General features: G+C 57.1%; 38 protein-coding genes, 1 tRNA gene and 2 pseudogenes. 34 read left to right on the top strand and 7 right to left on the bottom strand.

Translation table 11 applies throughout. From position 1 onward, the window contains the following. Positions 1–132 precede the first annotated feature (132 nt). Positions 133–207, bottom strand: a tRNA-Gln gene (locus NKJ46_RS30570). A 652-nt stretch (positions 208–859) separates the two neighbouring features. Between NKJ46_RS30570 and ppdK the strand changes: the two genes are divergently transcribed. From ppdK to NKJ46_RS30535, 7 genes are all read left to right on the top strand, one after another. Then, positions 860–3535 (top strand): pyruvate, phosphate dikinase, encoded by a 2676-nt coding sequence (gene ppdK, locus NKJ46_RS30565; RefSeq protein WP_352493322.1) that lies wholly within the window; start codon positions 860–862, stop codon positions 3533–3535. Positions 3536–3620: 85 nt separating this feature from the next. After that, positions 3621–3806, top strand: a complete 186-nt coding sequence (locus NKJ46_RS30560; RefSeq protein WP_352493321.1) for a hypothetical protein — start codon at positions 3621–3623, stop codon at positions 3804–3806. Positions 3807–3976: 170 nt separating this feature from the next. Then, entirely contained in the window at positions 3977–4126 is a 150-nt protein-coding gene (locus NKJ46_RS30555) for a hypothetical protein (RefSeq protein ID WP_023721750.1), read from the top strand. A gap of 181 nt (positions 4127–4307) precedes the next feature. Next, positions 4308–4475, top strand: a complete 168-nt coding sequence (locus NKJ46_RS30550; RefSeq protein WP_352670388.1) for a hypothetical protein — start codon at positions 4308–4310, stop codon at positions 4473–4475. Between the two features lie 167 nt (positions 4476–4642). Continuing rightward, entirely contained in the window at positions 4643–4816 is a 174-nt protein-coding gene (locus tag NKJ46_RS30545) for a hypothetical protein (protein WP_352465314.1), read from the top strand. Positions 4817–5252: 436 nt separating this feature from the next. Next, the gene (locus NKJ46_RS30540) at positions 5253–6356 is read left to right on the top strand and encodes a glycosyltransferase family 9 protein (RefSeq protein WP_352670386.1); all 1104 of its coding nucleotides are present in this window, start codon (positions 5253–5255) and stop codon (positions 6354–6356) included. A gap of 140 nt (positions 6357–6496) precedes the next feature. Beyond that, positions 6497–7234 carry a polysaccharide deacetylase family protein gene (locus NKJ46_RS30535; RefSeq protein ID WP_352493318.1) on the top strand — a complete coding sequence of 246 codons (738 nt, stop codon included), beginning with the start codon at positions 6497–6499 and terminating at the stop codon, positions 7232–7234. Here the strand turns inward: NKJ46_RS30535 and NKJ46_RS30530 are convergent, their stop codons facing one another. Beyond that, positions 7235–7624: a DUF427 domain-containing protein gene (locus NKJ46_RS30530; protein ID WP_352670383.1), complete on the bottom strand. Its 390-nt coding sequence runs from the start codon at positions 7622–7624 to the stop codon at positions 7235–7237. A 125-nt stretch (positions 7625–7749) separates the two neighbouring features. After that, entirely contained in the window at positions 7750–8136 is a 387-nt protein-coding gene (locus NKJ46_RS30525) for a hypothetical protein (RefSeq protein ID WP_352493316.1), read from the bottom strand. Between the two features lie 178 nt (positions 8137–8314). Here NKJ46_RS30525 and NKJ46_RS30520 point away from each other — a divergent pair, with 178 nt between their 5' ends. Further along, positions 8315–9943 carry a fatty-acid--CoA ligase gene (locus NKJ46_RS30520; RefSeq protein ID WP_352493315.1) on the top strand — a complete coding sequence of 543 codons (1629 nt, stop codon included), beginning with the start codon at positions 8315–8317 and terminating at the stop codon, positions 9941–9943. Between the two features lie 83 nt (positions 9944–10026). Next, the gene (locus NKJ46_RS30515) at positions 10027–10812 is read left to right on the top strand and encodes a DUF1499 domain-containing protein (RefSeq protein WP_352493314.1); all 786 of its coding nucleotides are present in this window, start codon (positions 10027–10029) and stop codon (positions 10810–10812) included. 13 nt (positions 10813–10825) lie between these two features. Here the strand turns inward: NKJ46_RS30515 and NKJ46_RS30510 are convergent, their stop codons facing one another. After that, positions 10826–11734 (bottom strand): MBL fold metallo-hydrolase, encoded by a 909-nt coding sequence (locus NKJ46_RS30510; RefSeq protein WP_352493313.1) that lies wholly within the window; start codon positions 11732–11734, stop codon positions 10826–10828. A gap of 114 nt (positions 11735–11848) precedes the next feature. On the opposite strand from NKJ46_RS30510, the gene NKJ46_RS30505 reads away from it, so the two are divergent. From NKJ46_RS30505 to NKJ46_RS30455, 11 genes are all read left to right on the top strand, one after another. Beyond that, positions 11849–12439, top strand: coding sequence for a biotin transporter BioY (locus NKJ46_RS30505; protein ID WP_352493312.1), 591 nt, complete (start codon positions 11849–11851; stop codon positions 12437–12439). 310 nt (positions 12440–12749) lie between these two features. Beyond that, a complete protein-coding gene (gene nusG, locus NKJ46_RS30500) occupies positions 12750–13313 on the top strand; it encodes a transcription termination/antitermination protein NusG (RefSeq protein WP_352493311.1) in 564 nt (187 codons plus the stop codon). 142 nt (positions 13314–13455) lie between these two features. Beyond that, complete coding sequence (locus tag NKJ46_RS30495; protein WP_352493310.1) at positions 13456–14775, top strand: UDP-glucose dehydrogenase family protein; 1320 nt, start codon at positions 13456–13458, stop codon at positions 14773–14775. Between the two features lie 41 nt (positions 14776–14816). Continuing rightward, complete coding sequence (locus NKJ46_RS30490) at positions 14817–16094, top strand: sugar transferase (protein WP_352493309.1); 1278 nt, start codon at positions 14817–14819, stop codon at positions 16092–16094. Between the two features lie 37 nt (positions 16095–16131). Further along, a complete protein-coding gene (locus tag NKJ46_RS30485; protein WP_352493308.1) occupies positions 16132–17430 on the top strand; it encodes a nucleotide sugar dehydrogenase in 1299 nt (432 codons plus the stop codon). Continuing rightward, positions 17430–18452, top strand: a complete 1023-nt coding sequence (locus NKJ46_RS30480; RefSeq protein WP_352493307.1) for an NAD-dependent epimerase — start codon at positions 17430–17432, stop codon at positions 18450–18452. Before NKJ46_RS30485 ends, NKJ46_RS30480 begins: the two co-directional genes overlap by 1 nt. 47 nt (positions 18453–18499) lie before the next feature. Further along, positions 18500–19291, top strand: coding sequence for a class I SAM-dependent methyltransferase (locus tag NKJ46_RS30475; RefSeq protein ID WP_352670376.1), 792 nt, complete (start codon positions 18500–18502; stop codon positions 19289–19291). After that, entirely contained in the window at positions 19269–20459 is a 1191-nt protein-coding gene (locus NKJ46_RS30470) for a glycosyltransferase (RefSeq protein WP_352493305.1), read from the top strand. The genes NKJ46_RS30475 and NKJ46_RS30470 overlap by 23 nt, the downstream gene beginning before the upstream one ends. 49 nt (positions 20460–20508) lie before the next feature. Continuing rightward, complete coding sequence (locus NKJ46_RS30465) at positions 20509–21720, top strand: lipopolysaccharide biosynthesis protein (RefSeq protein WP_352493304.1); 1212 nt, start codon at positions 20509–20511, stop codon at positions 21718–21720. Further along, positions 21717–22550, top strand: a complete 834-nt coding sequence (locus NKJ46_RS30460; RefSeq protein WP_352493303.1) for an O-methyltransferase — start codon at positions 21717–21719, stop codon at positions 22548–22550. Before NKJ46_RS30465 ends, NKJ46_RS30460 begins: the two co-directional genes overlap by 4 nt. A 64-nt stretch (positions 22551–22614) precedes the next feature. Further along, positions 22615–23787, top strand: a complete 1173-nt coding sequence (locus tag NKJ46_RS30455) for a glycosyltransferase family 4 protein (RefSeq protein ID WP_352493302.1) — start codon at positions 22615–22617, stop codon at positions 23785–23787. Positions 23788–23969: 182 nt separating this feature from the next. On the opposite strand, the gene NKJ46_RS30450 is transcribed toward NKJ46_RS30455, so the two are convergent. After that, positions 23970–24782 (bottom strand): glycosyltransferase family 2 protein, encoded by an 813-nt coding sequence (locus NKJ46_RS30450; RefSeq protein WP_352493301.1) that lies wholly within the window; start codon positions 24780–24782, stop codon positions 23970–23972. A gap of 114 nt (positions 24783–24896) precedes the next feature. Between NKJ46_RS30450 and tnpC the strand changes: the two are divergent. Beyond that, a pseudogene (gene tnpC, locus NKJ46_RS30445) lies at positions 24897–25638 on the top strand (IS66 family transposase); the annotation flags it as partial. A gap of 256 nt (positions 25639–25894) precedes the next feature. Then, complete coding sequence (locus NKJ46_RS30440) at positions 25895–26098, top strand: hypothetical protein (RefSeq protein ID WP_352493710.1); 204 nt, start codon at positions 25895–25897, stop codon at positions 26096–26098. Between the two features lie 194 nt (positions 26099–26292). Here the strand turns inward: NKJ46_RS30440 and NKJ46_RS30435 are convergent, their stop codons facing one another. Then, positions 26293–26676: a VanZ family protein gene (locus NKJ46_RS30435; RefSeq protein WP_352493522.1), complete on the bottom strand. Its 384-nt coding sequence runs from the start codon at positions 26674–26676 to the stop codon at positions 26293–26295. A gap of 256 nt (positions 26677–26932) precedes the next feature. Here NKJ46_RS30435 and NKJ46_RS30430 point away from each other — a divergent pair, with 256 nt between their 5' ends. Together NKJ46_RS30430 and NKJ46_RS30425 are read left to right on the top strand one after the other, a co-directional pair. Then, positions 26933–27193 carry a hypothetical protein gene (locus tag NKJ46_RS30430; RefSeq protein ID WP_352493521.1) on the top strand — a complete coding sequence of 87 codons (261 nt, stop codon included), beginning with the start codon at positions 26933–26935 and terminating at the stop codon, positions 27191–27193. A gap of 421 nt (positions 27194–27614) precedes the next feature. Beyond that, positions 27615–27817 (top strand): annotated as a pseudogene (locus tag NKJ46_RS30425) (recombinase family protein); the annotation flags it as partial. 264 nt (positions 27818–28081) lie between these two features. Here NKJ46_RS30425 and NKJ46_RS30420 read toward each other — a convergent pair. After that, the gene (locus NKJ46_RS30420) at positions 28082–30202 is read right to left on the bottom strand and encodes a hypothetical protein (protein WP_352493520.1); all 2121 of its coding nucleotides are present in this window, start codon (positions 30200–30202) and stop codon (positions 28082–28084) included. A gap of 321 nt (positions 30203–30523) precedes the next feature. On the opposite strand from NKJ46_RS30420, the gene NKJ46_RS30415 reads away from it, so the two are divergent. The 10 genes from NKJ46_RS30415 (at position 30524) to cysQ (ending at position 42691) form a co-directional block, all read left to right on the top strand. Beyond that, positions 30524–30994: a hypothetical protein gene (locus tag NKJ46_RS30415; protein WP_352493519.1), complete on the top strand. Its 471-nt coding sequence runs from the start codon at positions 30524–30526 to the stop codon at positions 30992–30994. Between the two features lie 270 nt (positions 30995–31264). Next, positions 31265–31747 carry a hypothetical protein gene (locus NKJ46_RS30410; protein ID WP_352493518.1) on the top strand — a complete coding sequence of 161 codons (483 nt, stop codon included), beginning with the start codon at positions 31265–31267 and terminating at the stop codon, positions 31745–31747. A gap of 470 nt (positions 31748–32217) precedes the next feature. Beyond that, positions 32218–33027 (top strand): tyrosine-protein phosphatase, encoded by an 810-nt coding sequence (locus NKJ46_RS30405; RefSeq protein WP_352670367.1) that lies wholly within the window; start codon positions 32218–32220, stop codon positions 33025–33027. Continuing rightward, complete coding sequence (locus NKJ46_RS30400; protein ID WP_352493516.1) at positions 33024–33812, top strand: polysaccharide biosynthesis/export family protein; 789 nt, start codon at positions 33024–33026, stop codon at positions 33810–33812. The genes NKJ46_RS30405 and NKJ46_RS30400 overlap by 4 nt, the downstream gene beginning before the upstream one ends. 49 nt (positions 33813–33861) lie before the next feature. Next, a complete protein-coding gene (locus NKJ46_RS30395; protein ID WP_352493515.1) occupies positions 33862–36246 on the top strand; it encodes a GumC family protein in 2385 nt (794 codons plus the stop codon). Next, positions 36206–37393 (top strand): tetratricopeptide repeat protein, encoded by a 1188-nt coding sequence (locus NKJ46_RS30390; RefSeq protein WP_352670392.1) that lies wholly within the window; start codon positions 36206–36208, stop codon positions 37391–37393. The genes NKJ46_RS30395 and NKJ46_RS30390 overlap by 41 nt, the downstream gene beginning before the upstream one ends. Further along, positions 37390–38706, top strand: a complete 1317-nt coding sequence (locus NKJ46_RS30385; protein WP_352493513.1) for an O-antigen ligase family protein — start codon at positions 37390–37392, stop codon at positions 38704–38706. The genes NKJ46_RS30390 and NKJ46_RS30385 overlap by 4 nt, the downstream gene beginning before the upstream one ends. 340 nt (positions 38707–39046) lie before the next feature. Further along, the gene (gene cysD / locus NKJ46_RS30380) at positions 39047–39952 is read left to right on the top strand and encodes a sulfate adenylyltransferase subunit CysD (RefSeq protein ID WP_352493512.1); all 906 of its coding nucleotides are present in this window, start codon (positions 39047–39049) and stop codon (positions 39950–39952) included. 2 nt (positions 39953–39954) lie between these two features. Beyond that, entirely contained in the window at positions 39955–41892 is a 1938-nt protein-coding gene (gene cysN, locus NKJ46_RS30375) for a sulfate adenylyltransferase subunit CysN (RefSeq protein WP_352670364.1), read from the top strand. 10 nt (positions 41893–41902) lie between these two features. Beyond that, positions 41903–42691, top strand: coding sequence for a 3'(2'),5'-bisphosphate nucleotidase CysQ (gene cysQ / locus NKJ46_RS30370; protein WP_352493523.1), 789 nt, complete (start codon positions 41903–41905; stop codon positions 42689–42691). Positions 42692–43318: the final 627 nt, after the last annotated feature.

Here is a 43318-nt window from a genome sequence, read left to right as displayed (position 1 = left end):
AGAGAAGCGGCTGCGTTTCATGTCCTGGTCCTCTCGATGGCCAGAACGAACTTCAAACCGGATTAGATCAGAGGGGCAAGGTCAATAGGTATAAACCGTAACCTATGTGTCCGGAATGGACCCTCTTGAACTTGGCTGGGGCGCCAGGATTCGAACCTGGGAATGTCGGTACCAAAAACCGATGCCTTACCACTTGGCGACGCCCCAACAGCCGGAGCGTGCCCGCTGTGCGCGCGGCCTTATAGGACGAGCCGAGGGAAAGCTCAATCCCGACAAATTGACTACGCGCGACCGATTCACCGGTCTTGCAATCGTCAGATTCAACGGGCCTATTCACCTAAGCTGCCAATTATCCGCTGGGTCGACGAAATGGAAACTGCCTGGCGCCGGGAAATGACAAGATCGGCCTGACGAGTGGTGGCGCCGGCATTCTCAAGGCGCTCAACGTTTCCTCCAGCCTTTCGGAATAGCGCACCGGCAGCGGCTTGGCCGGCACATCTTGGCCATCCGCCCGAAAACCGACGTCAAGCCCTTCGGCAGAGGCTGAATAAGTCGGCCCCTTATTATCGGTGAACGACCACGAAAAGGCCGCGCTGTAGAAAGCCTTCAGGCTGTCCAGCGTGCTGCATGTCGCAGTCATTTCCAAACATCGAGCTTTCCGGCCATTCTCATCGCTCTGTCCATTTGTTCTCGTTATGTTCTCAAACAAAGCTCTCCAAAAAGCAAGTCTTTTCGGCGCCGCTTTTCCTTAATCGATTGTACGGGCCGGCCGGCTTGGCCGATGCCTTGCCTTTCGCACCGCACCATCATATCGCTCGATTGGCTAATATTTCCATCCGTCTGCAACCCGGGAGCAAGCATGACCAAGTGGGTCTATACCTTTGGCGATGGCACCGCGGAAGGTCGCGCGGGCGACCGCAATCTGCTCGGCGGCAAGGGCGCCAACCTTGCCGAAATGTGCAGCCTGGGCCTGCCGGTGCCGCCGGGCTTCACCATCACCACCGAAGTCTGCAACGCCTATTACGCCAACGGCCACACCTATCCGGCCTCACTGGAGACGGATGTTTCGGTTGCCCTCGACCATATTGGCCGGCTGACCGGGCGCCGTTTCGGCGATCCGTCGAAACTGCTTTTGGTGTCGGTGCGCTCCGGTGCCCGCGCTTCCATGCCCGGCATGATGGACACCGTGCTCAATCTCGGCCTCAACGACGAGACGGTCGAAGCCTTGGCCGCCGATTCAGGCGATCCGCGCTTTGCCTATGACAGCTATCGCCGTTTCATCCAGATGTATTCCGACGTGGTTATGGGCCTCGACCATGAGGTGTTCGAGGAGATCCTCGAAGACCAGAAGGGCGGCCTCGGCCATGAGCTCGACACCGAGCTAACAGCAATCGAATGGCAAGGCGTAATCGCGCTCTACAAGGCCAAGGTCGAGGAGGAGCTCGGAAAGCCGTTTCCGCAGGATGCGAACGAGCAGCTGTGGGGCGCCATCGGCGCGGTGTTTTCCAGTTGGATGAACAACCGCGCCATCACCTATCGGCGCCTGCACGACATTCCCGAAAGCTGGGGCACGGCAGTCAATGTCCAGGCCATGGTCTTCGGCAATATGGGCGACACCTCGGCTACCGGCGTTGCCTTCACCCGCAACCCGTCGACCGGCGAAAATCAGCTCTATGGCGAGTTCCTGGTCAACGCGCAGGGCGAGGATGTCGTTGCCGGCATCCGCACGCCGCAGAACATCACCGAGGCGGCGCGCATTGCCGCCGGCTCCGACAAGCCGTCGCTGCAGAAGCTGATGCCGGACGCCTTCCAGGCTTTCGTCAGCATCTCTGACCGTCTGGAAAAGCATTACCGCGATATGCAAGACCTCGAATTCACCATCGAGTGCGGCAAATTGTGGATGCTGCAGACCAGGTCCGGCAAGCGCACCGCCAAGGCGGCGCTGAAGATTGCCGTCGACATGGCCAGGGATGGCCTGATTTCGAAGGAGGAGGCCGTCGCCCGCATTGATCCGGCCTCGCTCGACCAGTTGCTGCATCCGACGATCGATCCGAAGGCGGCGCGCGACATCATCGGCGTTGGCCTACCGGCCTCGCCGGGCGCTGCCACCGGCGAGATCGTGTTTTCCTCCAACGACGCCGAGGAGGCCAAGACACAAGGCCGAAAGGCGATCCTGGTGCGCATCGAGACCAGCCCCGAAGACATCCATGGTATGCATGCGGCCGAAGGCATCCTGACGACGCGCGGCGGCATGACCAGCCACGCCGCCGTTGTTGCGCGCGGCATGGGCAAGCCCTGCGTTTCGGGCGCAGGCTCGCTGCGCGTCGACTACAAGGCCGGCACGCTGATGGCGATGGGAGCGACCTTCCGCAAGGGCGAGATCATCACCATCGACGGCGGCAACGGCCAGGTACTGAAGGGCGCTGTACCCATGCTGCAGCCGGAACTCTCGGGTGATTTCGCCGCCATCATGGAATGGGCCGACGGGGCGCGCCGCATGAAGGTGCGCACCAATGCCGAGACGCCGCTGGATGCGCGCATGGCGCGCTCCTTCGGCGCCGAAGGCATTGGCCTTTGCCGCACCGAGCACATGTTCTTCGACGGCGACCGCATCGTTGCCATGCGCGAGATGATCCTGGCCGATACGGAAAAGGAGCGGCGAACGGCGCTGGCCAAGCTGTTGCCGATGCAGCGCGCCGATTTCCTCGAACTGTTCGAGATCATGGCCGGGCTGCCGGTGACGATCCGCCTGCTCGATCCGCCGCTGCACGAATTCCTGCCCAAGACCGAGGAGGAGGTGGCCGAGGTCGCCGCCGCCATGAAGGTGTCGCCGGACAAGCTCCGGCGGCGCACCGAAGCGTTGCACGAGTTTAATCCGATGCTCGGCCATCGCGGCTGCCGGCTTGCCGTCTCGTATCCCGAAATCGCCGAGATGCAGGCACGAGCCATTTTCGAGGCGGCCGTCGAGGCCGGCAGGAAGGCCGGCGCGCTGGTGGTGCCGGAGATCATGGTGCCGCTGGTCGGGCTGGTGAAGGAGCTCGACTTCGTCAAGGCACGCATCGACGCCGTCGCCAAAAGCGTGATGGAGGAGACCGGTGTCAGAATCGCTTATCTGACCGGCACGATGATCGAACTACCGCGCGCCGCAATCCGCGCCCACGTTATCGCGGAGGCGGCCGAATTCTTCTCCTTCGGCACCAACGACCTGACCCAGACCACGTTCGGTATCTCGCGCGACGACGCGGCCTCGTTCCTTGAGACCTACCGGCAAAAAGGCATCATCGAGCAGGATCCATTCGTGTCGCTCGATATAGAGGGTGTCGGCGAGCTGGTGCGGATGGCGGCCGACAAGGGCAGGGCGACGCGGCCCGACATCAAGCTCGGCATTTGCGGCGAACATGGCGGCGACCCAGCCTCAATCCATTTCTGCGAGAAGGTCGGCCTCGACTACGTCTCGTGCTCGCCCTACCGGGTGCCGATCGCCAGGCTGGCCGCCGCGCAAGCGGCAGTGCAGGCTGCGAAAGCCAGAGCGTGAATCGATCCCGCCGACGATTCCTCCGCGTGGCAAGGAAGGTTGATGTTTTCGATCCGCCGTGTGAAATGGCGACGGGATGGTGCACATGTCTGATGATGAACAAACCGCCGCGGCGCGCTGGACGGTGAAGTCCGAGCTCCGCGCCGTCGGCCGCGACAAGCCGCTGCTACTGGTGCTGGCGGCGATCCTCTGTCTCTATTGTGCGTTCATCGCCGGACCGATCGTCTATGCGGTGCTGGCCATCGACGGCATTGCGGATTTCTTCAAATGAAGCCGATTCCGGCGATTTCGCTCGCGTCCCGGTTCCCGAGTCTATCGCGCCCGAAATTGCTCGACCTGGATGAAATTGCTTAGCCGGGATGAAACTGTTACGCCTATCGTCGTACCTGGAGGGGTGCGGGAGGACATGTGACGATAAGAATCAGGCTTCCAGGCGGGACTTTGAAGATCAAGAAAAGGGACGAGCTGCGGCGGCGCGAGCAGAAGCGCGAGGTGCCGGTTTGGCAGGTCGGCAATTACTTCGTCATCTGGTGGCCGAGCGGGATGTCCGATCGCCCATCCTCGCCCAACAAGTCCTCGCCCAGGAAATAGCCCCCGCACCCAACGATCCCGGCTGGGCGTGACGTTTCCGTGCAGGATCAGGAACCGCCGTGCGTGCCAAAACTTCCGAGACCGCTCGACAAATCCCAGAAAAAGTCGGCGGGCGGGCGTTGACTCTTCCGCGACGGAAGGTCTTTGATGCTGCATTGCACAATTTGGGGCGGCGGAAGCGATGGCAGTGCGTATCAGAATGCCAGGCGGCACGCTGAAGATGAAAGTGTACCGCGAATTGCGCGACCGCGAGCGCGCCCGCCGCATTCCCGTCGTCAAGCTCGGCCGGCTTTATTTCACCTGGTGGTCGAACCGCCAGCGCCTGGTTGGCGACCAGTCGCGAGGGTGACGCAGAAATTTTTTCGGCTTGCCATGCGCCTGGGAAGCCCGCCCTGACCTCCACAGGCGAGCTCGCAAAATAAGTTGATGACGCTGCTGTTGACTCTCCCGTAACGGAAGGTCTCTACTTACCGCATTGCACGAAAATTGCTGCGTGGCACAACGGGAGGCGGACCGATGGCAGTGCGTATCAGGTTGCCTGGCGGCACTCTGAAGATGAAGACCTATCGTGAGTTGCGAGCGCGGGAACGCGACCGCCGCGTGCCTGTGATGAAGATGGGCTCGCTGTATTTTGTCTGGTGGTCGAAGAGCCAGGACCTGCATCAGAAGCCGCAGGACAGCAGACGGTGAATCCACCTCGCTCTGACCTTGGTCAGTGTTTGGGTGGGAGTCAGAGTTCTAGCAAGCAAGGCCTGTCGTGAAGCCACGCGCGAGCGATATTTAACCGTATCGCCAAAGAACGGTGCCGCTGGTTGGGCGCGAACAGGTCAGACAGTTTGTTGGGGCACTGCGTGAACTCTTTCAAGCACGATCAAGGGGATGGAACACGCACTGTAACCTGGTTCCGCCTCGACTTAATCTGGTCGATCTTGAACCGATAGATCCCCCGCGCAAGCGGTGCTGCAGGCCACAAAGAACGGCCGCAGATAAGAGTTTCAGTCCGCCGGCATCTGACCTTACCGATTTGTAACCGAATTCACGCGAACGTGCGTGTGTCGGCTCCAAATCCCGACATCGGTTTCTGCCCAGTTTCCGGCCCCCGAACCCGCCCCGGTGCCAGAAACACGTGTTGCAGAACCCGCCCACGCACGTCCGCTCGATTCTCATCCTCCAGACGAAATTCATCGGCGATCTTGTCCTCGCTTCCGCGCTCGCCAGAAACCTGCGCCTCCAATATCCCAAGGCCAGGATCGTGTTCCTTTGCGAGGCGAACTTTGCCAGTTTCCTGTTGGCTCATGGCATCGCCTCGGACGTGGTGGCGTTCCGACGCGTACGGATGCGTGGCACCCCTGTGCAGCGTGGTCGCGAGCTTTACGCGATGGTGCGCGCTCTGCGCCGGTTCCGGTTTGACCTGACCATCGACCTGGCCGATTCCAAAACCTCACGCATCATCGTCAGGCTCGTCAACGCCAAGACCCGCGTCGGATATGATCCTCCCGAAAAACCGTTGCGCTGGCTGGAACGCCAGCCCGCCAACGTCCTGGCCAAGCCTTTTGGCTTTGGTGGCCAGCATTATCTATACCGCTATCTTTCGCCACTTGAGGCGCTCGGCGTGGAGTTGCGTGCGCCGGTCCCAAAGATTGAGCCGCTGCCGCTGGAGACCGCCAAGGCATTGGCGCTTCTTGACCGGCATCATCTTCGGCGTAACGCCTTCATAGCCGTTCATACGGGAGCGAGCTTCCGGGGGCGCCAATGGCAGCCGGAACGTTTTGCGCTGGCGATCGACGAGATCTCACGGCAGACCGGGTTGGACTTCCTGCTTGTCGGCGGCTCCGATGAACGGGCATCTGCCGAGCGCATCGTCGCCAAGGCCGCTTCGCCGGTCGTCAACGTGGTCGGGGCGCTGTCGCTGGCAACGCTGCTGGCGGTCCTCGGCCAGGCACGCCTGTTTCTGGGAAACGAGAGTGGCCCGATGCACATGGCCGCCGCCGCCGGAACGCCGGTTGTCGGCCTGTTCGGTCTGACCGAACCGGCCGTCTGGGGCCCTGTCGGCGTGGCCAGCGTTACGCCGCGGCCCTCCATGCCTTGCGAGTGCATAGCCAGGGACCTGTGCCGCCGTCCCGATCCGAGCAAGGCTTGCTGCGTCTGGCGACTTGAGGTCAAAGCGGTGGTCGACGCGGTGCGCGCGATCCTTTCACGTAAGGTTAAGGACGTGGAGCACGCATTGTGACCTCGCGCTTGCCAAAGGCCGGGCCGGCGGTCAAATTGCCGCTGCCGACGCTTTTGCAGGGGCATCGTCCCGATTTCCGCCTTGATGGCGGCCTTGGGGTCGCCGCTTCAATTTTGATCCGGCCGACCTGGAAATAATCGATGCGCCCGTTCCAAAAGTATTTTTGCGCCATTGCGATATCGCTGTGGGCTGTTTCTCCTGGCAACGCCCAGTTGCTCGTCGCACCGACGCTGCACATCAAGGCCGAGGCGGGCAGCGGCCGCGTCGCGCTGACGCTCGATGCGTGCGGCGGAAGGACCGACACACGGATTCTTTTGGCGCTGTTGGAAAACAAGATTCCTGCCACCATTTTCGTCACCGGCATCTGGCTCAAGCACAACGCCGCCGCTGTCGAGATCATGCGGGCGCATCCCGAACTGTTTGAATTGGAAAACCATGGCGGCCGCCATGTCCCGGCCGTCGACACGCCGCAAAAGATCTACGGCATTCGCAGTGCCGGCAGCCCGGAAGCCGTGCTGGCCGAGGTCGAATCGGGTGCTGCCGCTCTTGCCGTGACCGGCGAACCGGCGCCGAAATGGTTTCGCGGCGCAACCGCCGAATACAGCCCGTCGGCAATCGCGATGATACGCAAGCTTGGTTTCAAGATCGCCGGATTCTCAATCAACGGTGATGGCGGCTCATTGTTCGGCGCAAAACAGACCGCCCGGCGCATTGCCGCGGCAAAGGACGGCGACGTCATCATCGCTCACATCAACCAGCCGACCCATGCGGCCGGCGAAGGCGTGGTGCAGGGACTTCTGGCGCTGAAGGCCAAGGGCCTCACCTTCGTGCGTCTCGACGATGCCGACGGCGTCGGCGACCAAGGCACTACCGACTGATCAGTCGGGCGTGGCCTCGATGGTCACCTTGTTCGGATAGAATGCGCCGTGGTCGCGGATATCGGCCATCTCGTCGAACGGCCGCTCATAGGCCCACATCGCATCCTTGCCTGCATCGCCGGCGGGCAGCACGCTCCAATAGCTGGCATCGCCCTTATAGGGGCAATGGGTCGAGTGTTCGGTCTTGCCAAGTTGTTTGAAGTCGATGTCGCCGAACGGAATATAGAAAACGGGAGGGTAGGGCGCTTCGGTCAGCACCTTGACCTTGCTGGACGAAGCGATGACGACATCGCCGGCGCGCACCGTCACGGTGCCCTTGTAAGGTTCGACGGTAATGACCTTGCCCGGATTCCGCTGAGAGCCTGGTGACGGGTTTGCGATCTGGTCCATATCGGATCTCCTTGCATCAACGCCAAGATGTGCCTGGCAAGCGCATTGCGCAAGACCTGGCAGCCACCGGCGGGCGTCGCCCGCGGGTGGCAGTCTTGCGCTTTCCTCCGGTATCCGGCCTAAAATCAGGCGGCGGCCTGGAATGCGTCCATCAGCCCGGCATAGGCGGCGGCAATGCCGGCCACCGGATTGCTGCTTTTCGAGGTGGTCTCGACCTTCAGCGCACCACCGCTGGTCGGCAAGGTGAGCAGCAGGAACTGGCGATTGCCGCCATCGCCGACGGAGGCGGCAGCGACGTGCTGACTTTCGCCCTGGTTCTCGACGCACATCTTGAACAAGAGCGTGCCGCCGACCGCCTCGAGGGCGCCACCGACGACCTCGACGAATTCATCTTCGGAAACGGCTTTGGCGTCGGGCACCAGATCGGCCTGCGCGACATCGGCCGCCACCAGATCGGCCAGACTTTCGGCAAGCGTATTTTCGAGGGCTTTGTCGTCGAGCTGCGCGTCCATGCGAACCTCTTTCATTCGCCAATCGCGCCCCGCCTGTTAATCAACGTTAACGCCGAGCATGGCCGGATTGTGGCGAATTTCGCCTCATTTGGCTCCATGCACCGCTTCAGCCCGGTTCTGGCTGGACAATCGGCCGGTTCGTCCCACAATGGCGCAAAAAAATAACGGGAGGAACAAGATGCTCGGGCTGATGCAGGAATGGCCGCTGCTTTGCCACAAACTGATCGACAACGCCGAGCGGCAGCACGGCAGCCGCGAGATCGTGTCGCGTTCGATCGAGGGGCCGATCGTGCGCAGCACATATGCCGAAATCCACGATCGTGCCCTGAAGGTTGCCGAGCGGCTCGAGCGTGACGGTTTCGGGCTTGGCGACCGCATTGCGACCCTGGCCTGGAACACTTCGCGCCACATCGAGGCCTGGTACGGCATCATGGGTGTCGGCGCCATCTATCACACGCTCAACCCGCGGCTCTTTCCCGAGCAGATCACCTGGATCATGAACAATGCCGGGGATAAGGCGATCTTCGTCGATCTGACCTTCCTGTCGCTGCTTGAAAAGATCGCCGGCGCGGTCAAGTCGCTGAAACAGGTTATCGTGCTGACCGACAATGCGCATTTGCCGGAGACTGCGCTGCCGAATGTGGTTGCCTACGAAGAATGGCTTGCTGAAGCCGCCGGCAACTTCGCCTGGAAGACATTCGACGAAAACACCGCCGCCGGCATGTGCTACACCTCGGGCACGACGGGCGATCCGAAAGGCGTCCTCTACAGCCATCGTTCGAACGTGCTGCACGCCATGATCGCCGCGATGCCCGACGCCATGGGCATGTCGTCCCGCGACACCATACTGCCGGTCGTGCCGATGTTTCACGCCAATGCCTGGGGCCTTGGCCAGAGCGCGCCGATGGTCGGCGCCAAGCTGGTCATGCCCGGTTGCAAGATGGATGGCGCTTCGCTCTACGAGCTGCTCGACACCGAGAAGGTGACCTTCAGCGCCGCGGTGCCGACGGTGTGGATGATGCTCCTCCAGCATCTGGAAGAGACCGGCAAGAAACTACCCTATCTGCAGAAAGTCGTCATCGGCGGCTCGTCCTGTCCACGCGCGATCACGACGAAGTTCCAGGACAATTACGATGTCCAGGTCGTCCACGCCTGGGGCATGACCGAGATGTCGCCGCTCGGCACGCTGTGCACCCTGAAGCCGGACTACGCCGGGCTGGAGGGCGAGGCCCGCCTGGGCGTCCAGCAGAAACAAGGCTTTACACCGTTCGGCATCGAAATGAAGGTGACGGACGACGCCGGCAACGAACTGCCATGGGACGGCAAGACCTTCGGCCGGCTCAAGGTCCGCGGGCCGGCTGTCGCGCGCGCCTATTATGGCGGCATCGGAGCCGAACAGTTCGATGAAGACGGCTGGTTCGATACCGGTGACGTCGCGCACATCGATCCCGGCGGCTACATGCAGATCACCGACCGCGCCAAGGACGTGATCAAGTCGGGCGGCGAATGGATCTCGACCATCGAGCTCGAGAACCTCGCGGTCGGCCATCCCGATGTGGCGGAGGCCGCCGCCATCGGCATTCCGCATTCGAAATGGGGCGAGCGGCCTTTACTGGTGGTCGTGCGCAAGCCGGGCAGGGAGCCGACCAAGACGGATATTCTCGCTTTCATGGACGGCAAGGTGGCGAAGTGGTGGATGCCGGACGACGTCGCTTTTGTCGGCGAAATCCCACACACCGCTGCCGGCAAGATCCAGAAGATTACCTTGCGCCAGCAGTTCCGGGACTATCACCTGCCGACGGATTGACCGGAGATGCGGCGTCTTTGCGCCTTCAAGCCGCCGCTGAAAGGCACTATGCCTTGATTCGGGTTGGGGCAGCGCGGAAAACAATGACGGGAATTCCCGAGCGACAAACGTCGAGGGCTGCCGGTTGGTCGCGGCGCGCCGGCGCGTTTTCGGCAGTCCTGCTGCTGACCGCTCTCATCGGCCATCGCTATGACCTCGTTGAGACCCAAGCTTTCCTATGGGTGCTTGGCATTGTCGCCTTGCTGGCCGCGTTTGCGCTTTTGTTTGCCGGGTTTGCCTTCGCGCGATTCTGGAACTTCGGTGATCGTGGCGGCCAAGACCTGACCGCCGGCGCCTTGCTGGCGCTTCTGGTGCTCATCCCTTACGCTGTCGCGGCCTATTGGGCGGCGACCTATCCGCCGCTGCGCGACATCTCGACGGATTTCGACGACCCGCCGGCGCTCGATATTTCTACCCGGACAAAGGACATGAACGAGCTTTTGCCGCCGACGCCCGGCGAGCAGCGCCTGCAAATCGAGGCTTATCCGCTTGTTACCGGACGCAGCTACACCTTGCCTCTCGATCGCGTTCTGGAGGCGGTCAAAACCGTGCTGGATCGGGGCGGCTGGCAGCTCACGGCGCCGTTTCCAGACGCAGCAGGGCAAAGCGACGTGACGGTCGATGCGCTGGCCAAGAGCTTCCTGCTTGGCCTTCCCGCCGATGTCGCCATCCGCGTGAGCGACGACGGCGATGCGGTCATCGTCGATATGCGCTCGGCCTCGCGTTACGGTCGCCACGACCTTGGCGACAATGCAGCGCGCATCACCGATTTCCTCGCCGAACTCGACCAGGAAGTCGCCGGCCAGGTGGGTGTGGCGCCGGCGGAATGATATCCGAAGTGCGCTACGTTGCCGGCGAATAGATGCCGTCGATAGCCGGCGCGCCATTGGTGTGGACCAGGCCGCGCGCCACCAGGTCTTCCAGATGGGCAAGCACCGACAGGCCGGCCGCGCCATGCAGGCGCGGGTCGGTGTCTCGATAGATCGCCTCCACCATGTCCTTGACTGTCCGGTCGCCGCTGTTGATCCGCTCCAGAATTGCGCGTTCGCGCATTTTGCGATGCGTTTTCAATCCGCCCATGAAGCTGCGCGGCTCGGTCACCGGCCCGCCATGACCGGGCAGCAGCAGCCGGTCATCGCGTTCGATCAGCCGCTCGAGCGATGTCATGTAGTCGGCCATCGCGCCATCCGGCGGCGCGACGATCGTGGTTGCCCACGCCATGACGTGATCGGCTGAGAAAAGGATGCCGGTTCCCTCCAGCGCGAAGGCCGCGTGATTGGCGGTATGGCCGGGCGTCAGCACCGTCCGGATCGCCCAACCGTCGCCGTCGATTACCATATCGTCCGGCACCGCAATATCAGGAACAAAGCCGGTGTCGGCGCTGGCATCAAGCGAATTGACCTCGCCGGGGCGCAACGGCCGCGCCGGGCGATGCCGGCCCTCCGCCAGAACCACCGCACCCGTATGCTGCTTCAGCCGCGCCGCCAGCGGCGAATGGTCGCGATGCGTGTGGCTGACGAAGATATGGCTGACCGGCCTGGTCCCGATTGCTTCGAGCAGTGTTCGAAGATGTGCCTCGTCATCCGGTCCGGGATCGATCACCGCCAGCGTCTCGCGCCCGACTACATAGCTGTTGGTTCCGTGAAAGGTGAATGGGCTTGGGTTCCTGGCGGTGACGCGTTGAATACCAGGCGCAACGGCTACGCCCTGGCCGTAGGCCGGATCGAAGCGTGTATCGAATTTCAGCTCCATGCGAACGTCGCGACCTTTTTTGGGGCGAGGGCAAAACCGATTGCCGCATAGCACGGAAGCCAATATAGGAAAACGCAAGGCCGCGTTCGGCGGCAATCCGGAACGGGGAAGACCATGGCAACTGCAACGACGATGCGTCCGCTCATTTCTCTCGCTTTGCCTGAAAAGGGCACGGCCCGGCTGGCAGGACAGCTTTTGCTGGCGATCGCCGGAACGCTGCTGCTGATCTTGTCTGCCAAGACCAAGGTCATGCTCGGCCCGGTGGACATCTCGATGCAGACTCTCGCCGTCTTCCTGATCGCTGCCTCCTTCGGTATGCGCCTTGGCGTCGCCACGCTGCTTCTCTACATGGCAGAGGGCGCGTTGGGCCTTCCGGTCTTCCAGAGCACGCCCGAAAAGGGCATCGGTATCGCTTACATGCTCGGTTCGACCGGCGGTTATCTAGCCGGCTTCGTCGTCATGGCGGCGATCGTCGGCTGGGCTGCCGACCGCGGCTGGGATCGCCATCCTATCAAGCTCTTCAATGCCATGCTGGTGGCCGAGATCGTCATGATGGCAATGGGCTTTGCCTGGCTGTCGCTGTTGATCGGCCCGCAAAAGTCCTGGCAGTTCGGGGTGGTGCCCTTCATCGTCGGTGATCTGATCAAGGTTGCGCTGGCCGCGAGCCTGGTGCCGGCAGTCTGGTCGCTGTTGAAGCGGTCGTGAAACCCCATGACTCGGCGAGCCCGTCACACTAGCTTCAAGTCGAGGGACTAAGGACCAGAACCAACGGTCGATTCGGCACGACCAGCGTAACCAAGCATCTACGTATGGAAATTGCTCGACATAGCATCTCCGCCAGATGAAAAAGAAAGCGGCTCGGTGATTATTTAGGCACAGCTAAATTTCTGGACAATGTGTAGGAAATTCTTAACCCAACCGCTTTGACTCTAGTGGCTTGGTTGCTTGTTGGTATCCACACACTGTCGTAACCGTTGACCTAAGATCATGCCGCCGACCGCCGAAGGAAAGACACGTGAGTAGCGCGGAAAAAACAACGAGCAGGGTAACAGCCCTGTCGCCTGAGCCGACCGCCGCGCCGGCAACGCGCTGGTACGCCGCCAGCGTCTTTCCTGGAAAGGAGCACGTCGCCGAGCGGCATCTCCGGATCCAGGGATTCCAGCCCTTTGTGCCGCGCTGCGAGAAAACCGTGCGTCATGCCCGGCGGCTCGAAACACGAGTTGCGGCTTATTTTCCCGGTTATATGTTCATCGCCCTTGACGTCGCGTTGCAGCGTTGGCGCTCGATCAACGGAACCTTCGGTGTGCGTTCCCTCGTCATGCAAGGGGACCGGCCTTTGCCTGTCCCCTCCGGTCTGGTAGAGCGCTTCATTGCGTTGACCGGCAGGCATGGCTTGCTCGATTTCAGCGGCGGCCTCGCAGCCGGTGCTTCGGTTCGGATCCTTTCCGGCCCGTTCGCGGAAATGATCGGTCGCCTTGACCGGCTCGATCCAGCCGGAAGGGCTCGGGTTCTGGTTGCCATCATAAATGGCGAGATCCCTGTCGACCTTGATGCCAGGGATCTCGTAGCCATCGCTTAATCGCAAGCACCGAGGTGCCGCGAGGCGATGTAAATTGTAGGATCGGCTCTCGGGTTTTCACCCGGGAGTGCGGTAGCCGTTCTTTGGTGGGACCAGGCGCTGTCTGGCGAGATCACATCGGCGCTGATTGGGAGTATGCGATATGCGAATAACAATGATTGGAGCCGGCTATGTGGGACTCGTCTCGGGCGCCTGCTTCGCCGACTTTGGCCATCAGGTCTGCTGCGTCGATCGCGATGCGGAAAAGCTTGCGATGCTAAAGCTCGGCAAAATCCCGATCTACGAGCCAGGGCTCGACGAATTGGTAACGACGAACGTGGCGCAAGGCCGCTTGCGTTTCGACGACAATCTGGCGGATGCGGTTTCTCAATCTGATGTAGTCTTCATCGCCGTGGGCACGCCGTCACGACGTGGCGACGGTTTTGCCGATCTCTCCTTCGTATATGACGCGGCGGCAGAAGTGGGCCGCGCGATCAAGGGATTTACCGTCGTGGTGACGAAATCCACCGTCCCTGTCGGTACTGGCGATGAAGTGGAACGAATTATCCGGGAGCAAAATTCCGACGCAGACTTTACTGTGGTGTCCAATCCCGAATTTCTTCGCGAAGGATCGGCGATCGAGGATTTCAAGCGGCCCGACCGCATCATTGTTGGAACCGACGCCGAAAGGGCCAAGGCGATCATGGGCGAGGTCTACCGCCCGCTCTCGCTGAATGCGGCGCCGATATTCTATACGAGCCGGCGCACGGCGGAACTTACCAAATATGCCGGCAACGCCTTTCTGGCGATGAAGATCACCTTCATCAACGAAATTGCCGATCTCTGCGAGCGGCTGGGAGCCGATGTGCAAGACGTCGCGCGCGGCATCGGCATGGACAATCGCATCGGGGCAAAGTTTCTTCACGCCGGGCCGGGTTATGGCGGCTCCTGTTTCCCAAAAGATACGCTGGCACTGGTCAAGACCGCGCAGGACGCGGCAAGCCCGGTGCGGCTGATTGAAACGACGGTCTCGATAAACGACCAGCGCAAGCGGGCAATGGCGCGCAAGGTGATCGAGGCCTGCGGAGGCTCGGTTCGCGCCAAGACAATCGGTATCCTGGGCCTTACGTTCAAGCCAAACACCGACGATATGCGCGATGCCCCGTCATTGGCGATCATTCAGGCGCTCAAGGACGCGGGCGCTTCGATCAGGGCCTATGATCCGGTCGGTATGGACCAGGCTCGAAAGATGATCGAGGGAATTGATTTTGGGGAAAGCGCTTACGCGGTGGCCGACGGCGCGCATGCGATCGTCATCGTCACCGAATGGAACGCGTTTCGGTCACTTGACCTGAAGCGGCTCCGAGCACTCATGGCGACCCCGGTGATGGTCGACCTTCGAAACGTTTACCGCGAGGAGGACGTTGTGAAGGAAGGCATTTCCTACTCCAGCGTTGGCCGAGAGCGGTATCTGGTCAAGTGAATGTCCAGGTTTTTCATGGCGCCTGATTCGCGGGATTCAAATTGATCGCCACCACCATCCATTTGCCCAAGAGACGGCATCTGCTGCTCCGGATGCGCTTTCAGCTGCTTGGCGGATTGACATTCGCGATACTGCTGCCGGCGCTGATCCGCCTATCTGTCGATCACGAGGTGATCCGGTCACCGAACCTACAGGTTACGATCTTTGCGGCATTTACCGCTCACACAGCAGGTTATTTCTTCTATAAGCGTATCGGCAATTTCCCGGGTGTTGCAGCGGCTGGCTACATCCTGCCGACCTTCGCCCTGACCTATGGCCTGGTGTTCGCGACCATCTTCTTCTTTAGGTTCGACTACAGCCGGTTCCAGGCAGCGGCGAGCTTTATTCAATCGACATTGTGGTATTTTGGTTTGAGCTTGGCCACCCGGCGGCTCGATGCACACACGCTGGCCATAATCCCGGGCGGAGACGTCACCAGGCTGGAGAGCATACCGGGAGTTAGCTGGCACAGGATTCACTCGCCCGATACGGCCGTCGAGTATGCGACCGGTGTGGTGGCCGATCTTAGAGCCGACCTTTCAGATGAGTGGGAGCGGTATATTGCCGACAGCGCGCTCTCGGGTACGCCGGTCTATCATGTCAAGCAAATAAGCGAGTCGCTCACAGGCAGGGTGGAAATCGAGCATCTTTCTGAAAACACTCTAGGTTCCTTGAATCCAAACCAGGCCTACTTGAAAATAAAGCAGACGATAGACTGGGTTTCTGCGTTGTTTGTGCTTGTTGTTTTCTCGCCATTGCTGATGGTCGTGGCGATCGCGGTAAAGATCGATTCGCCTGGACCGGCGCTATTTCGACAGAAGCGAATGGGCTACGGAGGGCGTCCGTACGAGGTTTACAAGTTTCGAACGATGAAGCTCAGCGACACGGCTGTCGACGAGAAGGAAGCGGCCATCACGAAGGCCGGCGACACACGCATTACCCGTTTCGGGCAGTTCTTGAGAAAATCCAGGATCGACGAGTTGCCGCAGGCCTTCAACATCCTGCGGGGCGAGATGAGCTGGATCGGACCGCGGCCAGAAGCACTCGTACTCTCTAAATGGTATGAGGCGGAGCTGCCATTCTATCGATATCGCCACATCGTGCGGCCGGGCATTACCGGATGGGCGCAAGTCAACCAAGGCCACGTAGCGGCCGTGGACGATGTTCTGGAGAAGCTGCATTACGACTTCTACTACATTAAGAATTTCTCCCCTTGGCTCGACGTGCTGATTGTGTTTCGTACCATCCGAACCATGCTGACAGGATTTGGTGCGCGATGAGCGAGGGTGTTCTAACATTAAACCAAATGTGGAAAAGATGTCCCAAGAAAGAGTGTTTCCGTTGAATCTAGATTCCAAGAAAATAGCTATTATAGGGTTGGGCTACGTCGGATTGCCACTCGCCGTCGCATTCGGGAGGATCCGCGAGGTGGTCGGATTTGACATCAACGAACATAGAGTTCTTTCGTTGAAGAGAGGCGAGGACGCCACATTGGAGGCAGATAAGGAGGAGATTAGACTTGCCTCCGGTTTAACCTTCACAACTTCTGTGGCCGATCTTAAGAGCTGTGGCATATTCATTGTCACTGTCCCTACGCCGATTGATAAGGCCAACAGGCCCGACTTGAAGCCGTTGATTTTGGCTTCAAAGACCGTTGGAGAGGCGCTATCGCCTGGAGCAGTTGTCATTTTTGAATCGACCGTGTATCCGGGCTGCACGGAAGAGGTTTGCGCCCCATTAATCGAACAGGCATCAGGTCTCCGTTTCAACCGAGACTTCTTCATGGGCTACAGCCCTGAACGTATTAATCCAGGCGACCGAGAGCACCGGCTGCAAACCATTGTCAAGGTGACAAGTGGGTCCACTCCTGAAGCAGGAAAGGCCATTGATGAGTTGTACGCCTCAATCGTGCCAGCAGGAACGCATCTTGTAAGTCGCATTGCGGTGGCTGAAGCTGCCAAAGTGATCGAGAATACGCAGCGCGACTTGAATATTGCGTTGATGAATGAGCTTTCGTTGATTTTCGGCAAGCTCGGAATTGATACCTTGGAGGTGTTGGATGCCGCTGCCACCAAGTGGAACTTCTTAAGGTTCACCCCGGGCCTTGTTGGCGGTCACTGCATCGGCGTAGATCCCTACTATCTCACCCACAAGGCTCAAGAACTCGGTTACCATCCGGAAGTCATACTCGCAGGGCGTCGAATCAACGACGGCATGGGAAAACATGCAGCGGACCAGACAGCCCGCCTGATGATGCGCAAAGGAATATCCGTCGTTGGCAGCCGAGTTCTTGTGATGGGCGCAGCCTTCAAGGAAAATTGCCCGGATTTGCGAAATTCCAAGGTGGCCGACCTAGTCACACAATTAAAGGAATATAATGCCCAAGTTGACCTCTGGGACCCCTGGGTCGATCCGCAGGAATGTGCTCGAGAACTCGGCGTGCTTAGTATGAAAGACAGTCCCGCTTGGGCCTATGACGGTGTGATAGTGGCGGTGGGGCACAGGCAATTTCATGCGCTGGGGGCTGCCGGTCTACAGGCCCTTCGCAAGAGCCCAGGTGTCATTTACGACATCAAGGGCCTGTTTCCCAAGGAAATTACGGATGGACGTTTCTGATGAAAATTTTAGTAACCGGCGCCGCTGGGTTTATCGGCTATCACGTATCGAAGCGTTTGCTGGAGCGCGGTGATGAGGTGGTCGGAATAGACAACGTCAACAGCTACTACGACCCCGAAATCAAAGAAGCGAGACTGCGGTTGCTGGATCAAGCCAACCGCAGAAGCAATTCGGGCTTTCATTTCATCCGCGGCAATCTGGCTGAAAAGGGTGTGGTGGATGCTTGCTTTACTGCTCATTCATTTGATCGCGTGATCCATCTCGCCGCCCAGGCTGGGGTGCGCTACAGCCTGGAAAACCCACATGCCTACGTGGAAAGCAACATCACCGCCTACACCAACATCCTTGAGGCATGTCGCGCCGGTCGTGTCGCCCATCTGACGTACGCAAGTACCTCAAGCGTTTATGGGGCGAATACCAACATGCCCTTTTCCGAGCATCGCCCTGCCGACCATCCGCTGCAGTTCTATGCGGCGACAAAGCGCGCGAACGAACTGATGGCGCACAGCTACAGCCACCTGTTCGGCTTGCCTACCACCGGCCTTCGCTTCTTCACCGTCTATGGTCCCTGGGGCCGCCCGGACATGGCGCTTTTCCTGTTCACCAAAAGTATCCTGGCTGGGGAGCCCATCAAATTATTTAACAATGGCAACCATACGCGCGACTTCACTTACGTCGAGGACATTGCTGAGGGCGTTGTTCGTGCAAGCGACCAGCCCGCAGCACCGAATCCGGACTGGAACTCAGCTGATCCGGACCCTGCAACCAGTAGTGCACCCTGGCGGATTCTTAATATAGGAAACAGCACACCTGTGCCGTTGTCTGAGTATGTTCGCGCGTTGGAAGATGCCTTACAAATTAGGGCGATTACAGAACTCCATCCGTTGCAGCCTGGTGACGTACCGGACACTTTCGCCGATGTCTCCGAGATATCTAGAATTCTTGGCTACAAACCAACGACTAGCGTGAAGGATGGCGTAGCAATGTTTGTCGCGTGGTATAGAGAATACTACTCCATTTAATGAACGCGTCTCGTTGACACGCAATACTTTCCTGAAGAGGGAGACGAATGGGAATTGCTAGGCGGTTCATAAACTTCAACATCAAGGTCTGCCGATGGATAGACGGGTTCTTGCCTATTGCGTTGCGGCGCGACGGAAACGAGCATTTCCTTTCCCAGATTTTGCCGGGAGCATTTTCAAACGGTTCGCTGGTCTATGATCTTGGGGGCGGCTCTGAACCATGCATCCGTTTAGAAGATAAGATACGGATGAATTTGAGAGTTGTGGGTATCGACATAAGTGCTGAGGAACTAGCCGCTGCTCCAAGCGGAATATACGATGAAACGATAGCCGCGGATTTGTGTCAATACACTGGGAGAGGGGATGCCGACTCTGTTGTTTGTCAGGCCACACTCGAACATGTGTACGACACCGGGAAGGCCATTAGGGGTATTGCAAGTGTCGTCAGGCCAGGAGGTAGGGTGTTTATCTTTGCTCCGTGTCGAAACGCCCTCTTTGCTAGAATTAATTTAATTCTCCCTGAGTCGGTAAAGAGGAGGATACTCTTTGCAATCTTTCCAAAAAAAGGAGAAGGGCACGATGGGTTCAGAGCCTATTATGATAAATGTGTCCCCAGTCTTATCGAAGAATTGGCATTGCAGAACGGTCTAATTGTTGAGGAGCGTAACGTCTTCTGGATTAGTTCCTATTTTAGCTTTTTCGTGCCATTTTACATATTGTGGAGGGGATGGCAGCTGGTTTCATTTGCGCTGATCGGCAAAGATGCCGGTGAAACGTTTGCTTATGTTCTGAGGCGAAACGTCGGCGGTGGCACTGGTGCGCGCCAAGGGTCGGTTTAGGATACTTGGATTTGACGCCAGAGAGAATTGTGTGATGCGTAGGGCCCTGTTCGTTGTTCCTATCGATCGAGCGGGTGGCGCCGAGAGGGTTGTTTCGCTACTGGCAAAAGAACTGTCCTTAACGGACAATTGGGACGTCGAGATTGCCGTTTTGGCCGGACCAACGCCGTCATTCTTTGGAGGGCGCGTTGGAACAGCGCGGGTGAGCTATGGTGTTGGGGGGGGGCGTTTTGGGAGCGAGTGGGGGTTGCTCGCGAGGCTCCGCAAATCCCGCTACGACTTGGTGTTTTCGTCACACATACGGATGAATGCGTTTTTGGCGGCCTGCCACCGGGTTGGTTGGCTTCGCTGTAAACGGTTTGTCACGCGAGAATCCACGATCTTCGCCAAACGCTACGGAGGTCTTAGATTGGCGGCATATCGAACTCTCTACTCTGTCTACGGTAGTCAAGATTTGATTATCGCCCAGACCGGGGAAATGAAGGCGGCGCTAGAGAACGTGACGCCTCGCAGTGCATTTGATCGTGTCAGCGTGCTTGGGAATCCGATTGACGCTGTAGAAGTTGCTTCGCTCGCCGAGCAGGCGATAGCCACAGATTTTGAGGAAAGAACTGCCAACACGCCCTACATAGTGTGGTGTGGAAGGATGGTTGAGGTAAAGAGGCCGCTTTTAGCACTCGATACGCTGCACGAGATCGTGAGAACGACCGGGAGAAAATTGGTGCTCGTAATGATTGGATCTGGTCCTCTCCAGGCCGAGGCTGAAGGGTACGCCGCCTCACTAGAACTCACGGATCAGGTGATCTTTGCTGGGCAGCTTCAGAACCCGTTTCCTGTAATGAAGGGCGCACGCTACGGCCTGTTGACCTCTTCGCACGAAGGTTTTCCCAATGTCTTGATTGAGATGATGGCATGTGGGGTGAAACGAATCGTAACCACCCCTTGCTCTGGAGATCTTGACACGTTGGCCGGAGTAGTGGTCGCGGAATCCTCCAAGGAATCACTTGCAAAAGCTCTCCTGGAGGACCACGACGCACTGAAAACGTTGGAAGGCTATCGCGCGGCGATATCGACGCGCTCCGTGAAGCTTTATCTTTCATATGTAGTCGAAGGCGAAAACTCCGGAGAGGGAAACTTAGCGAAGCGGTTCCGAGTTAGCGTAAACTAGGTAAGAAATTCACCCCATCATAGAATTGGAGAGGTAAGTGTGGAGAACGATGCTTCGACTTGTCGAGGCTGTTGTGATAAGGTCTGGTCCCGGCGTAATTAACCTGATCACGCTCTTGCTGATAGGTAGATGGATGCCTGCCGCGGACTATGGGGCCTATAGTACTATAGTCGCCACGTCAGGCTTGGTATCCAGCGTGGCGTTCGGTCCATTCGCGTTCGCCATAGTCTCCCAGCATGCCAAGATTGCCGCTGAAGGTAAGATCAAAGAATACGAGTCGTCGCTTGTTTCACTGACTGCACTTGTCTCCCTAGTTCTGGCTGTCGTTGTATCTCTGCCGGCATATTTAGGATTGGTGCCGTGGACATTTATTGCGCCGTTCGTAGCGTTTGGGTTCTATACAACCGTTCAGGAAATATTGCACGCCCGCCTCTCTCTTTGGCTTTATGGTACAGCATCTCTCGCTCAGTCTATAGCCTACATCCTCCTGGCTTGGGTGATTATCAGACCAAATCCGACACCATCAATCGCTCTTATCGCCTTTTCAGCAAGCTACGCAGTCGCAGCAGGGATTTCTCTTTTGCTCTCCCGGCCGTCGATCTCATTACTGCCGAGATTATCTGTTGTCAGGGAGACGCTAAGAGTCGGAGGAAGTTATACGTTGAGCACTATAACGGAACAATGCTTGTATCTAGGAATGCGCTATGTAATATTGTGGTTTGGCACTGCGCAGCATCTTGGGGTATTTTCGTTTTCCGTTGACTTAGCACAGAGGGTTGTGGGGTTTATTATAAACGCGTCGTCCTTTGTAACAGTCCCGAACGCGTTTAAACATGCCTCAACCGGAGATACTTCAGAGTTTCGGCGAACGTTAATGGGGGGAGCCGCGCTAGCCGCCTTGTGCTCTTTTGTCGCCCTTGCTGGAATTATGGCTTTTTATGAAACTGGATATTTTAGTAGCGTCTCAAACGAACTGTTTCGCCCTCTCTCGTTCATTATAGTGTCAATAACAATCGTGTTGAACCGGACTAAGAAAATGGCAGTCGACCCTATTGCCATAAACAACAGACGTCCGCTCGTTATAGCCCTGGGATATTTGGCCGGGATCCCGGTAATGATCGCGTCTTGCGCGGGTTTGACCGGCTCTGGAATTTCGCTGGCTTTTGAATTGTCATACTTGTTCGCATACTGCGCATCAACTCTAATGACCTTGCTGCTGGTTAGACACCAGAGCTGGGCAACAGGAAGGATTTGTGGATGAAGCTCGCGCCATACATACAAGAGGCTGTACTCGGAATTCGTGCTAGAGTGAACAGTGCGGTTGACTCACGGTGGAACAACGCCCCTTTCGGAACTGCGCCACATGCCACTAGGGAGCAATACCTTAGGTGGCACCAGCAAGCACAACAGCAGGAGTACTATGAGATTGATCGGCTCGAGAGGGACCTGGGTTACACGATTGATCGGAAGTGGCTTGATGAGCTTGCGCTTCATACGCAAATCGTAAAAAAGAAATCCGATTTAGCCTATCCTCACGGGAGGTTGCTTTACACTTTGATGCGCAATATGCTCAGTAATTCGGGCCTAGATTTCGCAACGGTGCTCGAGACAGGTACAGCTCGGGGGTTTTCGGCACTTTGCATGAGCAAGGCGATGGCGGACCAAGGGGTTGCTGGCCGGATCGTTACGCTGGACGTCTTGCCTCACCTGAAACGGCAGATCTGGAATTGCATTGACGACCATGATGGGCCCAAATCTCGGGCTGAGATCCTACAGCCCTGGGCGGACTTGGCGCGAAACATTCTGTTTTTACAGGGGGACACTTTGGACCTCTTGCCCAAAGTCGGCTTGGATCGCATTAATTTTGCGTTTCTTGATGCCCAGCATATCGAAAGCAGCGTCATGCAAGAGTTTGAGTTGGTTTCGGCGCGCCAGAAGAAAGGCGATATGATCGTTTTTGACGACGTGACCAGCAAGCTATTTCCTGGCGTCGTTAAGGCAGTTGATAGAATTGAGAACTCTGGGCTGTACAGTGTGAAACGCCTAGTGATTTCTGACAGCCGTGCTTATGCATGGGCGCAACGAGTTTGAGCTCGGTGCCGCTGAAGGGCTGCGGTGCGTCCCTTGCGTTTAAGATAGATCTGGTGAGGGCCGTATGAAAGGCCAAAACCTGATCATTATTGTCAACTTGGCTTGGAACATCGTTAATTTCCGTGCGGGGTTAGTTCGTGCGCTGATCGCGGCTGGATATAGGGTCACGGTAGTTGCTGTTGCCGATGGTTATGAGGATCGGGTCGTCGAACTTGGTTGTGATTTTATACCGGTAAAAATGGCGGAACATGGAACGTCGCCCTTGGCAGACATCAAGCTGATGTGTCATTACTACAAGATATTTTCGACCACGCGGCCGGACGCCATATTAAGCTTTACTATAAAGCCGAATATATTTGGTAGTTTGGCGGCTAGCTGGTTGTCTATCCCGGTGATTAACAACGTCCCTGGACTTGGTGCTGCCTTCTCAGGTAAGAGGTCGCTCAGGTTTGTAGTAGAGGGACTTTATCGAATATCCTTCCGCAGAGCGTTTAAGATCATATTTCAAAACGATCAGGACCGCGAGCTCTTTTCGGAAAGGCGATTGGTCGAGCCATCGAAGACGCTGGTTGTTCCAGGTTCCGGAATAGATCTTTCGCATTTTCGAGGCTCGGCAAGGCTGGCCAATGACTGCTCAGCCGAGGGATTGACATTCATTTTCGTTGGTAGGCTGCTGCGCGAGAAAGGGGTTTTAGAATTTGTCGAGGCAGCGCGGGTTGTGAAGAGCTTGCGACCGGCTTCGCGGTTTCAGATACTGGGATTTATCGGAGAAGGCAGCAACGCAATAACGGAATTGGAGTTGGCAGCGTGGCAAGATGAGGGGATTGTTGAATACCTCGGATCCTCTGATGACGTTAGGCCATTCATTCAAAACGCTGATTGTGTTGTGCTCCCGTCATTTTACAGAGAGGGAACACCCCGGAGTTTGCTCGAGGCCGCTGCGCTCAGCAGACCTATAATCACCACGGATTGGGTAGGATGTCGGGACGTAGTGGATGATGGTGTAAATGGGTATCTCTGCAGAGTTAAGGATCAAGCGCACCTGGCAGAGCAACTGATGAAGTTTATTAATCTCGGCGCTGCCCAGAGGATGGCCATGGGAGCGGCGGGGCGGTCGAAAGTAGAGCAGCAGTTTGACGAGAGAGTTGTGGTCCGTCGCTACATCGATGCTCTCCAGGAGTGCGGACGCGAGGTTGGCACGCGTTCGAGATGGAAGCATAGGCGCCGCAAAAAATGACGGCGTACATTCTTGCCGGGATCTGGCCGTCATGCCGAAGCTAATCCAAAACGATTGTGGCGGTGTTTTCGTATCTTTGCCGTGTCAGCGTATCAGCATCAGGATAGTCCGTACACCTATGAGGTCAAGGTGACACTGAATAGCCTCGGCCCGAGTCTGAGGGAGGGTGAGAGATACTCACACTATTGCCTTCCCGTCAGGGCCTGCCGGAGTATGAATACGGAATAGTACACACTGGATAACAGAGACCGTGCCGCAGCTGTGACAGACCTATGTCGACCAAAAATAAACCCTAGCAGGATCGTTATTTTGTGTTTTAACATTGGCGCAGGGCTACCTCTTTTTACATTGCTGATGACCGAAGTCAGGCCACCTGGAAAGTAGCACTTAACACCAATCGCTTCATCGACACACATAACGTCATAATTAAGAGCTAATCTGTACCAGAGGAGCGAAGTGGGTACCCGCCGGGCGCCCCTATAGTATTTCTCGACCACTGACTTTAGAATTTCCGAGCGAACGATCTCACGTTTATCGCCTTGTACGTGGTCGTCGAACCTCATTTGAAGGAAGTTGGTCCGTCTTCTTACAAACTGGCTTCCATGGAGGCGCCCGTCTGCTTCCATGTAATGTACGACAATCCCGCACAGACCATCGTCTGTGCAGCCCATCAAATGGTTAATTATAGCTGGAATATTTTGCACGATGATTTGATCGTCGTCATCGTAGATTGCGATGAATTTGCCTCTAGCTCGGGCAACGGCTACCCGCCTCGACCCCGCACTTCCGGAATTCATGCCTGAAGTGACAGTCAAACGAGAATCCTTGATCGAAAGCAGTTCCTCCAAAGTTCCATCGGTTGATCCGTCTACATGGATGCAAACTTCGATCGGTTGGTCGCTCGCCAAAATATCACGGACCAAGGCGGTTGCCATCTCGCGTCGATTGAACGTCGCGATACAGAAACTTAGGACGGGAGTTGTATCTGCAAACATTGTAAGGAGGCTGCTCCGGAAGGTGGAATCTCGCGACACCCTATGCCATGGAACGTCTTGGGCGTCGATCTAAAGAATTCGGGCTGAGCGACACCCCAAAGGAAAAACCGTGCCGCCTCGCGCGATCGGCGGCAGGAACATCCTGAGCGCCATCTGGAGACCTCTAGCGGCATTCTGCAGGCGGACGCCTATAGCGGCTACAATCCGCTCTTCAAGGCAGATCGTGGCCCTGGTCCGCTGACCCAGACGCTGTAATGGGCGCATGCGCGCCGCAAGTTCTTCGTGCTCGCCGACATCGCCACCAATGCCTAGCGCGGCAAGGATGCCGCACCAATCTCCCCGATCGCGTTCGAGGCGGTCAAACGAATGGACCTGCTGTTTGATATCGAGCGCGACATCAACGGTCTTGCCGCCGACGAACGCCTGCAATGACGCCAGCAGGAAAGCCGGCCGATCGCAGAGGCGCTTGAGGAATGGATGCGGAGCGAGCGGGCAAAATTGTCCCGAAGCTCTCCGCTTGCTGAGCCAATCGACTATGTGCTGAAGCCGCTGGAACGGCTTCACGTCCTTCCTCAGCGACGGCCGCATTTGCCTGACTAACAACGCCGCCGAACGGGCGCTGCGTGGTTTTGCTCTCGGCAGGAAAGCTTGGCTGTTCGCAGGCTCCGATCGCGGCGCTGATCGGGCCGCCTTCATGGCGACGCTGATCAACACCGCCAAGCTCAACGACATCGAGCCCCAGGCCTGGCTTGCCGGCGTCCTCGCCCGCATCGCCGACACGCCGATCACACGGCTCGAGGACTTGCTTCCCTGGAATTGGAGCCCAATGGCGATCGCAGCAGGTAAAGCCGCCTGATCTGGGCCTCACATAAACGAGCCATCAGATGGGATGTCGCAGCTCGGCTCTTTACACCCTCAGATATGTCGCCGAGATGCTCGGCGAAGACGAAGACGCTTTGCGCGATTGCTCGATCGAGATGTTCTCAGAAGACGGTCGCCTGAGCATGAGCGATGAACTGATCCGCCTTCCAGGTGCCCTGGAGCCAGGGCGCGCGCCGTGATGGGCCTGAGCCGGCCTTGACGATCGCCAGACCAGCGCCAGAATCCGGCATATGGAAGACGAAAACTACATCTACGGCGAGCGCACCGGCCTGCAGCTCGTGGGCATGGCGATCGAACTCACCTGTCCAGCCGGCGTTCTGCCGAGCGAGGAGGCGGTCAATTTGCTCTATGGACCGTTGCCGGTGAATGAGGGCGAGGCGCTTGCAAAGGCGATCATCGAGACGGACGAGCGACTGACCCGCTGCTCGAATTGACACTCTCGCCCCGATCATCGAGACCTAAGTCTGACCTGCCCGCGCGATGGTCCGGTGCACAGGCGGCGTCGGGAACAGCCGCGGCTCTTTGTACTTGGTAGCGTCATCTCCAGGAGGAGAAATTGGCGCAAGAACAGGCCCCTCGCGCGCTGATTAGGGCCCGCTGGCCATTGCTGGGTTTGGCAGGCGGGCTCTTAGTTAGGAGACTCTCCGCGAACTAATTTCTTTGTCCAGCTTGCAATCGCGAGCCCGCATGCGATGCCGACACAATCGGCAAACCAGTCGAAGATATCCATGTCGCGACTTATTATTTGCATGCCCTGCAGTATCTCGATCGCGGCGCCGGTAAGGGCGAGAAAAACTATCAGTCTTGCTCTGTGCTCTGGCCAAGCGAGACTGCCGATAGCCGTCAGCACGACGAACGCCGCGGCGTGATTGAGCTTGTCATCATGAGAGGTGAGGCCGAAACCAAAATTCTGCAAAAGCCACACCGGTGAGAGCGCGAGCACGAGGACACCGGCCAGTGTGACCAGAAAAGCAGTCCTTGCCGCGATGGGAAAAGGTCTTACACGCAACAAATGGGGTCACTCCTTTGTCTGGCGGGGGATCTAGCTAAGCATTCCGGGTTCAATGCGGCAGCAGGAGGGCGGGCGTCAACCACCCGATCCATCGGCGCATGGGTATTAGGTTTCCCTCATCACCGAAACCCTGCAACGAGCGCTTCGTATATATGTGTGCTCGCCGCGCGGAGGTGCTTGACGCACAGCTTGACCTCCCCCGGCTGGAGCCACTGCGTCGCGGGTCGCTTCTTGACGCCGCCGGAGGTGGACCGGCATGTTCCTGGACCCGCTTCCACAGCCGTTCCCTCATATCGCGACCCAGGCTGATGAAGGCCGAGCCGACATATTTTCCGGTGCCAGGTTGCGCCAGCAAGGCGAATGCCGCCTTGCCCGGCTCGCGCTCGACGCCAAGCAGCTCGCATTCCTGGACGGTGAAGCTCTTGGTCTCAGCCAGTTCGATGTCGGGCCGCTGCGATACGGGCTGTCGGCGCGCTTGGAGACAATGCCCTCGAGTCCCGCCTGGTCGGCGAGATAGAAGATCGCCTTGGGATCGCCGGGGATGGCCTCGCTGAACTGGATGCGGCGGCCGCAACGAAGCAACGAACGGCAGTTCGCTGAATTCTGTGCAATGCACAGACATGATGCGACATTATGGGCAAAGACTGTGATACGGCGATCGTTGAGGACTAAGCCTTTTCTGCACACAGAAGGATACATGATGCCTTGGATTACCGCGACCTGCCCGATCTCGAAACACCGTGCAACTCTGATGTCGGAGACCGTTGACGATGTAAGGACGTTTAGCTGCCCGGCATGCGGTGAGTTTCACATCACAACGGCTGCGCTTGTTAAATTTGCAGCACTGTCGGTAGAAGAGAAGTTAGAGCGCTTCGTTTACGCAAAGTCGCTAGCAAGCGACGAGCACGCTGTTACCGTCGCGGTTGTGTAAATAAGCGATATTCGCGCGCTTCCGCGAACTCGGCAGTGCGCGCCAGGTCCTGATCTCGATGATCGATGATGGCGTGCATTCCCCAGCCCATCCGACGGCAGGAAGATGGTGTTCTTCGACTGGATTCCGATCCGCTACCGCAACGTGATCTCGATCCTGAAGAACCCATTCTACGCCGGCGCCTATGTCTATGGCAAAAGCGAGAAGCGCGCCAGATGGGTCGGCTTGGCGCTTACTCAAGACCGCTGGTGACGAGAACATGAACGGCCGTTATTGGCGGACGTAGGACGTAGGCGCTGGTCGGCAGCATCCAGCAAGCAACCGTGCGACGGCGGTGCCGTGTACTGAGCCGTGATCGCGTCAAAACGTCAAAACTTGCAAGCGCAATGGTATCGAACAGCTTGGCTCTCGGACCTCCTCAGGCCGCGGCCTTGACACATCGCTTGCCAAGTTCTCGCCGATCTTTTGCAAGCTTCAATATTCGATGAAGTCCAGTATTACCCTGAGATTTTCGAGCATCAGACCTGCACCTTTATGGTCTGAATTGATGGTGACTATGTCGCCCCGATCCAAATAGCAGCCCGCCTGGTTTGCTCGGACACCAGCATCGCGACAAACGAACGAACTAAATCCTTCTGCAGCCGTGTCAATCGTGGCGATACTAATTGATGCTCCGTTCCGATCCCGCGTCAGCGAGAGACTTCGACAATTCTTTTCGTCGGGTGCCGCGTCCAGCGACACCAAATATCTGCCGCGAGTGATCAACGTCCGACGCCGCGTTACGAACACGCTCTTTCTGACAGTACCTTTGGCGGACAAATTGCCGACCTCGACGTCTACGTGTTCACCATGGATGTAGTTTTGGGTGTCGCCCTCCAGGATGACCGTTCCTCCCACTCTGTTTGTTTTACCCCACAGAACTGAGTAGGGGCTATCGAGATAGCGCCACAGCACAGACCCGTTGATTGGTCGCCACACAGCGGTCCCGTCGAAGATTCTTTCATCGGTTCCAGTGGGACCGCCGGAGAACTCCGAAACGCCAGCTGCCATACAGATGTAACAGCGATCCTGGTTCCTGCAGAGGTCGTCGACCAAGTATTTGCTGCCACCCGCCCATGCCGCAATGGATTCGCTGCCGTCGTCAGGAACGGCTGTGCCGATCCCAGATGGGCCGCCAGACCATCCCGAAATACCGTCAACGGTTGAACGATAGAATCGACCATCATTGACGACTAGAGAGTTCCTTTTGTACAAGGTCTGCGCTTTCCAAGGTGCAATGCTCGTACTGTCGCCGGCGATCAATACGTCCCCTTCGATGTCGCAATTGTCTATGCTACAATGCGCTGCTCGAGTATGGAGAGACGTGATAATCAAATCGGGATCTGTGCCGCCCAACGTGTTGTTGCCACGAGTTATGAGGCTGTTCACGATAGCACGCGACGGAGCAGATATCTTCAAGGCTCCTCGTTGGGCATTTTCGATCCTCATTTTGTCGATCTGGACATCGAGGTCGGAAAAGCCAATCTGATCTGCATTTGCCTCGGCTGAGCGCATATCGACGGCTGAAAATCCAGGTGAAGAAATCACCGATCGTAAAGTGATGTTCTTGAAGACGAGACCAGAGCATTCTCGAATAAAGACAAACCCTGTATCTTCTAAGCATATATTTTCAAGAGCGATATCGCAGACCGGACCAGACCCTGCATGATTTCCGGCGGCCCAGTCCCACCCGATATAAATGGAAGGGTTGTTAACCCCATCGCCGATTTGGCTTCCACTGATGTTACTTACAAAAATGCGTTTTCCAACCTGAAAATTCCGTACCGCAGAATTAAGGAGGTATTCGTTGTATGTATCTGGCGTCGTTGTCTTATAGTTTATGGTAATGATGTTGCCGACGTTATTAACCGAAAAATCACCAATGGAGGCGTCAACCTGATCGTTCACGTCGATGCACTGTTGCGTGCGCTTTGTTCCTTGGAAGACGCCATTGCGAATGATTGCCCGCTTTGAAGTTCCATCTAAGTCGATAGCTTCAGAGAAATCGCTGAATATAAAATCGGTGACTACGATGTTTTCGCAATACCGGAGGTTGTACCCGCCTGTCATTCTGTCATGACGGTGGCCCATTACCTGGATATTGCGGCTGTTCTGAATGTGAGAGAAATATCCGCTCCGATTCCCGCTGGAATGTCCAACGGTGTTCAAAAAGCGCAAGCCGTCGATGCCTACGCCATAGAAGAAACGTTGGTTTGAATTAGCTGGAGCGTGGTCGTTTGTAGGGTCAAACGCGACGTCTTTGAATGTCACATTCTTGACCGAGCCGACTGTCAGATTCTTGTCGGTCGCAAATACTGGTTGAATATCGGAAGGTGCGACGCCAGGTCTGTTGACGCCGTGAAAGACGACTCCATTTCCAGAGATTGTAAAATTACCCTGGGTTACCGCAACCGCTCTGTAGAGTTTGTTTGGAAGGTTGCTGAGCGTAAAAGGCGATTCAGCTCCGGGGATCATCTCGTAAACTCCAGCGGGCAACGACACGCCGCCAAGCGCCATGTCGAGTTCTAGCTGGATCCCTGCTGCGTCATTTGCCATATCGCGCTCCCAGGCGCCGCTTTGGCTCCCCTGGCCACTTCTAGGCGGAAAATCGACTTTTGTTGGACATCTAATCAACGTGTCAGGGACCTGCAGTCGCTATCATCCGATTGTGCTCTGTTCCGAGTAAATCGTCATCTTGATGATGCTGCGGTGGCGTGCGATGTGGGCTCGTCTGTTGGTCACCAAAATCGCACCGTGGGGTTGAAATCCGGGGCGGCCAGTTGGCGGCAGTATTCGCGGCTCCACTCGAGGAATGGCGGCGTCATCACGTGTGTGGGTATTCAGAGTGCAGTAGAAACACAGTTGGCGGAGGGCGTCTTGTCGTTCAAGAAGGTAGGTCTGCTTAGTCTAATACTGCTGATGTTCGTTTCTGGCTTTCTTGGCCTTATCGTGACGCAAAGAGATAGTTCAAGGGCACCACTTAAGCCCTTAACGGCACTTGAACCGCTTCACGGCGCGTTTTTCATTCAGACAATCGATGATCTTCGTGTGGGCGGACACAAGATCATGCTGTGCGGCGTTGCATTTACGAAGCCCCAATCCATGCGCGGAATGGTAACGGAAGCTGCGCGCCGGGACTATCAGGGTGTTGCCTTGACCTGCAAGCCGGTCGGTACAGGAACACCCTGTGATGGCAATGTCGCGCCAAAATACGCCGATGCTGTGATTGTCCAGTGCTTTACGTCTGACGGGGCGGATTTGGCCGCGAAACTAGTTGAGAGCGGGATCCTGTGTGGACAGAGTGCCCAAGCGGGCACAACCTACAGGCCTTGCTCGCCGTCGTCGTAGCTCTGTCGCTGGTCGTCGTGATCAGTGGCCCCAGATTGCAATGTGCGATAGGCTTCTACAGAGAAGAAAGCTGACCCTCGGTCGCAGGCGGAAGATGGTACATTTGAATCGACTAACAGTGTGTTCAATCGACCACACCGAAACCAAAAATTATCTCGCAATTGCGAAACGGGTTGGAATTAGCCCAAAAAGCTGGTACCCGCTTAATTCACTACCTAGACCTTGCGGCGGGTGGGCCTCAGGTAACGTGGGACAGAAGGATCGAAACGGATGAATGTTGTTTTCAAAAGTGCGTTGGCTGGATTTGTTGCCTTGGTCGGCCTCGCTCCTGTGTCGTCTTTTGCGCAGGATGCATCGTGCACTTGTGCAACTGCCTATCAGGGTGTGAATCCGATTGGATCGATCAAGCGCGTCAATGGCAACGTGATGGTCTCGCAAGTGGCAGGCTATGGTCCTGCGCAAGCAGGAGGCGCGCTGGATTTCGGCAGTCGCGTCGTGGTTGGCGCCAAGGGCTCGGCTTCAGTGAATGTCGGTGGCTGCAATGTCAGCGTCCCGGCTAACTCGACCCTCGATATCTCCCGTGTTGAGAACAAGATCTGCCTCAATGTTCTGGGTTCTGAGCACACTGCCCAAGCTGGTAATTCCACGGGTAATTCCAACAACAATACGCCACTCTTCATCTTTGGCGGCATGGCGCTTGGGGCCGGTATTTTGGCGGCGACGGCGGACAAAGATCACGGCGTTAGCAATTAAGTCTGAGTTGCGGTAACAGGGACGCTGCAGCAGACATGCGCGCGCCCCTGTTGTCTCGCCGCTCGCTGTGACAGAACCGCGTTGATGCGCACGCTGGTGTGTGGCCGGAGTGCGTGTCAAATCGCTCAGACCTAAGGCGGCATGCGAATGGCCTGGCTCGGTCGTTCGTTGGGCGAATTGACGTCTTTTCGACGATCAAAGTCGACCTCTTGGAACGGGGCATATGTGTAGCGCCGGACACGCGAGGCGTGGGGCTTTGCCATGCGTTAACTTTGTTGACCGGCGCTGTTATCTGTGGTGCAGTATCGGTCATCGACCAACATGATGACGACCCTGTCAACCATTAGCTCCGGTTCGGCATTCCTGTTGAGTAAGCTTGACAAATGCGTCATTCGCTGTCCTGCGAGTGACGCATTCATTTTTTTTGGAGATGACGTCGCTGCGCTGCTTCGTTGCAGTTACAAACGCTCATGATCGATCTGCACTCTCATATCTTGGCTGGCCTCGACGACGGCTCACCTAGACTTGCCGAATCGTTGGAAATGGCCCGGCTGGCGGTAGCCGACGGAACGACCCATATGGTGTGCACGCCGCACGTCACACCGGGCGTGTATGAAAACGGAACGTCGAACATAGTCCGCGCAGTTAAAGAGTTGGACCAGGCGCTGCGCTACGCCGCGATACCGCTTGCTCTTTACGTGGGCGCCGACGTGCACATAGCGCCTGATCTTCCCGAACGATTGGCGGCAGGCAGTGTGCCAACTTTGAACAGGTCGCGCTATTTTCTGTTCGAACCACCCCATCATGTTTTACCTCCAAGAATGGAGGATCTTACTCTACGCCTCATAAACGCCGGGTTTGTTCCGATCCTTACGCATCCTGAGCGTTTGACCTGGATCAAAACGAATTATGACGTTATCGAGAGGCTGAATGCAGGGGGCTGCCTTATCCAGCTTACCGCAGACTCGATTGTTGGTGCTTTTGGGCGCACGGCGCTTTATTATTCGGAAAAGCTGATTGACGAGGGCAGGGTGGACATTATTGCATCGGACACGCATAGCGCCACGCGCCGCCGTCCTGGACTTTCGCAGGCGGTTGCTGCTGCTGCCAAGCGATGTGGCGAAGACGAGGCTCACAATATGGTGTTGAAACGTCCAGGTGAGATATTGGCGAACCGACCCATCGAACCGGTCGGAAAGACACGTCCGAAGACATCGAGCGCCGGCAACACCGGCCGTTTTGGAGCATTTGGCCGCTTGTTCAAGGGCGGGACAGCATGATGGGCGTTTTTCGTATTGCAAAAAGCCCTATCGGCACCGTATTCGTCCTGTTTGCGTTGCCAGTAATGTCTGCGTGCACGAGCACCTCGTCAGCAACACCGTCCTCGTCGAGCTCGGTTGATGCGCTGCAGTTAGCGTCATCGTCGACGTCACTTTCAGGCGGTGGGGCTCTGAAGGTGGTAAAGGATCTGCCTGCGCCGCAAAACACCCAGAATGGCAGCGAACAGCCTTTATCACCGAACGACGTGCTGGAAGTGAACGTGTTTCAGGTCGACAATTTGAACAGAACGGTTCAAGTGGATTCTAGCGGCCAGATTTCGCTGCCGCTTATCGGCACCATTGCCGCAGCGGGGAAGACCGTCCGCCAATTGGAGCAGGAGATCGAAACCGCCTATGGCGCCAAATATCTGCAATCCCCTGATGTTTCGATTTTCGTCAAGGAGTCGATCGGGCAGCGCGTAACAGTCGATGGCGAAGTTAATAGGGCAGGTATCTATCCGGTATCGAGCAATTCTTCCCTCATCGACGCGATCGCCCTTGCTGGAGGATTCAATGCCGTTGGTGACGCAAAAAAGGTCTTTGTCTACCGCAATGTCGGCCCAAACATCTTGGTTGCTAATTACAATGTAGAAGAGATTCGCGGTGGCAAGGCCCGCAATCCGCGCATCTACGGTGGCGACAAAATTGTAATTTTTGCGTCGAAGTCGAAAATCGCAATGAACAATCTCAAGGACGCTCTCGGCGTTGCTTCAAGTGCAGCTAGAATTGGCGTACTGGTTCCATAGATGCTTTCCATCCAGCCCAATATAGGCAAACCTAGGATTATCTAGCGCTATGCTCGATCGCAACAGGCAGCACCAAATTGCTGGGCCCGGCAATAGCCAAGTCTTGTCCGCAGATGTCTATTATGATGGTGCGCAGAACTACAGCCCCTATGGCCGCGATTATTTGGAGGCGGAACAGAGATTTAATCCGCTGAAACTGTTGTTCTACGTTGTCCAGTATCGCTGGCTGATCGTAATGATGGCTGCCGCCGGGCTTGTCGCAGGCGTCATCGTTACCATGATGCAAACTCCAAAATATCAGGCAACAACCCAGCTAGAAGTCTTGGTTCCTTCTGCCAAGGTGTTCCAAGACATCGAGGTGGTTTCCGAGAACAGCGACGTGCGCGCATTTCTCACTGCCCGAGAAAAGCTGAGAAGCCGTGCGCTGGCTCAGCGCGTAGTGTTCCAGTTGGGGCTTAGCGAAAAGCCGGACTTCCTGTTTCCGACGCCCGATTTCTCGCCCGCTAACATCTTCTACCGCGCCTTCGGAGTTTCCAAGGCGCCGTCCATGGAGGAGAAAACGCCAGAGCAACGTGAGGCGATTGCGATTGATCGCGTTCTTAATGGCCTGACAGTCAACCTAGTCCCAAACACGAGTTTGTTGTCCATTACCTTCATCGATCAGAAGCCGAAATATGCAAGCGATGTGGCCAACCAGGTTGCGCAAAGCTTCATTGATCAGCGTCTTGATCAGACCAGCGAAACCTCCGACCTGGCCCGGCAGTTCATTCAGGAACAGGTCTTGCAGGTAAAACAAAAGCTTCAGAAATCAGAAGAGGAATTGGTCGCCTATGCGAAGGATGCAGGCATTACCGTAACAGGTGACGACAAGTCATTGATAGGTTCGAATATCGATGCCCTGAACACAGCGCTCGCGACTGCTATCCAGGACCGTCTCGATGCAGGGCGAGCGGTGGACCAGATCGACAAAGGCCGCGGCTCGAGCCTCGCGCCGGTCTTGGAAAGCGAAGGTCTGCAGAAGCTCAGCGAGAAGTTGGCGGATCTGACGAGCCAGTACCAACAAAAGTTGGGTATTTTGAAGCCCGGCTTTCCGGAAATGCAACAGCTTCAGTCGCAGATCAAAGAATTGCAAAGGGTCTACAACAACGGTGTTTTGGCGATCACAGATTCATTGCGCTTAAAGTATCAAGAGGCGCAGAGCAAGGAGGCGGATCTTAAGAGCAAACTCAATGAAATGGAAAAGCAGCAGGCCATCTTCAATGACAAAAATATCAAATACACCATACTAAAACGCGAGGTCGATTCGAACAGATCACAATATGACAGCCTTATCGCTAAACTGAACGAAGTTGGAGTCAGTTCGGAGCTCAAGACGCAAAGTGCTGCAATTGTTGACTTCTCGGCACTCCCTGAGCGACCATATTCTCCACGTCTCAGTTTAAACCTTGCTATTGCTTTGGCTTTGTTCTTGGCCATATGTGCGTTGATTATTTATGTAATTGAGTTGTTGAACAACACCTTTACGAGTCCTGAACAGATTGAGAGAGAATTGGGGTTGGCAATGCTCGGCATCTTGCCGTACGTTGACGACCGAGAACTCGCAGCCAGCATCGCCGATCAGAAGTCAGGGCTGTCGGAGGCCTACCGCTCGCTTCGCACATCATTGCAGTTCTCAGGTGCGGAAGGCGCGCCGCGGTCGCTCGTCGTTACCAGTTCTGAGCCTTCGGAGGGAAAGTCGACGACATCGCTCAAGCTCGGCCAAGATTTTGCCGCCCTTGGCGCGAAAGTTCTTATTGTTGACGGCGATCTTCGGAAACCGAATCTACATCGCTTGTTTGGTCTCGACAACACGATTGGCCTCAGCAATCTGCTAACAAATACCGTTCGGAAGGACGATCTGGGGATCATATTCAGGGCGACGAAACATCCCAATGTGACCGTGATGACCTCAGGGACAATTCCGCCAAATCCTGCGGATCTGCTCTCATCACCGAAGATGGCTCTGATCTTAACCAATCTTGGCAAACGCTTTGATCTGGTCATCATCGATGCACCGCCGGTAGTCGGCCTCTCGGATGCCCCGATCCTCAGTAGGCTTGCCGAGGGTACATTGATGGTTATCTCTACTAGTCAGGTGACGCGCAAATCTGCCAAGACAGCCTTGAAGCGCCTGCGAGCTGCTGGCGCAAACGTGGTCGGAGCCGCGATGTCCAAGTTTGCGGTAAATAAATTCGACTACAACTATTCATACAAGTACATGAACTACCAATACTACAGCTACGGCACGGATGCGAATGCGTCAAAGATCGAGGGCAAAGTCGATGATAGAGCAAGCCAGCCCGCGCATGGGAAGTCTTCGGCGTTCAGTCGTCTGGTTCGTCGCATCCGTTCTAGTGTTGGCGGCTTCCTCGATCGGGCTAAGTCGATTTCTTGAAACCGAATCGCCTGCCATTTCTCTTTCACTTGATCCTTTGAACGTTGATGCGCTGATAGGTGACCTCACAAGCCAACTGAACGACAGGAATAATGCTCCCGATCTGGACCAGCTGCTTGTCAAGGCTAAGGGGGCGCTTGCCTTCGATCTGGGAGACGCTCGTCTATATAGCCTAATCGGAGAAATCAAATTCCGGCAGGGCGACAAGAACGGAGCCTACCAGCTCTTTCAGCAAGCCCGAGAACTTTCTAAGACAGAGATACATGCGCTGCAAAGATCCATTGATCGCCATGTGGAGACAGGTGATTTGGCGAAAGCCGTTGCTGAGATGGATATTTTGCTGCGGCGATGGCCGGATCAATTTTCAGTGGTCGCTGACGGCATACCAACGATTCTCGCAAATCCCGATGGCTACCAAGCCGTGCTGGCAGCCATTGCAGCGGAGGCGCCCTGGAGAGGCAGTCTATTTCTCTCTCTTAACGGGACTCCCGAAGGGCTCGACTTAGCAAATCGGCTGCTTCTGGATTTGACTGGGTCAGGCGCACCGCCGAAGCCCGGCGAACTGGCCGCCGCGATTACCGGCTACATCCGTCAGAAGGAATACGAGGCGGCATATCGACTGTTTCTTTTCAGTCTTACTGAAGAAGAACGAAAGCTCGGTGGGTACATTTACAACAGCACGTTCGAGCCTACGTTCGGCGGCAAGCCGTTTGATTGGCAGCTACAGGATCAATCAGGCTTGGAGGTCACTTTCGCGCCATCCAAGGATGCGGTGGAAGGGGAGGGCGGTGCCACTGTCCGCTTCTTGAACACACCTGTCAAAAACGCAGCTCTCCAGCAGTACATTATGCTGCCTGCAGGGTCGTACAAGATTTCGCTGATTGCTTCAGCGCGAAATTTGAAGCTTCCAAAGGATTTGTTCTGGTCTATCAGATGTGTTGACCCATCGGGAGAAATAGCGCGATTCAGCATCCCGGAGGGCACGTATAATCGTCAGAATCTCAATCAGGAATTTTCGGTTGGACCAAGTGCGTGTCCTCTTCAGTTGCTGAGGCTGCAGACTGCTGCCATTGCAGAGAGCTGGCGATTTCGATATGTCGGCACCTTGGTGATGCACAGATTGAACATTGAGAGACTTCCATCTTGAGCGACAGACCGTCTGAGTGGGATAAGTATCTTCTAGGTTCGGTCCTGTTTGTCTCGCTGCTGGTCGGCGGCGGTACCGCGAGTGGCCTCTACACGGACACCTTGATCGAGGTCGTTGCGATCGTTTCCGCGGCAGCCGTCTTTTCGCTCACCTCTGGGCAGAAAAGCCGCCGTTCTGTCCTGTGGCTGCTGATTTGCGCCGTGGCGTTGGTGAGTGTGCAAATCGTGCCCCTGCCTGGGGCAATATTCAATGGATTGCGGCCAGAGCTACTACTCGGAAATTCTTGGATTGGAGAAGATCGATTTCGCTTCATCAGCGTTGGTGTCGGCCGCACAGTTGAATGTCTGCTATATCTAGTGGCCGCAGCGGCGTTTTTTCTAGCCATATTGCGCCTACGTGCCGAGCAGCTCAGCGCGCTTCTTCCTTTTTTTTTCATGGGTGTTATCTGCAACGGACTAGCGGGCGCGATTCAATATTCCCTTTCCAATGACATCGCAATTGTCGGCCTCTTACCCTTTACCATTAACGCGGGGCTTTTTGCCAACTCGAACCATTTTTCAGCCTTGCTCTTCGTTTCAATCCCGTTCGTCGTCTATTACGGTCTGTTCCGCGGGCATCTTTTATCCGGATCGATCGGCTTGGTTGCGCTTTTGCTTCTACTTCTAGCAGCCGGTTCCCGCGCTGGTGCTGTGATCGGATTGGTGATCACAGTGTTGTCAGTCATCTTCCTTTCAGCCCGTTCTAGGGCGAGCGGGTTCAGTGTGCTTCTGGTTTTTGTCGGGCTGTCGATTTACACGATAGGCGCTTGGACCAAGATAGATTCACAGGTGCTTGATCCCGCTTTCGGACGAGCAGAATTTGCACGAACCACGATCGAAGGGATCAAAGACAATTGGGCGACAGGTGTTGGATTCGGGAATTTTCAAAACGTCTATCAGATCTATGAACGTGAAAGCATGATTTTCAAGCAATACGTCAATCATGCTCACAATGACTATCTTGAACTCGCCCTCGAAGGTGGAGCGCCCGCTATCCTGCTGATAGCAGGTTATTTCGTACTGCTTCTGGCTGCCTTGGCAAGAAGTCGCCGCAACCCGTTTCAGAAAGCGGCATTTCTCTCGGTTTCTTTTCTCCTGGTTCATTCCCTAGTCGATTATCCGCTGCGAACCGAGGCACTCGCAATGACCTTTGCGTATATGAACGCCATCCTCTTCCACAAAGGATTTGCAGAGCGCTTGAGTCCTAAGAGTGACATGATCGAGGTAGACCACAACGGTGGCAAGCTGCTAGTACCGATCGGAATTTCGTCTTAGCTCGTCGCCCCCGCTGGCTGTCAACTGATTGAGGCGGACCAATGTCGGGCAAGCGCCCTCGACCGCCAGCTCCGGGTCTCAGCCTCGGCAATAATTTCCTGTCCCACCTACGTGAAACAGCGTCATGAGCAGAAATTTCCCGATTTTGCGAGCCACATGGAAAATTCATTCCCGAACCGTTCGGCCGCAAGCCTGTCTTGCATTGTTCTGGACCGGAACGTTCTGCTAGAACGCCCGCACGAGAATAGATTGTCCGGAAGTGCAGTTTGAATCGGGCGGCTGAAGGTCGCCTCCGATGCAGCCCCTTCCGTGGATCAGTACGAAAGAACGCTCGCCGTCCATGAACATCGCACTTACGCACCTTCAGCGGCTTGAGGCTGAATCCATCCATATTTTTCGCGAGGTGGCCGCAGCCTTTGCCAAGCCGGTCATGCTCTATTCGGTCGGCAAGGATTCGTCCGTGCTCATGCACCTGGCGATGAAGGCGTTCTATCCGGCCAAGCCGCCCTTTCCCTTTCTCCATGTCGACACGACCTGGAAATTCCGCGAGATGATCGCCTTTCGCGACCAGATGCAACAAAAGCTCGGCTTCGACCTCCTGGTCCATGTCAATGAAGACGGCGTGCGCGACAACATCAATCCGTTCGACCATGGCTCCAACACCCACACGCATGTGATGAAGACGGTGGCACTGCGGCAGGCGCTCGACAAATACGGGTTTGACGCAGCCTTCGGCGGTGCGCGACGCGACGAGGAGAAGTCGCGGGCCAAGGAGCGCATCTTCTCGTTCCGCAACGCCCAGCATGCCTGGGATCCGAAGAACCAGCGGCCGGAGATGTGGAAGATTTTCAACACCCGCATCGCTGCCGGTGAATCGATCAGGGTGTTCCCGTTGTCGAACTGGACCGAGCTCGACATCTGGCAGTACATTCTCCAGGAAGACATCCCGATCGTGCCGCTGTATCTGGCGAAGGAGCGGCCGGTCGTCGAGCGCGATGGCATGCTTATCCTGAGGGATGACGAGCGCATGCGACTGCGGCCCGGCGAAACAGTGGAGAACCGGATGGTGCGGTTCCGCACGCTCGGCTGCTATCCGCTGACCGGCGCGATCGACTCGGAAGCCGCCACTCTGGAGGCGATAGTCGGCGAAATGCTCACGGCGCGCACTTCCGAGCGGCAAGGTCGCCTGATCGACCGCGACGAATCCGGCTCGATGGAAAAGAAGAAGCGCGAGGGGTATTTCTGAGTATGCGCCACATCATGGCCAAGAGCCTCACCCCGACCGACGGCGTCCGCGACTATCTGGCGGCACAGGAACGAAAGTCGCTGCTGCGCTTCCTCACCTGCGGCTCGGTCGACGACGGCAAGTCGACGCTCATCGGGCGCCTGCTTTCCGACACCAAGCAGATTTTCGAGGACCAACTGGCCACGCTCGAGCGCGATTCGCGCAAGCACGGCACCACCGGCGACGACGTCGACTTCGCGCTGCTGGTCGACGGGCTCGAGGCCGAGCGCGAGCAAGGCATTACCATCGACGTCGCCTATCGCTTCTTTGCCACGCCAAAGCGCAAGTTCATCGTCGCCGACACGCCCGGCCACGAACAATACACGCGTAACATGGCGACGGGTGCATCGACCGCGGATCTCGCCATCGTGCTGATCGATGCCCGCCAGGGCGTACTGCGCCAGACAAGGCGGCATTCGATCATCGCCTCGCTGCTTGGTATTCGCCACATCGTGCTCGCAGTCAATAAGATCGATCTTGTCGGCTTCGACGAGGCGGTCTTTAACCGGATCGTGGCAGACTACGCGCAGTTCTCACGTGAGCTCGGCTTCCAGACGATCCTGCCCATACCGATGTCGGCCCGTTATGGCGACAACGTCACCGGCCGTTCCGACAGGACGGACTGGTATTCCGGCCCGACGCTCATTGAACATCTCGAAGCCGTCTCGGTCGAAGAGGCCGCGGTCGAATTGCCGTTTCGGTTTCCCGTCCAATATGTGAACCGTCCCAACCTCGACTTCCGCGGCTTCGCCGGCACCATCGCCTCCGGCTCGGTTGCGCCGGGCGACGAGGTGGTCGTCGCCAAATCGGGCAAATCCTCCCGTGTCAGGCGCATCGTTTCGCACGGCGGCGACCTTCAGCAGGCCATCGCCGGCCAGGCTATCACCCTTGTCCTCGATGACGAGGTCGAGGTCTCACGCGGCAATATGCTGGTATCGCCGGCGGCGCGGCCACAGGTCGCCGACCAGTTCGCCGCCAATATCGTCTGGTTCGACGAACATGCGCTGCTGCCCGGCCGCTCCTACATCCTGCGCACCGAGACCGACCAGACCAGCGCCACCGTGACCGACCTGAAATACCGCGTCAACGTCAACGACTTCGCCCATGAGGCGGCCAAGTCGCTTGAAATGAACGAAGTCGGCATATGCAACATCTCGACGCGCTCGCCAATCGCCTTCGATCCGTTTGTCGAAAACCGCACCACCGGCGCCTTCATCCTGATCGACCGCATCACCAACGCCACCGTCGGCGCCGGCATGATCCTGCATTCGCTGCGCCGCGCCGAAAACATCCACTGGCAGTCGCTCGATGTCGGCAAGCGCGCGCGTGCCGATATGAAGAACCAGCGGCCGGCGGTGTTCTGGTTCACCGGGCTTTCGGGCTCGGGCAAGTCGACTATCGCCAATCTGTTCGAAAAGAAGCTGTTCGCCACCGGCCGCCATACCTACATTCTGGACGGCGACAACGTCCGGCACGGCCTCAACCGCGATCTCGGCTTCACCGACGCCGATCGTGTCGAAAACATTCGCCGCGTCGCCGAAGTGGCGCGGCTGATGGCCGACGCCGGGCTGATCGTCATCGTGTCGTTCATTTCGCCGTTCAGCGCCGAGCGGCGCATGGCGCGCGAACTGATGGCGGACGGCGAATTCATCGAGGTGTTTGTCGACACCCCCTTCGAGGAGTGCGCCAGGCGCGATCCGAAGGGCCTTTATGCGCGGGCGCTGAACGGCGAGATCAAGAATTTCACCGGCGTCGATTCACCATATGAGGTGCCGGAAAAGCCCGAAATCCATCTCAAGACACTCGGCAGATCGGCCGAGGAGATGGTGGACGCCCTGGAACACTGGCTGAACGAGCGGGACATTGCCGAAGACCAATATGAAAGCGGCGGCGGTATCTGACGACGAAGCGATGCTCGCCGTCTTCGAACACCTTGCCTTGGCGGCAGGGCGCGAGGTGATGCGCGTCTTTCGTGCCGGCTGTGCGGTCGACAGCAAGTTGGATAGTTCGCCAGTGACGGAGGCGGATCGGGAGAGCGAGAAGATCATCCTTGCCGGGCTGCGTGCCGCATTTCCCGAGATTCCGTGCGTGGCCGAGGAAGAAGCTTCGGCCGGCATCATGGCACCGGATCTCGGTGAGGCCTTCTTCCTCATCGATCCGCTGGACGGCACCAAGGAGTTCGTCAACCGCAGGACCGATTTTACTGTCAATATCGCGCTGGTCCGTCACGGCGTGCCGGAGATCGGCGTCGTTTTCGCGCCGTGCACCGGCCGCTTCTTTTCCGGCCGGCCGGGCAAAGCGGAAACGATCGAGATCAATGACAACTACGAGATCGTCGATCGCCAGCCGATTTCGGCAAGGGCCGGTACGATGCCGCTGACCGTCGTTGCCAGCCGCTCCCACAACACGCCGGAAACCGACGCCTATATCCGCGCGCTTGGCGCTGCCGAGATCGTTTCGGTCGGCTCGTCGCTGAAATTCTGCCTCGTCGCCGGCGCCGAGGCGGACCTCTATCCACGCTTCGGCCGCACCATGGAATGGGACACTGCCGCAGGTGACGCGGTGCTACGCGCCGCCGGCGGCGCGACGCGCACGCTGGATGGTCAGCTGCTCGCCTACGGCAAGCGCAACCAGAGTGATGACGAGGATTTCGCCAACCCGCATTTCATCGCCAGCGGCAAGGCTGCTGGATCTGGCTAGACGATGATTGCGCAGTTCCGGGCCCATACGAAAGTACCGGCGTACCAGTGGCCTATCGAAGCGACCTCAGATACTGCTCGAGGTCTGGGAAAGGCAGCCGTAAGATCCCCATTCAGTCTACAGTTGGCTTCTGCGTGGCCGATTGGCTTCGTGTCGCGTCGATGCTGAGGGGCATTCAATCGGTGTCCAAATTCCCATAAACCGATACACTTGAACGGCTATGCGAGCGAGTGATGGAGTGATGGCGTTCCACACCAACAATCCCGAGACCGACGCGCTGGCCCCCCGGGGTTGCGGCGCTTAAGAGGACTGGTCTGACAGAGGCCGGCCATGCCGCGCTCGGGCATGAGCTTGAGCGCGAACAGGTTAGAGCGTCCCTGGTGGAGATCGGCGTCAGGTCCTGCCGGATCTGCGAGCCCAGGGCAAGCCTGATCAAGGCAGACCCGCCGACAAGGCTTTTCGCGACAGCCTGTACGCGAATGACTGATGTTCATCGACGCCCTGACGGCGCTGATGACAAACGAGGATGATGCGTGCGCGAACGTAAGCGCGTAGCTGATGCCGTTCAGCGCTGGTAGTTCCAAGGCATGAGCGCCTCGATATCGCTGTTTGGCCAGCCATTGGCGA

It is taken from the genome of Mesorhizobium sp. M0166, assembly GCF_040322255.1.
Lineage (GTDB): Bacteria > Pseudomonadota > Alphaproteobacteria > Rhizobiales > Rhizobiaceae > Mesorhizobium.
The sequence above is the reverse complement of the archived record's forward strand: the minus strand, read 5'-3'. Positions and strand labels throughout refer to the sequence as shown.

Bases quoted from the DNA above. Each gene is read 5' to 3' on its own strand.
- ppdK (WP_352493322.1), top strand. From the start codon at position 860: ATGACCAAGTGGGTCTATACCTTTGGCGATGGCACCGCGGAAGGTCGC.
- NKJ46_RS30560 (WP_352493321.1), top strand. From the start codon at position 3,621: ATGTCTGATGATGAACAAACCGCCGCGGCGCGCTGGACGGTGAAGTCC.
- NKJ46_RS30550 (WP_352670388.1), top strand. From the start codon at position 4,308: ATGGCAGTGCGTATCAGAATGCCAGGCGGCACGCTGAAGATGAAAGTG.
- NKJ46_RS30545 (WP_352465314.1), top strand. From the start codon at position 4,643: ATGGCAGTGCGTATCAGGTTGCCTGGCGGCACTCTGAAGATGAAGACC.
- NKJ46_RS30535 (WP_352493318.1), top strand. From the start codon at position 6,497: ATGCGCCCGTTCCAAAAGTATTTTTGCGCCATTGCGATATCGCTGTGG.
- NKJ46_RS30530 (WP_352670383.1), bottom strand. From the start codon at position 7,624: ATGGACCAGATCGCAAACCCGTCACCAGGCTCTCAGCGGAATCCGGGC.
- NKJ46_RS30525 (WP_352493316.1), bottom strand. From the start codon at position 8,136: ATGGACGCGCAGCTCGACGACAAAGCCCTCGAAAATACGCTTGCCGAA.
- NKJ46_RS30520 (WP_352493315.1), top strand. From the start codon at position 8,315: ATGCTCGGGCTGATGCAGGAATGGCCGCTGCTTTGCCACAAACTGATC.
- NKJ46_RS30515 (WP_352493314.1), top strand. From the start codon at position 10,027: ATGACGGGAATTCCCGAGCGACAAACGTCGAGGGCTGCCGGTTGGTCG.
- NKJ46_RS30510 (WP_352493313.1), bottom strand. From the start codon at position 11,734: ATGGAGCTGAAATTCGATACACGCTTCGATCCGGCCTACGGCCAGGGC.
- NKJ46_RS30505 (WP_352493312.1), top strand. From the start codon at position 11,849: ATGGCAACTGCAACGACGATGCGTCCGCTCATTTCTCTCGCTTTGCCT.
- NKJ46_RS30495 (WP_352493310.1), top strand. From the start codon at position 13,456: ATGCGAATAACAATGATTGGAGCCGGCTATGTGGGACTCGTCTCGGGC.
- NKJ46_RS30485 (WP_352493308.1), top strand. From the start codon at position 16,132: ATGTCCCAAGAAAGAGTGTTTCCGTTGAATCTAGATTCCAAGAAAATA.
- NKJ46_RS30480 (WP_352493307.1), top strand. From the start codon at position 17,430: ATGAAAATTTTAGTAACCGGCGCCGCTGGGTTTATCGGCTATCACGTA.
- NKJ46_RS30475 (WP_352670376.1), top strand. From the start codon at position 18,500: ATGGGAATTGCTAGGCGGTTCATAAACTTCAACATCAAGGTCTGCCGA.
- NKJ46_RS30465 (WP_352493304.1), top strand. From the start codon at position 20,509: ATGCTTCGACTTGTCGAGGCTGTTGTGATAAGGTCTGGTCCCGGCGTA.
- NKJ46_RS30460 (WP_352493303.1), top strand. From the start codon at position 21,717: ATGAAGCTCGCGCCATACATACAAGAGGCTGTACTCGGAATTCGTGCT.
- NKJ46_RS30455 (WP_352493302.1), top strand. From the start codon at position 22,615: ATGAAAGGCCAAAACCTGATCATTATTGTCAACTTGGCTTGGAACATC.
- NKJ46_RS30450 (WP_352493301.1), bottom strand. From the start codon at position 24,782: ATGTTTGCAGATACAACTCCCGTCCTAAGTTTCTGTATCGCGACGTTC.
- NKJ46_RS30440 (WP_352493710.1), top strand. From the start codon at position 25,895: ATGGAAGACGAAAACTACATCTACGGCGAGCGCACCGGCCTGCAGCTC.
- NKJ46_RS30430 (WP_352493521.1), top strand. From the start codon at position 26,933: ATGTTCCTGGACCCGCTTCCACAGCCGTTCCCTCATATCGCGACCCAG.
- NKJ46_RS30420 (WP_352493520.1), bottom strand. From the start codon at position 30,202: ATGGCAAATGACGCAGCAGGGATCCAGCTAGAACTCGACATGGCGCTT.
- NKJ46_RS30410 (WP_352493518.1), top strand. From the start codon at position 31,265: ATGAATGTTGTTTTCAAAAGTGCGTTGGCTGGATTTGTTGCCTTGGTC.
- NKJ46_RS30405 (WP_352670367.1), top strand. From the start codon at position 32,218: ATGATCGATCTGCACTCTCATATCTTGGCTGGCCTCGACGACGGCTCA.
- NKJ46_RS30400 (WP_352493516.1), top strand. From the start codon at position 33,024: ATGATGGGCGTTTTTCGTATTGCAAAAAGCCCTATCGGCACCGTATTC.
- NKJ46_RS30395 (WP_352493515.1), top strand. From the start codon at position 33,862: ATGCTCGATCGCAACAGGCAGCACCAAATTGCTGGGCCCGGCAATAGC.
- cysD (WP_352493512.1), top strand. From the start codon at position 39,047: ATGAACATCGCACTTACGCACCTTCAGCGGCTTGAGGCTGAATCCATC.
- cysN (WP_352670364.1), top strand. From the start codon at position 39,955: ATGCGCCACATCATGGCCAAGAGCCTCACCCCGACCGACGGCGTCCGC.
- cysQ (WP_352493523.1), top strand. From the start codon at position 41,903: ATGCTCGCCGTCTTCGAACACCTTGCCTTGGCGGCAGGGCGCGAGGTG.